51 protein-coding genes and 2 tRNA genes (2 of these 53 cut by a window edge) are annotated in these 57,671 nt (G+C 59.0%); 29 read left to right on the top strand and 24 right to left on the bottom strand.

All coding sequences use genetic code 11. The features are described from left to right. The 3 genes in view from JTJ32_RS01895 to JTJ32_RS01885 are tightly spaced (at most 27 nt apart) and all read left to right on the top strand, a layout consistent with a single transcriptional unit that may run on beyond the window. Nucleotides 1-441 carry the 3' portion of an ABC transporter permease gene (locus tag JTJ32_RS01895; protein WP_099229915.1) on the top strand. It extends 357 nt beyond the left edge of the window, so only the last 441 of its 798 coding nucleotides appear in the window; the start codon falls outside the window, past its left edge; it ends in the stop codon at nt 439-441. Between the two features lies 1 nt (nt 442). Beyond that, nucleotides 443-1,432: an ABC transporter ATP-binding protein gene (locus tag JTJ32_RS01890; RefSeq protein WP_184319135.1), complete on the top strand. Its 990-nt coding sequence runs from the start codon at nt 443-445 to the stop codon at nt 1,430-1,432. A 27-nt stretch (nt 1,433-1,459) separates the two neighbouring features. Continuing rightward, nucleotides 1,460-2,113: an HAD family hydrolase gene (locus tag JTJ32_RS01885; RefSeq protein WP_210040556.1), complete on the top strand. Its 654-nt coding sequence runs from the start codon at nt 1,460-1,462 to the stop codon at nt 2,111-2,113. A gap of 163 nt (nt 2,114-2,276) precedes the next feature. Here JTJ32_RS01885 and JTJ32_RS01880 read toward each other — a convergent pair whose 3' ends face one another. Next, the gene (locus JTJ32_RS01880) at nt 2,277-3,239 is read right to left on the bottom strand and encodes an NAD(P)H-quinone oxidoreductase (protein ID WP_210040554.1); all 963 of its coding nucleotides are present in this window, start codon (nt 3,237-3,239) and stop codon (nt 2,277-2,279) included. A 137-nt stretch (nt 3,240-3,376) separates the two neighbouring features. Here JTJ32_RS01880 and JTJ32_RS01875 point away from each other — a divergent pair, with 137 nt between their 5' ends. Both JTJ32_RS01875 and JTJ32_RS01870 read left to right on the top strand, forming a co-directional pair. After that, the gene (locus JTJ32_RS01875) at nt 3,377-5,458 is read left to right on the top strand and encodes a carboxy terminal-processing peptidase (RefSeq protein WP_180274422.1); all 2,082 of its coding nucleotides are present in this window, start codon (nt 3,377-3,379) and stop codon (nt 5,456-5,458) included. Nucleotides 5,459-5,579: 121 nt separating this feature from the next. Then, nucleotides 5,580-7,352 carry a bifunctional diguanylate cyclase/phosphodiesterase gene (locus JTJ32_RS01870; protein ID WP_210040552.1) on the top strand — a complete coding sequence of 591 codons (1,773 nt, stop codon included), beginning with the start codon at nt 5,580-5,582 and terminating at the stop codon, nt 7,350-7,352. Nucleotides 7,353-7,461: 109 nt separating this feature from the next. Here the strand turns inward: JTJ32_RS01870 and JTJ32_RS01865 are convergent, their stop codons facing one another. From JTJ32_RS01865 to JTJ32_RS01850, 4 genes are all read right to left on the bottom strand, one after another. Next, nucleotides 7,462-7,845: a hypothetical protein gene (locus JTJ32_RS01865; RefSeq protein ID WP_180274421.1), complete on the bottom strand. Its 384-nt coding sequence runs from the start codon at nt 7,843-7,845 to the stop codon at nt 7,462-7,464. Next, nucleotides 7,842-8,177 carry a helix-turn-helix domain-containing protein gene (locus JTJ32_RS01860; RefSeq protein WP_184319129.1) on the bottom strand — a complete coding sequence of 112 codons (336 nt, stop codon included), beginning with the start codon at nt 8,175-8,177 and terminating at the stop codon, nt 7,842-7,844. The genes JTJ32_RS01865 and JTJ32_RS01860 overlap by 4 nt, the downstream gene beginning before the upstream one ends. 93 nt (nt 8,178-8,270) lie before the next feature. Further along, entirely contained in the window at nt 8,271-8,723 is a 453-nt protein-coding gene (locus tag JTJ32_RS01855) for a YkvA family protein (protein ID WP_184319126.1), read from the bottom strand. Between the two features lie 364 nt (nt 8,724-9,087). Then, nucleotides 9,088-9,855, bottom strand: coding sequence for a BamJ family beta-barrel-assembly machinery protein (locus JTJ32_RS01850; RefSeq protein WP_099229901.1), 768 nt, complete (start codon nt 9,853-9,855; stop codon nt 9,088-9,090). Nucleotides 9,856-10,295: 440 nt separating this feature from the next. Between JTJ32_RS01850 and JTJ32_RS01845 the strand changes: the two genes are divergently transcribed. Then, nucleotides 10,296-10,832 (top strand): cupin domain-containing protein, encoded by a 537-nt coding sequence (locus tag JTJ32_RS01845; RefSeq protein ID WP_099229899.1) that lies wholly within the window; start codon nt 10,296-10,298, stop codon nt 10,830-10,832. 66 nt (nt 10,833-10,898) lie between these two features. On the opposite strand, the gene JTJ32_RS01840 is transcribed toward JTJ32_RS01845, so the two are convergent. Next, nucleotides 10,899-12,089: a CaiB/BaiF CoA transferase family protein gene (locus tag JTJ32_RS01840; RefSeq protein ID WP_210040550.1), complete on the bottom strand. Its 1,191-nt coding sequence runs from the start codon at nt 12,087-12,089 to the stop codon at nt 10,899-10,901. A gap of 120 nt (nt 12,090-12,209) precedes the next feature. Then, nucleotides 12,210-12,605, bottom strand: coding sequence for a hypothetical protein (locus JTJ32_RS01835; protein ID WP_210040548.1), 396 nt, complete (start codon nt 12,603-12,605; stop codon nt 12,210-12,212). A gap of 456 nt (nt 12,606-13,061) precedes the next feature. On the opposite strand from JTJ32_RS01835, the gene JTJ32_RS01830 reads away from it, so the two are divergent. After that, nucleotides 13,062-13,868, top strand: coding sequence for a DUF1868 domain-containing protein (locus JTJ32_RS01830; protein WP_184319120.1), 807 nt, complete (start codon nt 13,062-13,064; stop codon nt 13,866-13,868). Nucleotides 13,869-14,058: 190 nt separating this feature from the next. Here the strand turns inward: JTJ32_RS01830 and JTJ32_RS01825 are convergent. Together JTJ32_RS01825 and JTJ32_RS01820 are read right to left on the bottom strand one after the other, a co-directional pair. Next, a tRNA-Asp gene (locus JTJ32_RS01825) sits at nt 14,059-14,135 on the bottom strand. Between the two features lie 21 nt (nt 14,136-14,156). After that, nucleotides 14,157-14,232: transfer RNA gene (locus tag JTJ32_RS01820), tRNA-Val, on the bottom strand. Nucleotides 14,233-14,403: 171 nt separating this feature from the next. Between JTJ32_RS01820 and rdgC the strand changes: the two genes are divergently transcribed. Then, a complete protein-coding gene (rdgC, locus tag JTJ32_RS01815) occupies nt 14,404-15,324 on the top strand; it encodes a recombination-associated protein RdgC (RefSeq protein ID WP_004879325.1) in 921 nt (306 codons plus the stop codon). Between the two features lie 83 nt (nt 15,325-15,407). Further along, nucleotides 15,408-16,373: a bile acid:sodium symporter family protein gene (locus JTJ32_RS01810; RefSeq protein WP_210040546.1), complete on the top strand. Its 966-nt coding sequence runs from the start codon at nt 15,408-15,410 to the stop codon at nt 16,371-16,373. 95 nt (nt 16,374-16,468) lie between these two features. Here JTJ32_RS01810 and JTJ32_RS01805 read toward each other — a convergent pair whose 3' ends face one another. Continuing rightward, nucleotides 16,469-18,343: an MFS transporter gene (locus JTJ32_RS01805; protein ID WP_210040544.1), complete on the bottom strand. Its 1,875-nt coding sequence runs from the start codon at nt 18,341-18,343 to the stop codon at nt 16,469-16,471. 222 nt (nt 18,344-18,565) lie between these two features. Between JTJ32_RS01805 and JTJ32_RS01800 the strand changes: the two genes are divergently transcribed. After that, nucleotides 18,566-22,039 (top strand): hybrid sensor histidine kinase/response regulator, encoded by a 3,474-nt coding sequence (locus JTJ32_RS01800; protein ID WP_210040542.1) that lies wholly within the window; start codon nt 18,566-18,568, stop codon nt 22,037-22,039. A 102-nt stretch (nt 22,040-22,141) separates the two neighbouring features. Here the strand turns inward: JTJ32_RS01800 and aceK are convergent, their stop codons facing one another. From aceK to cysK, 3 genes are all read right to left on the bottom strand, one after another. Continuing rightward, a complete protein-coding gene (gene aceK, locus JTJ32_RS01795; protein WP_210040540.1) occupies nt 22,142-23,860 on the bottom strand; it encodes a bifunctional isocitrate dehydrogenase kinase/phosphatase in 1,719 nt (572 codons plus the stop codon). Between the two features lie 65 nt (nt 23,861-23,925). After that, complete coding sequence (locus JTJ32_RS01790; RefSeq protein WP_099229883.1) at nt 23,926-24,864, bottom strand: aspartyl/asparaginyl beta-hydroxylase domain-containing protein; 939 nt, start codon at nt 24,862-24,864, stop codon at nt 23,926-23,928. A gap of 166 nt (nt 24,865-25,030) precedes the next feature. Then, on the bottom strand, nt 25,031-26,005 hold the full coding sequence (cysK, locus tag JTJ32_RS01785) for a cysteine synthase A (RefSeq protein ID WP_210040538.1): 975 nt from the start codon (nt 26,003-26,005) through the stop codon (nt 25,031-25,033). A gap of 126 nt (nt 26,006-26,131) precedes the next feature. On the opposite strand from cysK, the gene JTJ32_RS01780 reads away from it, so the two are divergent. From JTJ32_RS01780 to JTJ32_RS01765, 4 genes are all read left to right on the top strand, one after another. Continuing rightward, nucleotides 26,132-27,202 (top strand): AsmA family protein, encoded by a 1,071-nt coding sequence (locus JTJ32_RS01780; RefSeq protein ID WP_184319101.1) that lies wholly within the window; start codon nt 26,132-26,134, stop codon nt 27,200-27,202. Nucleotides 27,203-27,363: 161 nt separating this feature from the next. Beyond that, nucleotides 27,364-28,209, top strand: a complete 846-nt coding sequence (locus JTJ32_RS01775; protein ID WP_099229877.1) for an AAA family ATPase — start codon at nt 27,364-27,366, stop codon at nt 28,207-28,209. Between the two features lie 39 nt (nt 28,210-28,248). Then, the gene (locus JTJ32_RS01770) at nt 28,249-29,427 is read left to right on the top strand and encodes a vWA domain-containing protein (RefSeq protein ID WP_210040536.1); all 1,179 of its coding nucleotides are present in this window, start codon (nt 28,249-28,251) and stop codon (nt 29,425-29,427) included. A gap of 195 nt (nt 29,428-29,622) precedes the next feature. Then, a complete protein-coding gene (locus JTJ32_RS01765) occupies nt 29,623-30,345 on the top strand; it encodes a WbqC family protein (protein ID WP_210040534.1) in 723 nt (240 codons plus the stop codon). A 167-nt stretch (nt 30,346-30,512) separates the two neighbouring features. Here JTJ32_RS01765 and JTJ32_RS01760 read toward each other — a convergent pair whose 3' ends face one another. The 3 genes from JTJ32_RS01760 to JTJ32_RS01750 all read right to left on the bottom strand — a co-directional run bounded on the left by JTJ32_RS01760 (nt 30,513) and on the right by JTJ32_RS01750 (nt 32,423). Further along, nucleotides 30,513-31,037 carry a DUF2937 family protein gene (locus JTJ32_RS01760; RefSeq protein ID WP_099229871.1) on the bottom strand — a complete coding sequence of 175 codons (525 nt, stop codon included), beginning with the start codon at nt 31,035-31,037 and terminating at the stop codon, nt 30,513-30,515. 38 nt (nt 31,038-31,075) lie between these two features. After that, nucleotides 31,076-31,864 (bottom strand): class II glutamine amidotransferase, encoded by a 789-nt coding sequence (locus JTJ32_RS01755; RefSeq protein ID WP_184319096.1) that lies wholly within the window; start codon nt 31,862-31,864, stop codon nt 31,076-31,078. A gap of 76 nt (nt 31,865-31,940) precedes the next feature. Further along, the gene (locus JTJ32_RS01750) at nt 31,941-32,423 is read right to left on the bottom strand and encodes an MFS transporter (protein WP_099229867.1); all 483 of its coding nucleotides are present in this window, start codon (nt 32,421-32,423) and stop codon (nt 31,941-31,943) included. Nucleotides 32,424-32,556: 133 nt separating this feature from the next. Here JTJ32_RS01750 and JTJ32_RS01745 point away from each other — a divergent pair, with 133 nt between their 5' ends. The 7 genes from JTJ32_RS01745 (at nt 32,557) to JTJ32_RS01715 (ending at nt 39,564) form a co-directional block, all read left to right on the top strand. Next, a complete protein-coding gene (locus JTJ32_RS01745; protein ID WP_210040532.1) occupies nt 32,557-34,617 on the top strand; it encodes a S9 family peptidase in 2,061 nt (686 codons plus the stop codon). A gap of 82 nt (nt 34,618-34,699) precedes the next feature. Then, nucleotides 34,700-35,176, top strand: a complete 477-nt coding sequence (locus JTJ32_RS01740; protein ID WP_099229863.1) for a cyclic nucleotide-binding domain-containing protein — start codon at nt 34,700-34,702, stop codon at nt 35,174-35,176. A gap of 66 nt (nt 35,177-35,242) precedes the next feature. Further along, a complete protein-coding gene (locus JTJ32_RS01735) occupies nt 35,243-35,617 on the top strand; it encodes a YajD family HNH nuclease (protein ID WP_099229861.1) in 375 nt (124 codons plus the stop codon). 276 nt (nt 35,618-35,893) lie between these two features. Continuing rightward, a complete protein-coding gene (locus JTJ32_RS01730) occupies nt 35,894-37,663 on the top strand; it encodes a copper resistance system multicopper oxidase (protein WP_210040530.1) in 1,770 nt (589 codons plus the stop codon). A gap of 44 nt (nt 37,664-37,707) precedes the next feature. After that, complete coding sequence (locus JTJ32_RS01725; protein WP_408004568.1) at nt 37,708-38,556, top strand: copper resistance protein B; 849 nt, start codon at nt 37,708-37,710, stop codon at nt 38,554-38,556. Nucleotides 38,557-38,605: 49 nt separating this feature from the next. Further along, on the top strand, nt 38,606-39,106 hold the full coding sequence (locus tag JTJ32_RS01720) for an RNA methyltransferase (RefSeq protein WP_184319083.1): 501 nt from the start codon (nt 38,606-38,608) through the stop codon (nt 39,104-39,106). A 77-nt stretch (nt 39,107-39,183) separates the two neighbouring features. Next, the gene (locus JTJ32_RS01715; RefSeq protein WP_184319080.1) at nt 39,184-39,564 is read left to right on the top strand and encodes a YgaP family membrane protein; all 381 of its coding nucleotides are present in this window, start codon (nt 39,184-39,186) and stop codon (nt 39,562-39,564) included. Between the two features lie 4 nt (nt 39,565-39,568). Here JTJ32_RS01715 and JTJ32_RS01710 read toward each other — a convergent pair whose 3' ends face one another. Continuing rightward, nucleotides 39,569-40,018: a YcgN family cysteine cluster protein gene (locus JTJ32_RS01710; RefSeq protein ID WP_210040527.1), complete on the bottom strand. Its 450-nt coding sequence runs from the start codon at nt 40,016-40,018 to the stop codon at nt 39,569-39,571. A gap of 211 nt (nt 40,019-40,229) precedes the next feature. Between JTJ32_RS01710 and JTJ32_RS01705 the strand changes: the two genes are divergently transcribed. Further along, nucleotides 40,230-40,823, top strand: coding sequence for a nitroreductase family protein (locus tag JTJ32_RS01705; RefSeq protein WP_210040525.1), 594 nt, complete (start codon nt 40,230-40,232; stop codon nt 40,821-40,823). A gap of 194 nt (nt 40,824-41,017) precedes the next feature. On the opposite strand, the gene JTJ32_RS01700 is transcribed toward JTJ32_RS01705, so the two are convergent. The 5 genes from JTJ32_RS01700 to JTJ32_RS01680 form a co-directional block, all read right to left on the bottom strand. Then, the gene (locus tag JTJ32_RS01700; RefSeq protein WP_184319069.1) at nt 41,018-41,950 is read right to left on the bottom strand and encodes a D-2-hydroxyacid dehydrogenase; all 933 of its coding nucleotides are present in this window, start codon (nt 41,948-41,950) and stop codon (nt 41,018-41,020) included. 71 nt (nt 41,951-42,021) lie between these two features. Further along, the gene (locus JTJ32_RS01695) at nt 42,022-42,315 is read right to left on the bottom strand and encodes a YcgL domain-containing protein (RefSeq protein WP_083185748.1); all 294 of its coding nucleotides are present in this window, start codon (nt 42,313-42,315) and stop codon (nt 42,022-42,024) included. Beyond that, entirely contained in the window at nt 42,312-43,445 is a 1,134-nt protein-coding gene (gene rnd, locus JTJ32_RS01690; protein ID WP_210040523.1) for a ribonuclease D, read from the bottom strand. The genes JTJ32_RS01695 and rnd overlap by 4 nt, the downstream gene beginning before the upstream one ends. Before the next feature lie 142 nt (nt 43,446-43,587). After that, nucleotides 43,588-45,228: a phosphoethanolamine transferase gene (locus JTJ32_RS01685; RefSeq protein WP_210040521.1), complete on the bottom strand. Its 1,641-nt coding sequence runs from the start codon at nt 45,226-45,228 to the stop codon at nt 43,588-43,590. A 236-nt stretch (nt 45,229-45,464) separates the two neighbouring features. Beyond that, nucleotides 45,465-47,156 carry an NAD-dependent malic enzyme gene (locus tag JTJ32_RS01680; protein ID WP_099229841.1) on the bottom strand — a complete coding sequence of 564 codons (1,692 nt, stop codon included), beginning with the start codon at nt 47,154-47,156 and terminating at the stop codon, nt 45,465-45,467. Nucleotides 47,157-47,451: 295 nt separating this feature from the next. Between JTJ32_RS01680 and JTJ32_RS01675 the strand changes: the two genes are divergently transcribed. Further along, a complete protein-coding gene (locus JTJ32_RS01675) occupies nt 47,452-48,099 on the top strand; it encodes an HAD-IA family hydrolase (RefSeq protein WP_210040519.1) in 648 nt (215 codons plus the stop codon). Nucleotides 48,100-48,202: 103 nt separating this feature from the next. Beyond that, on the top strand, nt 48,203-48,769 hold the full coding sequence (locus JTJ32_RS01670) for a manganese catalase family protein (RefSeq protein ID WP_210040517.1): 567 nt from the start codon (nt 48,203-48,205) through the stop codon (nt 48,767-48,769). Between the two features lie 69 nt (nt 48,770-48,838). On the opposite strand, the gene gvpU is transcribed toward JTJ32_RS01670, so the two are convergent. Further along, entirely contained in the window at nt 48,839-49,309 is a 471-nt protein-coding gene (gvpU, locus tag JTJ32_RS01665; protein ID WP_099229835.1) for a gas vesicle accessory protein GvpU, read from the bottom strand. A gap of 330 nt (nt 49,310-49,639) precedes the next feature. Here gvpU and JTJ32_RS01660 point away from each other — a divergent pair, with 330 nt between their 5' ends. Beyond that, on the top strand, nt 49,640-51,010 hold the full coding sequence (locus JTJ32_RS01660) for a GntT/GntP/DsdX family permease (RefSeq protein ID WP_184319058.1): 1,371 nt from the start codon (nt 49,640-49,642) through the stop codon (nt 51,008-51,010). An 87-nt stretch (nt 51,011-51,097) separates the two neighbouring features. Here the strand turns inward: JTJ32_RS01660 and JTJ32_RS01655 are convergent, their stop codons facing one another. Then, entirely contained in the window at nt 51,098-52,291 is a 1,194-nt protein-coding gene (locus JTJ32_RS01655; protein WP_210040515.1) for a XylR family transcriptional regulator, read from the bottom strand. Between the two features lie 165 nt (nt 52,292-52,456). Between JTJ32_RS01655 and xylA the strand changes: the two genes are divergently transcribed. From xylA to JTJ32_RS01635, 4 genes are all read left to right on the top strand, one after another. After that, nucleotides 52,457-53,773, top strand: coding sequence for a xylose isomerase (xylA, locus tag JTJ32_RS01650; protein WP_210040513.1), 1,317 nt, complete (start codon nt 52,457-52,459; stop codon nt 53,771-53,773). 167 nt (nt 53,774-53,940) lie between these two features. Beyond that, complete coding sequence (gene xylF / locus JTJ32_RS01645; RefSeq protein ID WP_099229827.1) at nt 53,941-54,942, top strand: D-xylose ABC transporter substrate-binding protein; 1,002 nt, start codon at nt 53,941-53,943, stop codon at nt 54,940-54,942. Between the two features lie 98 nt (nt 54,943-55,040). Further along, a complete protein-coding gene (xylG, locus tag JTJ32_RS01640) occupies nt 55,041-56,597 on the top strand; it encodes a D-xylose ABC transporter ATP-binding protein (RefSeq protein WP_210040511.1) in 1,557 nt (518 codons plus the stop codon). Beyond that, a protein-coding gene (locus JTJ32_RS01635; protein ID WP_184319046.1) for a sugar ABC transporter permease crosses the window boundary here: on the top strand, nt 56,598-57,671 show its 5' portion. It continues 63 nt past the right edge of the window; the window shows 1,074 of its 1,137 coding nt (coding positions 1-1,074); it begins with the start codon at nt 56,598-56,600; its stop codon lies off the right edge, out of view. It begins immediately after the preceding gene.

Genomic DNA, 57,671 nt, shown 5'->3' with positions numbered 1-57,671 from the left:
GTAGGCCTGTTGCAGTTGTATGGTTCAGGCCCGATGGCGATGGTCGGTACGCCGTGGATTCTGATCGGCTGCTACTTCACCGTCGCCTTGCCGTTCATGTACCGCGCCATCACCAACAACCTGCAGGCCATCAACCTGACGGACCTGATGGACAGTGCGCAACTGCTGGGCGCCAGCACCTGGCAGGCGGCGTTCATCGTGGTGCTGCCGAACCTGCGCAAGGGCCTGATGATCGCCCTGCTGCTGTCGTTTTCCTTCCTGTTCGGTGAGTTCGTGTTCGCCAACCTGCTGGTCGGCACGCGTTACGAAACCCTGCAGGTCTACCTGAACAACATGCGCAACAGCAGTGGCCACTTCAACAGCGCGCTGGTGATTTCCTACTTCCTCTTCGTGCTGGTGCTGACCTGGGCCGCCAATCGACTGAACAAGGACAAAGACTGAAATGAGTTTTGTCAGCATTGAAAACCTGCAGAAGAGCTACGCCAGCACGGCGGTGTTCAGCGACATCAACTGCGCCATCGAAAAGGGCGAGTTCGTCACCCTGCTCGGCCCTTCCGGCTGTGGCAAGTCCACCTTGCTGCGCTGCATCGCGGGCCTGACGTCGGTCAACAGTGGCAGCATCCTGCTCGACGGCCAGGATCTGGTGCCGCTGACCCCGCAGAAGCGCAACATCGGCATGGTGTTTCAGAGCTACGCGCTGTTTCCCAATATGACCGTGGAGCAGAACGTTGCCTTCGGCCTGCGCATGCAAAAGGTCAGCCCTGACGAAAGCCAGAAGCGGGTCGCCGAGATTCTCAAGCTGGTTGAACTGCAGGATTACGCCAAGCGCTACCCGCATCAGATGTCCGGCGGCCAGTGCCAGCGTGTGGCCCTGGCCCGCTCGCTGGTGACGCGCCCGCGCCTGCTGTTGCTGGATGAACCGCTGTCGGCGCTGGATGCGCGAATTCGCAAGCACCTGCGTGAACAGATCCGCGCGATCCAGCGCGAACTCGGCCTGACCACTATTTTCGTGACACACGATCAGGAAGAAGCGCTGACCATGTCGGACCGCATTTTCCTGATGAACCAGGGCCGCATCGTGCAGAGCGGCGATGCTGAAACCCTTTACACCGCGCCGGTCGACGTGTTTGCCGCAGGCTTCATCGGCAACTACAACCTGCTGGAAGCCGACGACGCCAGCCGTCTGATGCAGCGCCCGATCAATAGCCGCATCGCAATTCGCCCTGAATCCATTCAACTGAGCCTCACCGGCGAACTGGAAGGCGAGGTACGCAGTCACAGCCTGCTGGGCAACGTCATTCGCTACCGCGTGCAAGCGCGCGGAGTGGAATTGGTGGTCGACGTACTCAACCGCAGCGCGGATGATCTGCACCCTGACGGCCGTCGAGTGACGTTGAATATCGAGCCTTCGGCGCTGTGCCCGGTGGCTTGACCGACGAATGATTTAAGGATGTACGCAATGGCTTTAGCAATTTTCGACCTGGACGAAACCCTGATCGGCGGCGACTGCGCCACCCTGTGGAGCGAGCAGATGGGCCGCCTCGGCTGGGTCGATCCGGCTTCCTTCATGCAGCGTAATGACGAGCTGATGGCCGCCTACAGCGCCGGGGAGCTGGCGATGGAAGACTACATGGCATTCAGCCTTGAACCGATGGCAGGTCGCACGCCGGAAGAAATCGATCATCTGGTCGGTCCGTGGGTGGAAGACGTGATCGAGCCGATCATCTACAGTGACGCCTGCAAGTGCATCGCCCGGCATCGCGCCAGGGGTGACCGGATTCTGGTGATCTCTGCGTCGGGCGTGCATCTGGTCAAGCCGATTGCCGAACGCCTGGGCATCGACGAAGTGCTGGGTATCGACCTGGAGGTGCAACACGGCGTCTACAGCGGTGGCACGGTCGGTGTAATGACCTATCGCGAAGGCAAGATCACCCGCCTGATGGAATGGCTGGATGCCGAAGGGGAAAATCTGGAAGGGGCGAGTTTCTATTCGGATTCGCGCAACGATCTGCCGTTGCTGCTCAAGGTTGATCACCCCAATGTGGTCAATCCTGATCCCGTGCTGCTCGAACATGCACAGAAGGCCGGATGGCCGGTGCACAGCTGGACCTGAAGATTTCAAGCCCGCTGAAAAACACCAACCCGTTGTGGGGGGCCGCTTGCCGGCGATGCTTTTTTTCAGTCGATACGTTCAGAGACTGATCGTATGCCATCGCCGGCAAGCCGCCTCTCATCGTCAGGTGTTTCCCGACTCGCGGCCCTAAGGGCCGCGGTCATCACTTCAGACTTTCGTCGATCACCAGCACGATCTTGCCGGACACCTGATTGGTCGCCAACTCTTCGAACGCGGCCTCTGCGTCGTTGATCGCAAAGGTCTTGGCCAGTTGCGGCTTCAGGCGACCTTCCGTGAACAACGGCCAGACAAACTGCCCCAGATCACGCAGCAGATCGGCCTTGAAGGTGTCATCACGGCTGCGCAGGGTCGAACCCATCAAGTGGATACGCTTGCCCAGCACATGCGCCAGATCCACCTGCGCTTCACGCCCGCCCATCGTGCCGATCAGCACCCAGCGACTGTCCAGCCCGAGCAGCTTGACGTTCAGTTCGGCGTAATTGCCGCCAACCGGATCGAGAATGACGTCGAAAGGTGCAAAGTCGCTCAGACCCTCCAGGCTTTCGCTGCGGACCACGCCGCCCTGTGCACCCAGTTCGACGCAATACGCCAGCCGCTCGGCCGAGCCGACACTCACCCAGACCGGGCTGCCGAACGCCTTGCAAAGCTGAATACCGGCTGAACCAACGCCACTTGCGCCCGCGTGCAGCAGCACTTTTTCGCCAGGCTTGAGACCCGCGAGCTGAAACAGGTTCAGCCAGGCCGTGGCGTAAACCTCGGGGATCGCGGCGGCTTCGTGCAGCGACAGACCTTCCGGTACCGGCAGCACATGACGCGCATCGACCACCACTTCCTCGGCCATCGCCCCGCCCGCCAACAGCGCGCAGACGCGGTCTCCCACCAGCCAGGACGTACCCGGACCGACCTCGGCAATGACCCCGGAGCACTCCAGCCCCAGGACCGTGGTGACACCCGGCGGCGGCGGATACTTGCCCGCGCGCTGCAACAGATCGGCCCGATTCAAACCCGCCGCAGCGACTTTGATGCGAACCTGCCCCACATCGAGAGCCGGACTTGGCTCTTCGACCCATTCCACATGTCCTTCCACGCCTTGCAATGCCTTCACAGTGCCTCCATAGTGAGTCCAGACTGAGCCCGTGGCTGTTTGCCCGGGCTTTTGCATTATGCGGCCGGGTTCAAAGGAACCGGCGACCTCAAAGACGGCCTAATATGCGTTATCAATTGTCCTCGCGTCGAATCAGCATGAAGCAACTATTTCCTAGCACCGCCCTTGCCCTGTTTGTCGGCCTCAGCGTATTGCCGATGTCCGCCAGCACTTTTGCCGCCAACAGCTGGGATAATCTTCAGCCGGACCGCGACGAAGTGGTTGCCAGCCTCAATGTGGTTGAGCTGCTCAAGCGACATCATTACAGCAAGCCGCCACTGGACGACAAACGTTCAGCGATCATCTACCAGAGCTACATCAAGCAGCTGGATCCGTCGCGCAGCTATTTCCTGGCCAGCGACATTGCCGAATTCGACAAATGGCAGTTCCAGTTCGACGACTTCCTTAAGAGTGGCGACCTGAACCCGGGGTTCACTATTTACAAGCGCTATCTGGACCGCATCAAGGCGCGTCTGGACTTTGCGCTTGCAGAACTGGCCAAGGGTGTCGACAAGATCGACCTCAATACCAAGGAAACCCTGCTGGTGGACCGCAAGGACGCCGCATGGCCCAAGGACACCGCCGAACTCGACGACCTGTGGCGCAAACGCGTCAAGGATGAGGTTCTGCGTCTGAAGATTGCAGGCAAGGATCCGGCGAAAATCCAGGAAACCCTGACCAAGCGCTACAAGAACCAGCTGGCGCGTCTGGGTCAGACCCGCGCCGAAGACATCTTCCAGGCGTACATCAACACCTTCGCCATGTCCTACGATCCGCACACCAACTACCTGTCGCCAGACAGCGCGGAGAACTTCGACATCAACATGAGCCTGTCGCTGGAAGGCATCGGGGCCGTGCTGCAGAGCGACAACGACAACGTGAAGATCGTGCGTCTGGTACCGGCAGGCCCTGCGGCCAAGACCAAACAGGTCGCGCCGGCCGACAAGATCGTTTCGGTCGCTCAGGGCGACAAGGAAATGGTCGACGTCATTGGCTGGCGTCTGGATGAAGTGGTCAAGCTGATCCGTGGTCCGAAAGGCTCCGTGGTCCGCCTGGAAATCATTCCGGCGAGCAACGCGCCGAACGACCAGACCACCAAGATCGTGGCCATCACCCGTGAAGCGGTGAAGCTTGAAGAACAGGCGGCGAAGAAGTCGATCCTGAACATCAAGCAGGATGGCAAGGACTACAAACTGGGTGTCATCGACATTCCTGCCTTCTATCTGGATTTCAAGGCCTACCGTGCCGGTGATCCGGAATACAAGAGCACCACCCGTGACGTGAAGAAACTGCTGACCGAGCTGCAGGCCGAGAAGGTCGATGGCGTGGTGCTGGATCTGCGCAACAACGGTGGTGGCTCGCTGCAGGAAGCCACCGAGCTGACCAGCCTGTTCATCGACCGTGGCCCGACCGTGCTGGTGCGTAACGCCGACGGCAAGGTCGATGTTCTGGAAGACGAAGCCAAGGGCGCGTTCTACAAAGGCCCGATGGCGCTGCTGGTCAACCGCCTGTCTGCGTCGGCGTCGGAAATTTTCGCGGGCGCCATGCAGGACTACCATCGCGCGCTGGTGATTGGCGGACAGACCTTCGGCAAGGGCACCGTGCAAACCATTCAACCGCTCAACCATGGCGAGTTGAAACTGACACTGGCCAAGTTCTACCGGGTTTCCGGGCAGAGCACCCAGCATCAGGGCGTCGTGCCGGACATCACCTACCCGTCACTGATCGACACCAAGGAAATCGGCGAGAGCGCACTGCCTGAAGCCATGCCTTGGGACAGCATCAAACCGGCGATCAAGCCTGCCATCGATCCGTTCAAGCCGTTCCTGGCGCAACTTCAGGCACGTCATGAGTCCCGCTCCGCGAAGGATGCCGAATTCGTGTTCATCGAGGACCGTCTGGCTTTGGCCAAGAAGCTCATGAACGAGAAGACCGTCAGTCTCAACGAAGCCGACCGTCGCGCCGAGCATGCGTCCATCGAGAGCAAACAGCTCGCGCTGGAAAACACCCGTCGCAAGGCCAAGGGTGAAGAACCGCTCAAGGAACTGAAGAAAGAAGACGAAGACGCGCTTCCTGTGGAAGACGAGAAGACCAAGCCGGAAGACGACGCCTACCTGTCCGAGACCGGTCGCATTCTGATCGATTACCTCGGCCTGAGCGCTTCGGTTGCCAAGAAATAAGCCGCAGATGACGGTTGATGGCCAATTAGCAGCAATGGTCATCAAACAGTCATGAAGCTGTCGTGAAATGACGGGCTGAACGCTAACGCGCTCAGCCCTTTTTATTGCCATCGAGATCATCATGACCGTCACTGAACAGCTGGGCGCACTGAGTTCCATTCTGGCTCGCGGCGACTTGCACAGCCTGTTTCAGCCAATTGTCTCGCTGTCGGAGCGTAGCATTCTGGGCTACGAAGCGTTGACCCGCGGCCCGTCGAACAGCCCGCTGCATTCGCCTCTGAATCTGTTTGCCATCGCGCGACAGGCCGGCCGTCTCAGTGAGCTGGAACTGACCTGCCGGGAAAGCGCCTGTCGCCGGTTCAGTCAGCAGCAGTTGCCCGGCAAGCTGTTCCTCAACGTGTCGCCGGAATCCCTGCTCGAAGCCTCGCACCCGCCGGGCCGCACGCTTGAAATGCTGCGCCGGTACAACATCGCACCCAAGAACGTGGTGATCGAGCTGACCGAGCAGATGCCAACCGATGATTTCGATCTGCTCTACAACGCGCTGCATCACTATCGGGACATGGGCTTTTCCATTGCGCTGGACGATCTGGGGGCGGGCTATTCCAGTCTGCGGCTGTGGTCAGAGCTGCGACCGGATTACGTGAAGATCGACCGGCATTTCATCGACGGCATTCACCAGGACGCCGTAAAGCGCGAGTTCGTCGGCTCCATGCTGCAAATGGCCAGAGCGTCCAGAGCCACCGTGATCGCCGAGGGCATCGAACTGCCCGAAGAACTCGCCGCCCTGACCGACATGGGTGTGGATCTGGTGCAGGGTTACCTGCTGGCACGCCCGCAGGAACGCCCGTCACGCGACACCCGGGCCATGCTACCCAAGGCCGAGGCGCCGACCCCGGCATTGAACGAAGACGCGGCCGACCTCTCTGCCCTGCTCAGTCCACAGCCTTCCGTGAGTCAGTCCACCCCGACGGCGGATGTGTTGGAAGCCTTTCGCAAGCAGGCCAACCTCAACTCACTGGCCGTGCTGGACGACGATGCCCGGCCTTGCGGCATCGTCCATCGCCATTCGCTCTCCGAAGCCCTGCTCAAGCCGTTTGGCACTGAGTTATTCGCCCGCAAGCCAATCAGCCGCTTGATGAGCGATGATTTTCTGGCCGTGGAAGTGAGCCAGTCGCTGCAGCAGGTCAGTCGGCTGCTCACCAGTCGGGCGCGGCAGCGCATCGAAGAGGATTTCATCATCACCCTCAATGGGGCTTATCTGGGGCTGGGACGGGTGATCGACGTGCTCAAGCTGATCACCGAGATGAAGATCCAGCAGGCGCGCTATGCCAATCCGCTGACCCTGCTACCGGGTAATGTGCCGATCCAGCAGTGCCTGACGCGCCTGCTGCAGCAAGGTCGCGAGTCGATGATCTGTTACGTGGACATCGACAGCTTCAAGCCTTTCAACGACATCTATGGTTATGCCCGCGGCGATGAAGTGCTGCTGTGTCTGGCGCAATGCCTTAACGACCGGATCGATCCGAGCAGGGATTTCGTCGGCCATATCGGCGGGGATGATTTTCTGATGGTGCTGGGTTTCGAGGACTGGGAAAGGCGCCTGCACAACCTGCTGGAAGACTTCCAGAACCAGTGCCGTCGCTTCTACCGAGCCGAACATCTGGAGGCTGGCTGCTTCGTGGCACTCAACCGCCAGGGGCAACGCCAGGAGTTCGCGCTGCTGTCACTGTCGATCGGCGTGGTGCACTTGCGCGAGGAAAGCTGCGCTCAGATCAACGCCAGCCAACTGGCCGACCTGGCCTCGCAGGCCAAGCACTTTGCCAAGGACGTGGCAGGGGCCAGCATTCATGTCATCGACTCGTCACGGCTGGATCTGCTGGTGGATGCTTGAGGGATTGGCAGGCACAGGTGTGGCGCTCTGCGCCCCACTCGAGCGGACGCGGAGCGTCACATTTGATACAGGCGACGAATCTGGTAAACCATCGCTTGAACGCTGCCGATCAAACGCTGCCCACCTGCGCTTCCACTTCCGGATAGCTGTACTCGAACACGCGTACCACTTCGGCTGCATGCCATGACGCGGCGGCCACTCCGTCGGACGGACCGGAAAAACGACCCAGTCGTTCGACACATTCGAAGAACCCGGGACGTGGCAGGCGGCTTGCGCCCTGGCTGATCACCAGTGAGCTGCGCAGCGGCTGCTCGGCGCGGGCATCCATCGCGGCCAGATGCTCCAGCGCTGCCGTCAGTGTCTGCATGGCCGGGCTTGGCAACTGCAAGCGTTCCAGCAAGGCACGGTAAGTCACCAAGTGCCGGTGTTGGCGGGCATGATTCAGCTCATTCAACAATCCGTCCCAATGCTGACGACTGATGCGCACGCTCATGACTCACCCCTCCAGCCCGGAACGCCCAGTTCCCACGCAAGACTGCGCTTGATGGCCGCGTCTGGCTCACGCGTGCCGTTTTCGATCAACGCCAGATAGGAAGGACTGATGCCGACAGCGCGTGCCAGCGTAGCGACTTCCAGCCCCTTGGCATTGCGCAACGCACCCAGCTGGTCGAACGCAGGATGTTCAGCAACTTCAGGTGCTGGCTGAGCGATTTCCGGGCCGGGCTTTTCAGCAAAGCCAGCGGCTTTGAGCAGCGCCTGATATTGAGCCCAGGGGAGGACTGCGTACTCCGGCTCACCATCACGAGATATCACTTGAAGATCCATAGACTCCCCTTGCAGGAAAACGCCACATAGTGGAAAGGCTTGCTCCATAGGGCGGCATCTTAACAGCGGAACGCTACGGCTTGCTCAAACGCTTCACTCGATGCGTTTCTCTTTCTCCAGCAACGCCTGTGTGTCGGGCAATCTCTCCACCACCACCAGCTTTTCAGGTGGCTGTTGATCGCGCCAGGCGCGAAACGCGTCGAGCTCATCGGTCAGGTGCTTCATCACCCACGCCAGAACTGCAATGTCGTCGAACATGCCCAGGCCTGGAATCCAGTCCGGTATCGCATCCAGCGGACTGAGGAAGTACATGAGGCCTGCAACGATGGACAGAATGGCCTTGGGGCTGATGTCACGGTACTCACCGCGCCAGTAAGCCAGGCACAGGCTCTGGAGAAGGCGCAGGTCATCTTTGAGTTTGCCAAGGCGACTGCCTTCACTGTTGCCTTTGCGCGCTACGGCAAACAACAGCCCCGGCAGGCGTCCCGCCGCTAGAAGCCGGCGCGCTCCCGGGAGGTAACGGATCAGGTTCCACGGTGCTTTCATGTTCACTCCCGCTCGGAAAAGGTGATGGTGCACATCGGTTCGATAACCTGCCGGGGTCATGCCGCAAGGTTATCCACATTTGTTGTGGATAACCTTGTGAACAGCCGCCCTTTTTGACCCTGAAGTCCCCGTTTTCAGGGGCTTCAGGTTAAATCGGGCGTTTTTTACTCACATAAAAAAACCCACGAATTCGTTGACTTGGGGATACTGTTGAGGCTAGTCCATCACGCAAAACGGACTGTCAGACAATATTCCTCTCACGCTCATGATAGTGGGACTGTAAGCACCGCCAAGCGTTCGGGAAATAACCCAAACACAAAAACGCCCTGTCGAGACAGGGCGTTTTCAGTAGCCAGGTGTTGCGTTACTTCTTGGCGGGAGCAGCCGGTTTGGCCGGAGCCGCCTCTTCTTCGTCTGCATCAGGCGCCTGTGCAGCTGCCGGATCCTTGATACCAAGCAGTTCCAGGTCGAAGACCAGAACCGAGTTGGCAGGGATCAGCGGGCTCGGGCTCTGGGCGCCGTAAGCCAGGTCGCTAGGAATGAAGAGTTTGATCTTCTCGCCAACGTGCATCAACTGCAGACCTTCAACCCAACCCGGGATCACGCCGCTGACCGGCAGATCGATCGGGCTGCCGCGCTCGACGGAGCTGTCGAACACCTTGCCGTCAGTCAGCTTGCCTTCGTAATGAACGGTCACTACGTCAGTCGGCTTTGGCTGAGCGCCATCACCCTTCTTGACGATCTGATACTGCAGACCGGAAGCGGTGGTAACAACACCTTCTTTCTTGCCATTTTCTTCGAGGAACTTCTTGCCGGCAGCTGCCGACTCTTCGCTCATCTTGGCCATGCGCTCTTCGGCACGCTTCTGCAGCGCAGCAAAGGCTTCAACCAGTTCTTCATCTTTCAGTTTCTGATCTTTCTTGCCGACAGCGTCTTCGATACCCAGGGCCACAGCCTTGGAATCCAGATCATCCATGCCTTCCTGAGCCAGGCTTTTGCCCATATTCAGACCGATGCCGTAAGACGCTTTTTGTGCCGGGGTTTTCAGCTCGACAGTGCTGGCTTGCTTGTCACAACCTGCGAGTACCAGACCGACCAGGGCAATCGCCGCTGCCAACCGATGCTGTTTCATGCTAATTCCTTGTTCATGCGCCAAAAGGGCAAACGAGTAAAGCCGCGAGCTTATCAGGCCGCCGCGATCAATGGCTACCGGCATGAGAGAGGCAAAAGGGCGATAAGTTCAGGTATCCAAAGGTTTTACCGGTCTGACACCCGAGCGTTCAGTTGCAGTTCAGCTCTGGAAAGTCATCCATACCCGCCAGGGTCGGTGCAGATGGCGACAGGCTCGATGCGCGGCGCTGGAACACAGTGCTGATCGTCAGGGCGCGCAGCCGCTTCCAACCGGCATCTCGACACGCACTTCATATGAAGAGCGACATGAAATTAAAGATAATTTTTAAGTGATTCGCGATGTGGTTCGATTCTCTGCGCAGGGCATCACGGCCCTGAACTGCCACGGCCATCGATCGACGCCCGAGGCTCCATGCAGTTTCCAGTTCTCAGGTATGTCCTATGCAACAATCCCCAAGCACGATTTCCACACACCCGGTCCGCTTATCGCGCACATCCTCACGCCGCTGGGCCGCGCTCGCTGCGGCGATCATCCTGCCCCTGAGCAGCGGAGCATTTGCCACTGCTTCACCTGCCCCACCGGCCCAAGGCATCAAGGCCTTCAGGTTATGCACCGGCCCGGACAACCTGTCGCACGTGATTCAGGGCACGATCGATCAGAGCGCTGTGGTTGATGCAGGCTCACTCAACTTCAAGGAAACGCCGGCGCATGCGACATACGACTGGCATCCGGCGCCGCAGGAGCAGTACGTCATCACGTTGTCGGGCACGCTGGAGTTCTCCACTACAGGCGGTGAAAACTTCGTACTGCACCCCGGCGAAGTCTTGCTGGCACAAGACACCACCGGGCTCGGGCATCGCTGGAAGCTCATCGACGATCAGCCATGGCGCCGCGCTTACATCCTCACAAAAACGAATGCCGCGAAAGCCTTCATTCCAAAAGAAGGCAGCTATGACAAGGGCGGGTGTCAGGCCTGAGTTGATCGTTGCGCGGCTGGCACGGGCTCGGATATCTCGATCAGGTTCAGATCGGTGATGAAACCGTCAGATAATCCCGAGCTTGCGCCAATGCGCTCGAGTATCGGCGTCAATTCCGTGCGCTTCCAGCACCGCATCCGTATGCTCGCCGAGGGCAGGAGCAGCCGAGCGTACCTGGCCCGGGGTGTCCTGCAGTTTGGGCAAAATGCCCGGCAGTGTTACAGGCGTGCCGTCATCCAGCGTGCTTTGCAACAGCATGTCACGCGCAAGGTAGTGCGGATCGCTGGCAATGTCGGCGGCGTCGTAGATCTTGCCCGCCGGGATGCGTGCTTCATTCAACGCATTGAGCACTTCGTCCAGCGAACGCTCGGCGGTCCATGTCGAGATCGCTGCATCAATCCGGGCGACGTGCCGGACCCGACCGTCGTTGTGGGCAAGATCAGGATCATTGGCAAGGTCCATGCGACCGATCTTTTCCATCAGCCTTCTATAGATGCTGTCGCCATTGCCCGCCACGAGTGCGTACTTGCCGTCATTGCAGCGGTAGGCATTGGTGGGGGCAATGCCCGGCATGCTGCTGCCAGCCGGTTCGCGAACGACATTGAAGACTGAATATTCGGGAATCAGGCTTTCCATCATGTTGAATACCGACTCGTACAGCGCAACGTCGATCTGCTGCCCCGCCCCGCCGTTCTGATCGCGATGACGCAGGGCGAGCAGAATACCGATCACGCCGTGCAGCGCTGACAGCGAATCGCCTATCGACACCCCGACCCGAACCGGCGTACGCCCTGCTTCGCCCGACAGATGCCTCAGACCGCCCATGGCTTCGCCGATCACACCGAACCCCGGTCGGTCGCGGTAGGGGCCGGTCTGCCCGTAACCGGAAACCCGCAGCATGATCAATCGTGGATTGAGCGCGTGCAGTTCTTCCCAGCTCAGCCCCCAGCTTTCCAGCGTGCCGGGGCGGAAGTTTTCGATGAGCACGTCCGCATCGCGAATCAGGCGACGAACCGCCTCCTGCGCCTGAGGCTGACGCAGATCGAGAGTGACCGACTTCTTGTTACGTGACTGCACCGCCCACCACACTGACGTGCCGTTGTGCAGCAGACGCCATTTGCGCAGCGGATCGCCCGTCAGCGGCGGCTCGACCTTGATGACCTCCGCGCCGAACTCGCCGAGAATTTTTGCGGCAAACGGCCCGGCGATCAGTTGCCCCAGCTCTACGACTTTTATGCCCTGAAGAGGTAAGTTCATGACGCTTCCACTCTGGTTCGAGAACACCGGATGATCCGCGCAAATGCACAGAATGAAAAGTCGCTGATCAAAAGCAAATAAAAAGCCCCGCACGGGCGGGGCTCCTGTTGCAGAGAGGGGTCAGTGAGTGCAGGCCAATTGAAAACTCATTGCCGAATCACCGGCAGGTTCGTTCTTACCTACCATCAGGCCCAATACATTGACCTTTTCAGTTGTCGCTGCGCCGCCCAACTTGGCATGACCGTAAAGCAGACGATCATAGTCGGACGTATCGATAGAGGACACTGAACAGAAACCAGGCGCCTGCTTGAACAGCCCGTCCATGAACATGACTTCATAAGTTGCGAAGTAATCTTTCTGATTGGTCAAATTGACCGACTTGACCCATGCAGAAGACTGCGCAACGACACGACCCTGTTGATCAATGGTCGCTGTATGCAGCGCTGGAGAGGCCACTGCACCAGTGGAGGCCGCCAGGGCACACGAGACCAACAGTGCATTTATACAGGTATTCATATAAGTCCTTTTATATTATTCAACGACGTAAAATGTATTTTAACGGAACGATTATTTTTCCAGACAACCGCCCCTGTTCAATGCCAGCCTTTGAAAGCGCCAGCCAACGCGTTGCAGCTAATACCAGGGAAACGAGAAAATCAAGCTCAACATAAAACCTTTAACTTATAACCAGCAAATTACAAAACACCCAGACAATTCTTACAGCACTCAGAATCGATAACTGACAGGATCGATAAACTTTAGCGTTGCGAACGCAAAGCGTATTGATGAGATAGGTTGGTATCATGAGTTTCATCAAAGTATGTCTATCTGCCATCGATATACCTGCTATCTTCTTCTCGGCGCGAATGACGGCTCCTGTCATTTCCTGGTCATTAACCGTCGGTAGGGTCAGCGCGAAATTGAAATCTTCCCACTCCAGCCTTTACCGAACGCACTGATGGAAATGCCTACGTGACACACATCAAGCTGCTGCGCCGCGCGTTTCTGTTTCAAGCCTGTGCCATGACCACCGGTGCTGCACTTGCTGCGTCGCCCCTGCTCACCATGCCGCAGCACAAGGGCACCAGGCCGTCTGACGTCAATCGCAAATTCTTCGAGAACGGCAAGGCGCGGCCGTTTGCCGGCAATACGATCATCAGCCAGATTCCGCTGCGCACACCGCTGAGCGATGCGCTTACCACAGTCAGGAACACGCTGGCCGCCCACCCGTTCAGTCAGTGCCTGAGCCTGCTGCCGCCCTCCAGCTATCACATGACGGTTTTCGAGGGCGTGATCGACGAGCTGCGCAAACCGCCGTTCTGGCCTGAACAAGTCGCCAAAAACGCCAGTGTCCAGGCCTGCACGGATTATTTCACTGAACGCTTGAGCGACTTTGATCTCGACGATGACTTTCAGTTACGCATGCAGGTGGACGACTTCAACGTGCACAGGGACAGTGGCGCCACGATTCGGCTGGTTCCAGCCAGCGTGCAGGAAAACAGGAAACTCCGTGACATGCGTGATCGCCTGGCTCAGCGTCTGGGCATCCGCGCACCGGATCATGATCAGTACGGGTTTCACATCTCACTGGGCTATCTGGTGAAGTGGATGACCGACGCACAAACCCTTGAATATGCGGCCGTTCAGCAGAAATGCCTGACGTTCCTGCGCGAGACCCTCGAGGTGTTCGCGCTGGATGCACCCAGATTCTGCACCTTCAACGACATGCTGACGTTCGATGACAAGTTCGCGATTGGCAAGCAGCCTGAAACAATTTGAACAAGCTCACCGCACCTTCTTCAGCAAATGACCTCATCCACAGCAGCACCGTGCGTTGATTCATCGCAGTTCTGAAGAAAAAGGGCGGGAATAAGTAGAAAGACAGAAAGCAGAAAGCAGAAAGCAGAAAGCCCGCACTAGGCGGGCTTTCTGTTTGCTTCAAGGAGTTCAAGGGCCTTGAAGCTGAATATGGCGCAGCGGACGGGACTCGAACCCGCGACCCCCGGCGTGACAGGCCGGTATTCTAACCGACTGAACTACCGCTGCGCGTAACACTAATAGAGAGTTTGGTGGGTGATGACGGGATCGAACCGCCGACCCGCTGCTTGTAAGGCAGCTGCTCTCCCAGCTGAGCTAATCACCCTTCACTCTCGGTGTGGCGCGCATTCTACGGAGCGACCTTTACTCTGGCAAGTAATTTTTTAAATAATTTTTATAATCCTTCCAAAGGCTTACAAAGGCTCCGTGCAGGCTTGGCCCCGGAAGCAGAGCAGCGAATAATGCCCCCCTTTGTATGGAAGGAGAGATTCACCTCATGTGGTTCAAAAACCTGCTTGTCTATCGCCTGACCCAGGATCTGCCTTTTGACGCCGAGGCGCTGGAGACGGCACTGGCGACCAAACCGGCGCGCGCCTGTGCCAGCCAGGAGTTGACCACTTACGGTTTCGTCGCGCCATTTGGCAAGGGCGAAGAGGCTCCATTGGTACACGTCAGCCAGGACTTCCTGCTGATCGCCGCACGCAAGGAAGAACGTATTCTGCCGGGCAGCGTCGTACGTGACGCGCTCAAGGAAAAGGTCGAAGAGATCGAAGCCGAGCAGATGCGCAAGGTCTACAAGAAGGAACGTGATCAGCTCAAGGATGAAATCATCCAGGCGTTCCTGCCGCGCGCTTTTATTCGTCGCTCGGCAACCTTCGCTGCCATCGCGCCCAAGCAAGGCCTGATTCTGGTCAACGCTTCCAGCCCGAAACGCGCCGAGGACCTGCTGTCCACATTGCGTGAAGTCATCGGCTCGCTGCCGGTTCGTCCGCTGACCGTCAAGGTATCGCCAAGCGCGACCATGACCGACTGGGTCAAGACCCAGAAAGCGGCCGACAACTTCTTCGTGCTGGACGAGTGCGAATTGCGCGACACCCACGAAGACGGTGGCATCGTGCGCTGCAAGCGTCAGGACCTGACCGGCGACGAAATCCAGCTGCACCTGAGCACTGGCAAAGTCGTGACCCAACTGTCGCTGGCCTGGCAGGACAAACTGTCGTTCGTGCTGGACGACAAAATGGTCGTCAAGCGTCTGAAGTTCGAAGATCTGTTGCAGGATCAGGCTGAACAGGACGGCGGCGACGAGGCACTGGGACAACTGGATGCAAGCTTCACCCTGATGATGCTGACCTTCGGCGAATTCCTGCCCGAACTGTTCGAAGCGCTGGGCGGCGAAGAAATACCTCAGGGTATCTGACACCAACCGTTGATGAACCGAAGCACGGCGCCGTCTTATAGACGGCGCATTCATTTGGCACTTATAAAAAGAAGGAGCAGACCATGCGCGCCCTCGCCGCCCTGAGTCGTTTCGTCGGCAACACCTTTGCGTATTGGGTGCTGCTGTTCGCCATTCTGGCGTTTGTGTTTCCCCAGGCATTCATCGGCCTGAAAGGCTGGATCGTCCCGTTGCTGGGCCTGGTCATGTTCGGCATGGGCCTGACCCTGAAACTCGAGGATTTCTCTGAAGTAGCGCGCAACCCCTGGCGCGTGGCGCTGGGCGTGGTCGCACACTTTGTCATCATGCCCGGCGTGGCGTGGCTGTTGTGTCAGGTATTCCGGCTGCCGCCCGAAATTGCTGTCGGCGTGATTCTGGTGGGCTGCTGCCCGAGCGGAACGTCGTCCAATGTCATGGCCTGGCTGGCCAAGGGCGATCTGGCGCTGGCTGTGGCCATTGCTGCCGTCACCACCCTGCTTGCTCCACTGCTGACCCCGACCCTGATCTGGTTCCTGGCCTCGGCCTGGTTGCCGGTATCCTTCATGGATATGTTCTGGTCGATCCTGCAATTGGTGATGCTGCCAATCGTGCTGGGTGTTCTCGCACAGCGTCTACTGGGCGCGCGAGTCAGCTATGCGGTGGATGTGCTGCCGCTGGTGTCTGTGGTGAGCATCGTGATGATCGTCTGCGCCGTGGTCGCCGCCAGTCAGGCGAAGATCGCCGAGTCAGGCCTGCTGATCATGGCGGTGGTGATTCTGCACAATACGTTCGGTTTTCTGTTGGGCTACTTCACCGGCAAGGTGTTCAAACTGCCGTTGCCACAGCGCAAGTCGCTGGCACTGGAAGTCGGCATGCAGAACTCGGGGCTCGGCGCTGCCCTGGCCAGCGCCCACTTCTCGCCACTGGCGGCTGTGCCGAGCGCGTTGTTCAGCGTCTGGCACAACATTTCCGGTGCGTTGCTCTCGACGTACTTCAGGAAAATGCCGGAGGAAGAAAGCGATGTGGCGCTGCGTAAGTCGGCGGTGGATTGATACAGCTTCTGCACTGACCTGATCGCGCCCCTGCGGGCATGGTCGCGATCAGGTTCAGAGGTGTGGCAGTCGGCGCTAGGCCCAAGCTGCCACCCCTAGCGCCCCGCCCCTCTCAACGCTTTCACCTGCTCGCGCACATCCACCGGCGAGGCGGCGTCTGCCGCAATGGGCGCACCGGCCACCAACACGACGCGTGACCACAGACGGCGAAATAGCCCCTTGTCCGGGTCGCGACTGAAGAAGCTGCCCCACAGTCCTTGTAGCGCCATCGGGATCACCGGCACCGATGTTTCCTGAAGAATGCGCGTCATGCCGCTCTTGAAGCCGCTGATCTCGCCATCGGTGGTGAGCTTGCCTTCCGGAAAGATGCACACCAGCTCGCCGTCGGCCAGATAACGGGCGATGCGCTTGAACGATTGTTCGTAGATCTCCATGTCCTCGTTACGCCCGGCAATCGGGATGGTACCGGCGGTGCGGAAGATGAAGTTGAGCACTGGCAATTGATAGATCTTGTAGTACATGACGAAACGGATCGGCCGCCTGACTGAGCCGGCAATCAGCAGTGCATCAACAAACGAAACGTGGTTGCAGACCAACAGCGCCGCACCTTCGTCGGGAATCAGATTCAGGTTGCGGTGCTCGACCCGATACATCGAATGACCCAGCAGCCAGATCAGGAAGCGCATGGTGAACTCAGGCACGATCCTGAAGATGTAAATGTTGACCGCCACGTTCAGCAACGACACCACCAGAAACAGGTGCGGAATCGTCAGCTTGGCAACGCTGAGCAACAGAATCGAGACAATCGCCGATACCACCATGAACAGCGCGTTGAGAATATTGTTGGCCGCAATGACCCGCGAACGCTCCTTCTCCGGCGTGCGCGACTGAATCAGGGCATACAGCGGCACGATATAGAAACCGCCGAAAACGCCGATGCCGAGGATGTCGAACAGCACCCACCAGCCCTGACCGTAACTCAGGACCGCGAGCCAGTCGTTGGCCTGTGCGTTTTGCGGGAAGCCGCCCGAATGCCACCACAGCAACAGACCAAAAATCGTGATCCCCATGGAGCCGAACGGCACCAGGCCGATCTCGACCTTGTGCCCGGACAAACGCTCGCAGAGCAACGAACCCAGCGCGATACCGACCGAGAAGACCGTCAGGATCAGCGTGACAACAGTTTCATCACCGAACATCCATTCCTGGGCATACGCCGGGATCTGCGTCAGGTAAATCGCCCCGACGAACCAGAACCATGAATTGCCGACAATCGAGCGCGACACGGCCGGCGTCTGCCCCAACCCCATGCGCAGCGTGGCCCAGGACTGGGTGAAGATATTCCAGTTGAGCGTCATCTCCGGTGAGGCAGCCGCCGCCCGCGGGATACCGAAACTGGCCAGGAAGCCCAGGCAGGCGATCAGCACGATGGCCGCCGAAACGATCCAGGCGTAGTGCGTGGAGGACATCATCACCCCGGCACTGATGGTGCCTGCGAGAATCGCCAGGAAGGTGCCCATCTCGACCAGCGCGTTGCCGCCGACCAGCTCGGTCTCCCGCAGGTGCTGCGGCAATATCGAATACTTCACCGGGCCGAACAGCGCCGAATGCGTGCCCATCGCAAACAACGCCGCCAGCATCATCCACAGGTGATTGAACAGAAAGCCTGCGGCACCCACCGCCATGATCACAATCTCACCGAACTTGATGATCCGGATCAGCGTGTCCTTCGGGTATTTTTCGCCGAATTGCCCGGCCAGTGCCGAGAACAGAAAGAACGGCAGAATGAACAGCAAGGCGCACAGATTGACGTAGATCGAACGATCCCCGTCGATGGCCAGCTTGTAGAGAATGGCGAGGATCAATGACTGTTTGAACACGTTGTCATTGAACGCCCCGAGGGACTGAGTAACGAAAAACGGCAGGAAGCGCCGTTTCCCTAAAAGGCTGAATTGTGACTGCTGGCTCATCGTCCGTGGTCCTGAGAGGCTTGGGCACACTGGCGTCGCCGCCAATCCGAGGCACATTGAAGACGCAACGCAGCGTAATGTCGATAGGATATTTACAGTTGCCAGCCATGCCGAGCGCGTCAGGCAAACTGCGACACCCCGCCACGCTCGACCTTGGTCGAGAAAGACGAAGTCCAGCCGTCGTGCGAGACTGCGCGCTGTCGATACATTCTGGAATCCGATATGTCGCTGTCCAGCGGGCTGATCGCCGCCGTTGCTCTGTCCTATATGGCAATCATGTTTGCCATTGCCTTCTATGGCGACCGCTACAGCGCATCGCTGCGCCCGACCATGCGTGCCTGGGTCTACAGCCTGTCGCTGGCGGTCTACTGCACCAGCTGGACGTTCTTCGGCGCAGTAGGCCAGGCGGCCGAGCAACTGTGGTCGTTCCTGCCGATTTACCTGGGTCCGATCGTGCTGATGGTGCTGGCGCCGTGGGTGCTGCAGAAGATGGTGCTGATCAGCAAACAGGAAAACATCACCTCGATTGCCGACTTCATCGCAGCGCGCTATGGCAAGTCCCAGTCGCTGGCGGTCATGGTCGCGCTGATCTGCCTGATCGGCATGCTGCCGTACATTGCGCTGCAGCTCAAAGGCATCGTGCTGGGGGTGAACATTTTGATCGGCGCTGTGGCCGACTCCACCGGCACCCGCGCGCAGGACACGGCGCTGGTGGTCTCGCTGATACTGGCGCTGTTCACCATCGTGTTCGGCGCGCGGAATCTGGACGTGACCGAACACCATCGCGGCATGGTGCTGGCGATTGCCTTCGAGGCGCTGGTCAAGCTGTTCGCGTTCATGGCCGTCGGGGTGTTCGTGACGTTCGGTCTGTATGACGGCTTCGACGACCTGTTCAATCAAGCCAAGCTGGCACCGCGCCTTGAGGAGTACTGGCAAGACACGATCAACTGGCCGTCGATGTTCGTCCAGACCGGCGTGGCGATGATGGCGATTGTCTGCCTGCCCCGGCAGTTTCACGTCACGGTTGTGGAGAACATCGAGCCTCAGGATCTGAACCTGGCCAAGTGGGTGTTTCCGGCCTATCTGGCGCTGGCCGCGCTGTTCGTGGTGCCTATTGCACTGGCCGGACAAATGCTGTTGCCCGACTCAATGCTGCCGGATTCGTTCGTGATCAGCCTGCCACTGGCCCATGCGCATCCATCACTGGCGCTGCTGGCATTCATCGGCGGTGCGTCGGCCGCAACCGGCATGGTGATCGTGGCCTGCGTTGCGCTATCGACCATGATTTCCAACGACATGCTGTTGCCGTGGCTGCTGCGCAGAAAGAACACCGAACGGCCGTTCGAGGCGTTTCGACACTGGATGCTCTCGGTGCGCCGTATCAGCATCGTGATGATTCTGTTGCTCGCCTACGTCAGCTACCGAATGCTCGGCTCCACCGCCAGCCTGGCGACCATCGGCCAGATTGCCTTTGCCGCCATCACTCAGCTCGCGCCCGCGATGTTCGGCGCGCTGTACTGGAAGCAGGCCAACCGCCGTGGCGTATTCGCAGGACTGGCCGCCGGGATTTTCATCTGGTTCTACACGCTGGTCCTGCCGGTCGCCGCTCACGGCATGGGTTGGTCGCTGCACGCTTTTCCACTGCTGGCCTGGCTGCACAGCAACCCGTTCGACTTGCCGATCACGCCGATGACCCAAGGCGTGCTGCTGTCGATGGCTGGCAACTGCACGCTGTTCGCCTGGGTGTCGATGCTGTCGCGCACGCGGGTGACCGAACACTGGCAGGCAGGTCGCTTCATCGGTCAGGAAACTCAGGGCCGCGCTTACACGCGGCCCTTGCTGGCGGTGCAGATCGAAGACCTGCTCAGCCTGTCGGCGCGGTTTGTCGGCGAAGAACGCGCCAGACAGAGCTTTACCCGTTTTGCCTACCGTCAGGGCAAGAGCTTCAACCCCAATCAGAACGCCACCGGCGAGTGGATTGCCCACACCGAACGACTGCTGGCCGGTGTGCTCGGCACCTCTTCGACCCGCGCGGTGGTCAAAGCCGCCATCGAAGGCCGGGATATGCAGCTCGAAGACGTGGTGCGCATCGCCGACGAAGCCTCCGAGGTGCTGCAGTTCAACCGCGCCCTGCTGCAAGGCGCAATCGAGAACATTACCCAGGGCATCAGCGTGGTCGATCAGTCGCTGCGGCTGGTAGCCTGGAATCATCGCTATCTGGAGCTGTTCAATTACCCGGAAGGCCTGATTGGCGTGGGTCGACCGATTGCCGACATCATCCGCTACAACGCAGAACGAGGGCTGTGCGGGCCGGGTGAAGCCGAAGTGCACGTGGCGCGGCGTCTGCACTGGATGCGTCAGGGTCGGGCGCACACTTCAGAGCGACTATTCCCCAACGGCCAGGTCATCGAGCTGATCGGCAATCCGATGCCGGGTGGCGGCTTTGTCATGAGTTTTACCGATATTACTGCGTTCCGGGCGGCCGAACAGGCGCTCAAGGGCGTCAATGAACGCCTTGAGCAGAGAGTGACCGAACGTACCCAAGAGCTCTCGCAACTGAACCAGGCACTGACCGACGCCAAGGGCACGGCCGAAGCGGCCAACGAATCGAAAACCCGCTTTCTGGCAGCGGTCAGCCATGACCTGATGCAACCGCTGAACGCCGCCCGCCTGTTCTCCGCCGCGCTCTCGCATCAGGAAGACGGTATTTCCAGTGACGCCCAGCAATTGATCCAGCACCTGGACAGCTCGTTGCGCTCGGCCGAAGACCTGATCAGCGACCTGCTGGATATCTCGCGTATCGAGAATGGCAAGATTGCCCCGGACCGCCAGCCCTTCCCGCTCAACGCGCTGTTCGACACACTGGGCGCGGAATTCAAGGCGTTGGCGCAGGAACAGGGTCTGAAGTTTCGGGTCAGGGGCAGTGCGCTGCGGGTGGACAGCGATATCAAGCTGCTGCGCCGTGTGCTGCAAAACTTCCTGACCAATGCATTTCGTTATGCCAGCGGGCCGATCCTGCTGGGCGTCCGTCGTCGTGGTGACAGCCTGAGTCTTGAAGTCTGGGATCGAGGGCCGGGCATTCCCGAAGACAAGCGCCAAGTGATTTTCGAGGAATTCAAACGCCTGGACAGTCATCAGACTCACGCGGCCAAAGGCCTGGGGTTGGGTCTGGCGATTGCCGATGGCCTGTGTCGTATTCTTGAACATCCTTTGCAGGTTCGCTCCTGGACTGGCAGGGGCAGTGTGTTCAGCGTGCAGGTGCCACTCGCGTCGGCGCAGACACCGCTGCCTGCCAAGCTGGTCGAGATCAATCGTCCGGCCTTGAATGGCACACAGGTGCTGTGCGTCGATAATGAAGACAGCATCCTGATCGGCATGAACAGCCTGCTTTCACGCTGGGGCTGTCAGGTGTGGACGGCGCGCAATCGTCAGGAATGCGAGGTCTTGCTGAACAATGGAGTCCACCCGCAAATCGCGCTGGTGGACTATCACCTGGACGATGGAGAAACCGGCACCGAATTGATGGCCTGGCTGAGAACCCGCCTCGGCCAGCCGGTACCGGGTGTCTTGATCAGCGCCGATGGACGCCCCGAATTGATCGCCCAGGTGCATGCTGCCGGGCTTGATTACCTGCCCAAACCGGTCAAGCCCGCGGCATTGCGTGCATTGCTGAGCCGGCATGTGAGTTTGAGTTGAGATCAAAAAGGTGACTGGAGCCCTCCACTCGGCTCACTGAGTCCGTCACCTGTGCCATTTGTGACGGGCATGATCAGTGTCAAGGCGCACTGATCATGCCGCTCAACTAACGCTGCGCCGATACGGAAAGACATCAATCACCTTGCCACTGCGAATCGCGGCCTGCAGACCTTGCCAGTATTCGACGTCGTACAGCTCGCCATGAAGGCTTTCAAAGAGGCGACGCAGAGTGATGTCAGCAAACAGGAACGGTGCAAACTCTTCGGGAAATACGTCCATTGGCCCCACGGAATACCAAGGCTCGCAAGCCATCTCATCCTCCGGGGTGCGGGGCTTCGGGATGCGCCGGAAGTGGACGTCGGTCAGCGCGCAGATCTCATCGTAATCGTAGAACACCACCCGGCCATGACGTGTCACGCCAAAATTCTTGAGCAGCATGTCGCCGGGGAAAATATTGGCCGCCGCCAACTGCCTGATCGCCCATCCATAATCATCCAGCGCCTCACGCACCTGTGCGGGACTGGCCGTTTCAAGATAGAGGTTCAACGGCGTCATACGCCGCTCGGTCCAGCAATGCCTGACCAGCACCGTGTCCCCGGCCTCGAGTTCGATGGTGGAAGGCGCGACATGCAGCAGCTCGTCCAGGCAGTCAGGGTCGAACTTGCCCACCGGAAAACGAAAATCCGAGAACTCCTGGGTATCGGCCATGCGCCCTACCCGATCGACCTGTTTCACCAACCGGTATTTATCGATGACGGTTTGGCGATCGACGTTCTTGGACGGCGAGAAGCGATCCTTGATGACCTTGAACACCGTGTTGAAACCCGGCAGCGTGAACACGCTCATGACCATGCCGCGCACACCCGGCGCCATGATGAAACGATCATCGGTGGTCGCCAGATGCTGAATCAGCGCACGGTAAAACTCCGACTTTCCGTGCCTGTAGAAACCAATCGAGGTGTAAAGCTCGGCAATGTGCTTGCCCGGCAGAATACGCTTCAGTAACCCCACGAAGTCAGCCGGAACCGGCACATCTACCATGAAATACGAACGCGTGAACGAGAAGATGATCGACACATCAGCCTCGTCGGTGATCAGCGTATCTATCGCGATGCCACGCCCCTCGACATTCAGCAGCGGCATCACCAGAGGCCATTGCTCGTCACGGGTGAAGATCCGCCCCACCAGATACGCACCCTTGTTGCGATAAAACACCGATGAGAACAACTCGACGGTCAGCGCCGGATCCTTGCACACCCAGTCAGGCAGATTGGCATGCAGATGCGCGTCGAGTCGCGACAGATCGTTCGCCAGGTCGGCATAAGGGATGTTGAAAGGGTAATCGGCAAACACCTGCGACAACGCCCTGCCCGGATCACCTCGCGGCAGATACCGACGCGTCTGCGCCACCTGCTGTTGGTCACGCCCTGCGGGCCGCGTGCTGTGAATGAACATGCAACGGTCGCTGATCAGGTCATGCCGAAACAAGCCACAGAAGATCGAGTTGAACCAGGTTTCCGACAGTTCATCGTCGGGCCGGGAATCGATCAGGTCGATGTAGGCGCCCTTGATGCCAGGCCAGCGATCGACATCCAGTAACTGCCCGACCTGAACGTCGCGCTGCAGGCGCAGAATGAGTTCACTGACTTTCTGTTCGTAGAGATTGATGCGGGCGGCGGCAGCGACCTGAGCCTGCGGCCAGAGCGCCTGTTCGAAACGGGCCTGAGCGCCGTCGGTGATGGAGCGGAAGTGCGCCCGGTAGTCATCGAACCCTTCGAGGACAAGACGCGCGATGTCGATATGGATCTGAGGCTGCGACATGGATTGGACTCCACATGAGCATCAATCTGTAACCCGTACCGACATCTGACTGAACAGGCGTTTTCTCAACCGAACAACCAGTAGCCCAGCAACGTCAGAACCAGCACTGCCAACACAGGGCGCAGCACACGGTAGGCCTTGGGGTTGCTGCGCTTGAACTGCTTGACCTTGCCACTGAAGCCATCGCTGAAACGCTTGCTGAATGCATAAGCCTGATTGATACCACCGACGCGCTCATCGTCCAGATTCTGGGGTGCGGTCGCACGGCCCAGGAACGCGCTGACGCTGCGGTTGAGTCGGGTCATCAGGCGATTGGTCAGCGGACGCTCGACGTCACAGAACAGAATGACACGGGTCTGGGTGGTTTCGTTCTTGACCCAGTGCACGTAAGTCTCGTCGAACATGACGTCTTCGCCATCGCGCCACGAGTATTCCTTGCCATCGACGAAAATCCGGCAATCGTCGGAGTTGGGCGTGGAAAGGCCCAGATGATAGCGAAGAGAACCGGCAAACGGATCGCGGTGCGGATTAAGGTGGCTGTCGCCCGGCAACAGCGCAAACATCGCGCCCTTGACGTTGGGAATGCTGTTGACCAGCGCAACGGTCTTCGGACACAGCGCTTCGGCCGAAGGCAGGGCCTTGTCGTACCATTTCAGGTAAAAGCGCTTCCAGCCTTTTTTGAAGAACGAACCGAAGCCGGCATCGTTGTTCTTCTCGGCAGCACGGATATAGCCTTCGTCGAACAGGTGCATCGCTTCGTCGCGAATGGTTTCCCAGTTGTCCTTGAGCACATCCAGCTCGGGAAACTTGCTGCGGTCCAGGTACGGCTTGGACGGCACGCGGGAAAACAGATACATCAGCGCGTTATAGGGCGCGAACAGCGCCGAATGATTCACGAACTGACGCAGCAACGGCAACCGGGCCTGCCCGCGCAGATGCACGTACAGCGTGCTGCCCAGAAAAAGCATCAGGATCAATGCCTTGGCAGCAAATGAAAGGGTCATGAAACTCTCCTTGGAGCGGGCAGACAACGCTGAACGTAACGCCGACAGTCGGTCAATGCGAAGGACCAGAAACGCCAGACGATCAGTGAAGATCGCCCGGCGCTGGAATGGTGGCCATCATAAACCCTTGGACCGCTCGCATGAAGTACGCACTGCCCAAGATGTGTTACTGCGACAGCTCCTGATCAGTGAACAAGTCGCTGAACAGCATGCTCGACAGGTAGCGTTCTCCGGAATCCGGCAGGATCACGACGATGGTCTTGCCCTGCATTTCCGGTTTCTCTGCCAGCCGTACGGCCGCTGCCATCGCCGCGCCACAGGAAATACCGCACAGGATGCCTTCTTCCTGCATCAGTCGACGTGCCATGGCCTTGGACTCCTCATCCGTCACCCGTTCAACCCGGTCGACCAGTGACAGGTCGAGGTTTTTCGGGATGAAACCAGCACCTATGCCCTGAATCTTGTGCGGACTGGGCTTGATCTCTTCACCGGCCATGGCCTGGGTGATGATCGGCGAGCCGTCCGGTTCGACAGCCACCGACAGAATCGGCTTGCCTTCGGTGTGTTTGATATAGCGCGACACGCCGGTGATCGTACCGCCGGTACCAACGCCCGCAACCAGCACGTCGATTGCGCCGTCGGTGTCATTCCAGATTTCAGGGCCGGTGGTCTTTTCATGAATGGCCGGGTTGGCCGGGTTCTCGAACTGAGCGGGCATGAAATACTGCTCAGGGTTGCCCGCCAGCAATTCTTCGGCCTTGGCGATGGCGCCTTTCATGCCCTTGGCAGGCTCGGTCAGGACCAATTCGGCACCCAGCGCCTTGAGCACCTTGCGACGCTCTATGCTCATGGACGCCGGCATCGTCAGCATCAGTTTATAGCCACGCGCGGCAGCGACGAACGCCAGGCCGATCCCCGTGTTGCCCGACGTGGGTTCGACGATGGTCATGCCGGGCTTGAGTTTGCCGCGGCTTTCGGCGTCCCAGATCATGTTGGCGCCGATCCGGCACTTTACCGAGTAGCCCGGATTACGCCCTTCAATCTTGGCCAGAATCGTGACACCACGTGGTGCGATACGGTTGATCTGCACCAACGGCGTGTTGCCGATGGAATGGGCGTTATCAGCGTAAATACGGCTCATGAAGATGTCCTTATGCACATCGGTTAAATAAATAAAGCCTATGCCGCCAGCGGTTGGGCGTCCAGTATCACCGAACCGATGCTGCCGAACGCAGTCAACCCTTCACTGCAACCGGAGACTCGTGTCATGAAACGTCGCTACAGTTGGCCGCTATGGACGCTGGCCGCTCTGGTCATCCTGCTGATCGGAATCAACATTGCCCTGCCCTTTCTGGTGCGTGACTACCTGAATGACAAACTCGCCGACATGGGTGATTACCGCGGTCAGGTCACTGACGTGGACCTGGCCCTGTGGCGCGGCGCGTATCGGATCAAGGGGCTGAATATCGTCAAGGTCGACGGCAAAGTACCCGTGCCGTTCGTTAAAGCACCGATCATCGAGCTGGCGGTCAGCTGGCATTCACTCTGGTACGACCACGCCGTTGTCGCCGAGGTTTTATTTATCGACCCGGAAATCAACTTCGTCGATGGCGGCAACAATAAGCAGGCTTCCCAGACCGGTCAGGGCACGGACTGGCGTACCCAGTTGAACAAGCTTCTGCCTGTGACACTCAACGAAGTGCGCATCGGCAACGGACATATCACCTTCAACAACTTCAACTCGACGCCCAAGGTGAAAATCGAGGCGGATCGGGTCAATGCCAGCTTCTACAACCTGACCAATGTGGTGGACGTCGAAGGCAATCGCGATGCCAGCTTCGAAGGCAAGGCGCGCCTGCTGGGAAGTGCCAACATGGAAAGTACAGCCCGCTTCGACCCGTTCAACAACTTTCAGGATTTCGACTTTCGCCTCAGAGCGACCGGTATTCAGTTGAAAAAGCTCAACGACTTCTCATCGGCCTATGGCAAGTTCGACTTCAATGCGGGCAACGGCGACATCGTGATCGAGGCTCAGGCAGACAAAGGCCAATTGAGCGGCTACATCAAACCGCTGCTGCGCAACGTCGAAATCTTCAACTGGCATCAGGACGTCGAAGACAAGGACAAGGGCGTGTTTCGCTCGATCTGGGAAGCACTGGTCGGCACCAGCGAAACCGTGCTGAAAAACCAGCGCCAGAACCAGTTCGCCACGCGTGTGGACTTGAGCGGCAGCGTCAACCAGCAAAACATCAGCGGCTTTCAGGCGTTCTTGCAGATTCTGCGTAACGCCTTCGTACAGGCGTTCAATGCGCGCTATGAGAGCAACAAGGATTCCTGACCCCTGGATCATCCCGGTCAAACCGTGACGCCCCATTCAAGAACTGAATGGGGCGTCTGCGTTCACAGGGGTCCGGTACGCACGTTATAGTCGAGGCATTATTTGCCACTATTACAGCGTGCGGGCTCTGCGTCGCGCATGTCCTGCAAGAGGATTCATTGATGAAGTTTGAAGGCACCCCGGCATACGTCGCCACCGACGATCTGAAGCTTGCGGTCAACGCGGCGATCACTCTGGAGCGTCCGCTGCTGGTCAAGGGTGAGCCCGGCACCGGCAAGACCATGCTCGCCGAGCAACTGGCCGAGTCATTCGGTGCGCGGTTGATCACCTGGCACATCAAGTCGACCACCAAGGCGCATCAGGGGCTTTACGAATACGACGCCGTCAGCCGCCTGCGTGACTCGCAACTGGGCGTGGACAAGGTCCACGATGTGCGCAACTACCTGAAGAAAGGCAAGCTCTGGGAAGCCTTCGAATCCGAAGAACGCGTGATCCTGCTGATCGACGAAATCGACAAGGCCGACATCGAATTCCCCAACGACCTGTTGCAGGAACTCGACAAGATGGAGTTCTACGTTTACGAGATCGATGAAACCATCAAGGCGAAACAGCGCCCGATCATCATCATTACCTCCAACAACGAAAAAGAGCTGCCGGACGCCTTTCTGCGTCGCTGCTTCTTCCATTACATCGCCTTCCCGGACCGCGCGACGCTGCAACGCATCGTCGACGTGCACTACCCGGATATCAAGAAAGACCTGGTGAGCGAAGCGCTGGACGTATTCTTCGACGTGCGCAAGGTACCGGGCCTGAAGAAGAAGCCCTCGACCTCCGAACTGGTGGACTGGCTCAAGCTGCTGATGGCCGACAACATCGGAGAAGCCGTGCTGCGCGAACGCGATCCGACCAAGGCCATTCCGCCGCTGGCCGGTGCGCTGGTCAAGAACGAACAGGACGTGCAATTGCTTGAGCGACTGGCGTTCATGAGCCGTCGCGGCAATCGCTGAGTCTTTTCATTCACCCTGCCATGAAAAAGGGCGACAGCCATGCTGCTCAACCTGTTCAACGAAATGCGTGCAGCCAGGGTGCCGGTGTCCCTGCGCGAGTTGCTGGACCTGATCAATGCGCTGAAACAGCGGGTCATCTTTGCCGACATTGACGAATTCTACTTTCTGGCGCGCACGATTCTGGTCAAGGATGAGCGTCATTTCGACAAGTTCGACCGGGCGTTCGGTGCCTACTTCAATGGCCTGGAAAAGCTCGATGATCACTTGCAGGCGCTGATCCCCGAAGACTGGCTGCGCAAGGAATTCGAGCGTTCTCTGAGCGAAGAAGAACGGGCGCAGATCCAGTCCCTGGGCGGCCTCGACAAGCTGATCGAAGAATTCAGGAAACGTCTGGAAGAACAGAAAGAACGCCATGCCGGTGGCAACAAATGGATCGGCACCGGCGGTACCAGCCCGTTCGGCTCGGGCGGTTACAACCCCGAAGGTATAAGGGTTGGCGACGCAGGCGAACGCAAGGGCAAGGCAGTAAAGGTCTGGGATCAGCGCGAGTACAAGAACCTGGACGATCAGGTGGAACTGGGCACGCGCAATATCAAGGTTGCCTTGCGCCGCTTGCGCAAGTTTGCTCGTCAGGGCGCAGCGGACGAACTGGACATCGACGGCACTATCGACCACACCGCCCGCGATGCCGGCCTGCTGAACATCCAGATGCGCCCCGAGCGACGCAACACCATCAAGTTGCTGCTGCTGTTCGACATCGGCGGCTCGATGGACGCACACGTCAAGGTCTGCGAAGAGCTGTTCTCGGCCTGCAAGACCGAGTTCAAGCACATGGAGTATTTCTACTTCCACAATTTCGTGTACGAATCGGTGTGGAAGAACAACCTGCGCCGCGGTTCGGAGCGAACCTCGACTCAGGACCTGCTGCACAAATACGGCGCTGACTACAAAGTGATCTTCATTGGCGATGCCTCCATGGCACCTTACGAGATCACCCAGCCCGGCGGCAGTGTCGAGCACTGGAACGAAGAAGCAGGCTATGTGTGGATGCGGCGCTTCATGGCCAAATTCAAGAAGATTGTCTGGATCAACCCTTACCCGAAAGACACCTGGGGCTATACCGCCTCGACGCATATCGTCCGCGACCTGATGGAAGACCACATGTATCCGCTGACACTACGCGGCCTGGAAGAAAGCATGCGCTACCTGGCCAAATAAGCGGATGCCGCTGTAGACAAAGCCAGTCATCGACTGGCTTTTTTCGACCCGACCAACAGCATTTTCCTTTTGTAACTCCGAACTACGCTCAGGTTTCTGACAATCATTCAGACGGTCATGTGCTGACTGAGTAAGTTTTTCTGCCGTTACTCCATCGTTTTGCCTGAGCAACCGTCGCGACTTCGCGGGTTACTTATGATTGAAACGCTTGGGATCATGCAGCCTTATTTTTTCCCCTACATTGGTTACTTCCAACTTATTGCCGCGGTGGAGCGCGGACTGGTTTTCGATATCGTCAAATATAAACGCAAGAGCTGGATGAACCGCAACCGGGTACTGGACGGCTATGGCGGCTGGCAATACATCAAGGTTCCGGTCAGCGCCAGAGACGGCACGCTGATCAAGGACGCCACGATCATCGATTACAGTGCCGCCCACACACGCATCAAGAACCAGCTGGAGCATTACCGCTGCAAGGCACCGTACTTCCGATACGTGATGCAGTTGATCGACTTTACCTTCGACACGCCGGACACAACACACATCAGCGATTTGAATACGCGTTCATTGAAGGTGGTGTGTGATTATCTCGGCCTGCCGTTCAACTGGAAAACCTGCTCGGAGATGAAGTTCGACTTGCCTGTCATTCAACATGCCGGGCAATGGGCATTGGAAATCAGTACGTTGATGGAAGCCCGTCAATATATAAATGCCACCGGCGGCCGCGATATATTTGTCGCCCGCGAATGGCAGGAGCGCGGTATCGAACTTCGCTTCCTGGAGCCCTCCTCATTCCGTTATGACACCGCCCAGCCTTTCAACTTCATCGAGAATCTTTCGATACTGGACGTCCTGATGTGGAACGCCCCTGAAACAGTGCTGACCTATATACGCAATGAAACAAGGGCCGTCGTATGAGCGACCCACCAGCATCATTCATGAAGTGGTTTCATCTGCCTTACGGTTTGGCACGGATTGTCCAGCCCAGGGGTCGCAAAGGCTGCGCGGATACGCTGGTCGCCGACGTCGCAGCTCAGTAACAAGCTGCCCGCGGGCGTTCTCCCGAGTGAAGGCTCGACTGACGCCTAGCGCCAGTCTCTTTCCAACTGCGGCTTGCGACGCCCGCCGTTCACGACCCAGCCGAGCAACAACACAAGGCTTTCGATCACCAGCGCCAGCAGCAGTGCGCTGATGATGCCCCAGGCGATGACCTCAGGAGCCAGCAGGACTTGCCAGGTGTAACCGTTGAGCGTTTCGCGCCGGATATCAGGGTCGGAAGACGTGGCGACGTAGAAAGCCCGCGAATACCACGGCCCCTGCAGCCCCAGCCACTGACGCTCCAGCACATGGGTGCGGGTCAGCAGGGTCTCGATATTATCGGCATCGCTACGAAACACAGGGTCTTCACTGCTGCGATAGTGTTGAATCAGCGCCTGGATATCGCCCTTGAAGAACTGCGCAGCGGTGTTGTTGTAGCCTTTGATCGCTTGCTGGGCTTCGATCAGATGCGCCTCGACACGCTTGCTGTAGTCACTGATAAAGCCTGGCACCTGAACGCCAAACAGCAGACCTGCCGTGAACAGGACCAATCGCAGATAACTTCGCAGCATGGACATCCCTCTTGCGTTGAATTCCGTATGACCGAGGCTTATGGCGTGACCGATTCGGTCGAGCCCTTGCAGACACATTCGCCCTTGCGCCACAGACTCCACTGTCCCGGCTCGTAGGCGTTCCAGTTTTCATTCGCGGTCAACGGCTCGGTGGCAATGACTGTGACCACATCGTGGGGCGTGGTTTCCGCCTGAAAATCGACAATCACGTCAACGTCCTTCAAACGGGCCGGACCGAATGGCGCGCGACGGGTGATCTGAACCAGTTTGGTACTGCAGAAGCAGAACAGCCAGTCGCCGTCACTCAGCAGACAGTTGAACACACCTTTGCTGCGGTATTCGGTGCAGGCCTGGATGAGCGTCGGCAGCAGTTGTTCGACTTCTACCGGCTCGGGAAACGCTTCACGCACGCGGTTGAGCAGGTCACAGAATGCCGCTTCGCTGTCCGTATCACCAACAGGTCGATAGAACGTGACGCCCGGGCTGAATTCGGCCAGTTGGCCGTTGTGGGCGAAACACCAGTTGCGGCCCCACAGTTCGCGCACGAAAGGATGCGTGTTGGACAGGCAGACCTTGCCGACGTTGGCCTGACGAATGTGGCCGATCACGACTTCGCTTTTGATGGGGTAACGCTGGACCAATTGCGCGACTTCCGACTCGCTGCTGGCGGCCGGGTCCTGAAACAGGCGCAGGCCGCGTCCTTCGTAGAAGGCGATGCCCCAACCGTCGCGGTGCGGGCCGGTCTTGCCGCCACGCTGCATCAGCCCGGTAAAGCTGAAAACGATGTCGGTAGGGACATTGGCGCTCATGCCCAGTAATTCACACATGCTCAGATTCTCGCTTCAGGACGTTTTGCAGCGGTCATGCGCCGCATGCTGCAGCGCAGGCCAGCGAAGCGGGACGCTACAGGCGCGGCTCGACCCGTGCGCCGCGTGCCGTAGTGGCCGGAGACGGCGCAGCGTGCTTGCGAGCATAGCGTTCGTCGCCGGCAAACGGATCGTCTTCAGCGTCTGTTTCGACGGGTTCGGCGACCGGCTGCGGTTGACGGGCCTTGCGGCTTCTCTCGATCGGCCAGCGGATCAGCACGAACAGCAGGTACGCACCGAAGGCGAACATGCCGTACATCGCCAGGTCCGAAACGGCAGTCCAGACATTGCTGCCGACCTTGAACATCAGGTCCAGCGCAGTAATGGCAACTGCCGGAGCGTAGGCGTCCTTGACGGGGTCAACCAGCGTCGGTGTGAACAGCAACACGGCGGCGATGACACGCAGCGGCTCCTTGAGGTAGCGCCACATCCAGCCGGTCATCAGAAACCACACCAACAGGCAACCCAGCGCGGCAAAGGCGTAGAGGCTCCAGGCGATCAGATAGTCGTTCTCGGTCATGTCGTCCGTTGGCAAGGCAGGTAAAGAGGCGCTTATGATAACGGCTTTTCACTGGCCCGGCTTGCCTGGGTTGTTTAATCGGCGCAGCGTGTCTTCATAATTCATCTGATTGCCACTTTAAAGAGAGCCCCGCATGTCCTTTTCGAATGCAACCTCACGCGCCCCGATCGCTCGCAAGGCTGAAGGCTCGGATCCCTACGCCTGGCTGCAGAACCGCGACACCGATGAGGTGCTCGACTATCTGAAAGCTGAAAACCAGTACCAGGAAGAACAGCTGGCGGACCAGAGCGCGCTGCGTGAAACGCTGTTTCAGGAAATCAAAAGCCGGATTCTGGAAACCGACCTGTCACTGCCCTCGCCCTGGGGTCCGTATCTGTATTACACGCGCACCACAGCGGGCGACGAGTACGCACGCCATTACCGTTGCCCGCGTCCGGCGGATGACTCGAACACAGTCGATGAAAGCCGGGAAGAACTGCTGCTTGATCCCAACGTGCTGGCCGATGGCGGATTCTTTTCACTCGGTGCGTTCAGCATCAGCCCCGATCATCAGCGCCTGGCCTACAGCCTGGATACCAGTGGCGATGAGGTTTATCAGCTCTACGTCAAGGAACTGCGCACCGGACACGTCAGCAGCCTGCCGTTCGAGGATTGCGATGGCAGCATGACCTGGGCCAACGACAGCCAGACGCTGTTCTTCGGTGAACTGGACGACACCCATCGTCCACACAAGCTGTATCGCCACAAACTCGGTAACGAGACCGCCGACCTGGTATTCAGCGAGCCGGACGGCCGCTTCTTTCTGCACTGCTTCCGTACCAGTTCCGAACGCCAACTGGTGTTGCTGCTCAACAGCAAGACCACCAGCGAAGCCTGGGTGCTGGACGCCGAGCATCCCAAGCAGACTTTTATCTGCCTGGCGCCGCGCGTCGAAGGTCATGAATACTTTCCTGATCATGGGCTGCTTGATGGCGTCTGGAGCTGGTTCATTCGCAGCAACCAGAGCGGCATCAATTTCGCCCTGTACCACGCACCCGAAAAAGCGACCGGCGTTCCAACCCGCGATGACTGGCAGACGCTTATCCCGCACAGCGACTCGGTGATGCTCGAAGGTGTCGGCCTCAACGCCAAGGGTCTCAGCCTGAGTTTGCGCGAAGGTGGCCTGCCGATCATTGAGATCCGTCCTCAGGACCTGCCCGCCTATCGCGTGCAACTGCCAGACGCAGCGTACAGCCTTTATGTGCAGGACTCGCTGGAGTTCGACAGCCCACGAATTCGCCTGCGTTATCAGTCGCTGAACCGCCCGCCTCAGGTCCGTCAGCTGGAATTGGCAACCGGTGAACAGGTTGTGCTCAAGGAAACGCCCGTACTGGGGACCTTCGATGCCGACGCCTATGTCAGCCAGCGCCTTTGGGCGACTGCCGCTGATGGAACCCGGGTGCCCATCAGTCTGGTGGTCAAACGCGAACTGGCCGGTCAGGCGACGCCGCTTTATCTGTATGGCTACGGTGCCTATGGCGAAAGTCTGGACCCGTGGTTTTCCCATGCACGTCTGAGCCTGCTGGACCGGGGCGTGGCGTTCGCCATCGCGCATGTGCGGGGCGGCGGCGAGTTGGGCGAAACCTGGTACCGCAACGGCAAGCAGGAACACAAACAGAACACTTTTGGTGACTTCATTGCCTGCGCCGAGCACCTGATTGCCCAAGGGTTGACGCACTCCGGGCAACTGGTGATCAGTGGCGGCAGCGCTGGCGGCCTGTTGATGGGCGCCGTGCTCAATCAGCGTCCGGACCTGTTCAAGGCGGCGATTGCGGAGGTGCCGTTCGTGGACGTGCTCAATACCATGCTCGATCCCGAGCTGCCGCTGACCGTCACCGAATATGACGAATGGGGCAATCCGCAAGAGCCTGAGGTCTACGAGCGCATCAAGGCCTACGCACCTTATGAGAATGTCCGCGCCCAGGCGTACCCGTCCATGCTGGTGATCGCCGGCTACAACGACAGCCGCGTACAGTATTGGGAAGCTGCCAAGTGGGTCGCGAAATTGCGTGCCACGAAGACCGATGACAACCTCTTGCTGCTCAAGACTGAACTGGGTGCCGGGCACGGCGGTATGAGCGGCCGCTACCAAGGCCTGCGTGATGTTGCACTGGAATACGGGTTCATCTTCAAGGTATTGCAGACCGGCGAATGAACTTGGCACCCAACACCTGTCTTACTAGCACCGGGGGCACGGATATGCCCCCTTCTCTGTCGCCTGATTACAAGACCGAACCATGTCAGAACAACTGTCCAACCTGAACAATGCCATTCGCGACATGCTGCTGGACTGCGGCCTGTTCGACACCCTGCTGCCGAGCGATTTCCTTGCCGTGGCGGGCTACTTCAGCATCACCGACATCGAAAAGGGTGAAGTGGTGTTTGCCGAAGGCGATGCCGGAACGTTCATGTGCATCATCCATCAGGGCACGGTGTCCGTGCAGAAGCTCAACAGTGAAGGCCAGCAGGTCGAAATCGCCACGCTGCGCCGCGGCCGGGCATTCGGCGAGATGGCGGTGCTGGACGGCGAACGCCGTTCGGCCAGTTGCATCGCAGCGACAAGCTGCCAATTGCTGAACCTGGGTCGCGACTCGCTGGACAAGATGCTCGATGAAGCACCGAAGGTTGCTGCCAAGATCATCCGCGCCCTGGCCATCTCGCTGTCACGACGCCTGCGCATGGTCGACGGCCAATTGCTCTCGCAACAGGTGTGAGTTTGCTCGTCCGGCGCTAAACTTGCCGATATTCCGCTTTCAATGCGCACACGAACAGGTGACACAATGAGCACGGCCAACCCGCCTTCCCACACTGCCAAGCTGGACCGTATTCTGGCCGACGCCCAGCGCGACCGCGAAATGGGCTACCGCGACAAGGCCCTGCGCATGTACCCGCACGTCTGCGGTCGCTGCGCCCGGGAGTTCGCCGGCAAGCGCCTGAGCGAACTGACCGTTCACCACCGCGACCACAACCACGATAACAACCCGCAGGACGGCTCCAACTGGGAACTGCTCTGCCTGTACTGCCACGATAACGAACACTCACGTTATACCGACCAGCAGTACTTCTCCGACAGTTCCCTCAGCTCACCGAAAGCCTCCAAGGCAACGCACAACCCGTTTGCTGCGCTGGCAGGGCTGATGAAGAAGGACGAATGACGGGAAAGCCTGCACCTGTTGCTCACCGCGTAGCATCTGCATGATCAGACACATCGGGGGCGCAGAGCGTCCCGTGATGGACGCTCACGCGGAGCGATGGGCACGATCCTGCCGACGACGCCTCGTGGTAGCGCCGCTCCGGACGCACCGCGTGCTCAGTTGACGTGGCGCAACCTGACTGTCATGTCATCCCCTTGCCTTCCGCCTTACGGCATCTTTCTGCCAAATCCGCAGGCTGTCCGGCCTGCGACGAACCGACCGAACGGATACGCCATCATGCTTCCCGGAACATCAAGACGAACCTTTGTGAAAGGACTGACAGCAGGGGGTCTGCTGAGCGGGCTGGGGCTTTGGCGCAGCCCGGTCTGGGCAGCGCCGCGCCCAGGTGAATCACTGGAACTGTCAGGCACGGAATTCGATCTGTTCATCGGCGAAACGCCGGTCAACCTTACTGGCAGCCCGCGCACGGCCATGACGGTCAACGGCGGCCTCCCCGGCCCTCTGCTGCGCTGGCGCGAAGGCGACACCGTCACGCTGCGCGTTAAGAACCGGCTCAAGGACATCACGTCCATTCACTGGCACGGCATCATCCTGCCCGCCAACATGGACGGCGTTCCGGGCCTGAGCTTCGACGGCATCGCCCCGGACGGCATGTACGTCTATCGCTTCAAGGTCAGACAGAACGGCACCTACTGGTACCACAGTCACTCCGGCTTTCAGGAGCAGTCCGGGGTTTACGGGCCGCTGATCATCGACGCCAGAGAGCCTGAACCCTTCAGCTACGAGCGCGAGCACGTCGTCATGCTCACTGACTGGACGGACGAAGACCCGACCCGGCTGATGAAAAAGCTCAAGAAGCAGTCCGATTACTACAACCAGAACAAACGCACCGTGGGCGATTTCATCAAAGACGTCAGCGACAAGGGCTGGAGCAAGACCGTTGCCGACCGAGCCATGTGGGCGCAGATGCAGATGGATCCGACCGATCTGGCGGACGTCAGCGGCGCCACTTACACCTACCTGATGAACGGCCAGGCACCGGACATGAACTGGACCGGCCTTTTCAAACCCGGCGAGCGAATCCGTCTGCGTTTCATCAATGGCTCATCCATGACCTACTTCGATGTGCGCATTCCCGGCCTGAAGATGACCGTCGTCGCCAGCGACGGCCTGCATGTCAAACCGGTGAGCGTCGACGAGTTTCGCATCGCCGTGGCCGAAACCTTCGACGTGATCGTCGAGCCTGCCGACGGCGCCTACACGGTGTTCGCCCAATCGATGGACCGCACCGGTTATGCGCGGGGCACACTCGCCAGCAGGCCCGGCATGAAAGCAGATGTGCCGTCCCTCGACCCGCGCCCGTTGCTGAGCATGGACGATATCGGCATGGCCGGCATGGATCATGGCGCAATGAGCCACGGCAGCACGAATCAAGACAGCATGCAGGGCATGGACCACAGTCAGATGGGCCACGATATGCAAGGCATGGATCACACCACCATGTCCGTGAACACGTCGCAGTCGCAGTCGCACCCTGACAGCGAAACCGATAACCCGCTGGTCGATATGCAGGCCATGAGCACCTCATCCAGACTCGACGATCCGGGTATCGGCCTGAGAAACAACGGACGCAGAGTACTGACTTACGCCGACCTGCACAGCACGTTCGACGACCTGGACGGCCGCGAGCCGAGCCGTACGATCGAGTTGCACCTCACCGGTCACATGGAAAAATTCGCCTGGTCGTTCGACGGCATAAAGTTCTCCGACGCCGAACCCTTGAAGCTCAAATATGGCGAACGAGTTCGTGTGGTGCTGGTCAACGACACGATGATGACGCACCCGATCCACTTGCATGGCATGTGGAGCGATCTGGAAGACGAGAATGGCCGGTTCAAGGTGCGCAAACACACCATTGACATGCCACCGGGCTCAAAACGCAGCTATCGCGTGACTGCCGATGCCCTCGGGCGCTGGGCATATCACTGCCATATGCTTTATCACATGGAAATGGGCATGTTTCGCGAAGTGCGGGTAGAAGAATGAAAACTCACGTGTTGACCCCGATCCCGGGCCACCCTCGCCTGCCGATGGTGCTGCTGACGGGCCTCGGCCTGATATTCACGGCGCAGGCCAGCGCTGCCGATATGCAGGGCATGGACCACGGTATGGATCACTCCGGCCACGCCATGCCCCAAACGCAGCCGGCGCAGTCCGCGCCCGAGCAGAGCCGGACGCCGATTCCGGCCATCACCGATGCAGACCGGGCGGCGGTCTACACCAGCCACGACGGTCATCAGGTGCATGACGACGCCATCAATTCCTACTTTCTGGCCGAGAAGCTGGAATGGCAGAACGCGAACGACGGCAGTGCGCTGGCCTGGGATCTGTCCGGCTGGATTGGTGGCGACATCGACAGACTGGTGCTTCGCTCGGAGGGCGAACGCGTGAACGGCAAGACCGAGGAAGCGGAACTGCAGGCGCTCTGGGGACACGCTTTAACCCCGTCGTGGGACGTGGTTCTGGGTGCCCGTCAGGATTTCAAACCCGGCGCTCCACAAAGCTGGGCGGCGTTTGGCGTGCAAGGTTCGGCAATTTCAGACCTCGACGTTCAGGCCACCGCCTTTCTCGGTGAAGCCGGTCAGACCGCTGCACGGCTTGAGGGCGATTACGACCTGACGCTGACCAATCAACTGATCCTGCAGCCTACCGCCGAAATCAACGCCTACGGTAAGGACGACCCGCAACGCGGTATCGGCGCCGGCCTTTCGAGCACTGAACTCGGGCTCCGGCTGCGCTACGAACTGCGCCCCGAGTTTGCGCCTTACATCGGCGTGACCTGGAATCGTACCTACGGCAAAACGGCCGACTACGCCCGCGAGGAAGGCGAGGACGTCAACGACGCTCGGCTTGTGGTCGGGGTACGCATGTGGTTCTGACGCAGGGCAGTCTTGTATAATCGGCGGTTTTCCCCAGAGCACCCTCCCCGTGGCCAACAAACGTTACGCCTGCATCGGTCTGTACAACCCAAAGTCACCGGAAAACGTCGGCTCCGTGATGCGCGCCGCTGGCTGCTACGGCGTGGCTTCGGTGTTCTATACCGGCAAGCGCTACGAGCGGGCGCGGGACTTCATCACCGACACCAAGAAGATTCATCAGGACATCCCGCTGATCGGCATCGAAGACCTCAAGAGCATTCTGCCGCTGGGCTGCATTCCCGTGGCCGTCGAGCTGGTCGACGGTGCCAGGGCGCTGCCGGAATACACGCACCCGGACCGCGCTCTGTACATTTTCGGCCCCGAGGACGGCTCGCTGGATCAGGATATTCGTGACTGGTGCGAAGACGTGGTCTACATCCCCACCGAGGGCTGCATGAATCTGGCCGCAACGGTCAATGTCGTGCTGTACGACCGCATGGCGAAAGGCATCAATACCCGCTCCGGCCCTCAATTCGGTCGTGAAAAGGCCGATCCGTCCAGCGAAGGTTGAAGTAAAAGCATTGAACCAGTCTCGCTGACGGGCAGTCAGTTTCTCTGAACCGACTTACACCACTCTGGAGAGCCATCATGCGCGACACCCCGATTATCGAGCGTATCGACACACCCGAGCCGTTTCAGCCGCATCCCGATCAGAACGTTCAAGGCTGGGAGCGCATCGGCTCGCTGGCAGGCGGCGTCCTGATGATGGGTAAAGGCGTTCGTCGCGGCGGATTCCTGGGCCTGATTCAACTGGCCATTGGTGGCGCAGTTCTGGCACGTGGCATCACTGGCCACTGCTCGGCCAAGAGCCTGATGGAGAAAGGTCGCAGCGACCTGCAAAGCGCGCGCTCCACCATCGAACGTGCCGGTGCCGAGCTGAGCGAGTTGCAAGCCAATGCCGAGAAAGCCGTGAAAACCGCGACCGTCAACGGCATTGATGCACTCACCGAGCCAAAGCCCGGCGTCTGATCACTCAGCCTGCACGAAAGATCAGGTGATCCTCCCAGTCGTCCTCGGCCACACTCAGCTCACTGAGCATGCGTCCGGACTGGGAGATACGCTCGTGATGCACCGCATCGCGATCGCCACACACCAGGTGATGCCAGAGCGGCAAGTCCTTGCCCTCGCTCACCAACCGATAGCCGCAGGTCGGCGGTAGCCACTTGAACTCATCTGCCTGACCCGGCGTAAGCTGAATACAGTCCGGCACCGAGGCTCTACGGTTTTCATAGTCGGAACACTGACAGGTCTTCAGGTCCAGCAGCTTGCAGGCGATGCGCGTGTAATACACGCTGTTGTCTTCTTCGTCCTCCAGCTTTTGCAGGCAGCACAGTCCGCAGCCGTCGCACAGCGACTCCCACTCGTTGCTGTCGAGCTGATCGAGGGTCTTGCGGATCCAGAAGGGTTCAACTTTGGCGGCCATGGTTCGGACAACAGTATCGGCTGTGGAAAAGGCCGCCAGTCTAGTGGCACATCGAGTGCGGGCCAAGCACTTGCGACTGCCGGTAGCCAGGCTCTTGTCAGCGGGAAAGCAAAACAGTAGCGTTAGAGCGCTTTCAATGCGGCCACGCGATGCAGGCCGTCAATGGCCCATCGAGTCACGCTCCCTTTGCCCTTCTCTCTACAGGACTCTCATGAGCACAAACTCTCGCGTCGCAGAACACGTCATCGACCCGCAATTCACCGAACGCTGGTCGCCACGCGCCTTTACCGGCGAAAGCATTCCCGAGGAAACCCTGCTGAGCTTTTTCGAAGCCGCACGCTGGGCGCCTTCAGCCTACAACTCGCAGCCGTGGCGGTTCCTGTACGCGCGCCGCGACACGCCGAACTGGGAGCGTTTTCTGGGTCTGCTGAACGAGTTCAACCGCGGTTGGGCACAGCATGCCTCGGCACTGGTGATCGTCCTCTCCAAGACCACCTTTACTGCACCCGGCGCGACCGAAGAAGGACCGGCGCTGTGGCACACCTTCGACACTGGCTCGGCGTGGGGCTATCTGGCGCTGCAGGCCAGCCTGAGCGGCTGGCACACCCATGGCATGGCCGGCTTCGACCAGGACCTGACCCGCAAGGAACTGAACATCCCCGAAGGCTACGCCCTGCATGCTGCCGTTGCAGTGGGCAAACTGGGTGACAAGTCGACCCTGCCGGAATACCTGCAAGGCCGCGAAACCCCAAGCCCTCGCTTGCCGGTTGCGCAGTTGGCGGCAGAGGGTAATTTCTCGCTGTGAGGGAATTGGGGGCAGCCTCCCCCGGACGCGGAGGGTCCTGAGAGGCGTTCCCATGCAGCGTGGGAGATGCCTGCAACAGGACTCAGGTATAACGATGAGCGCGGAGAGTGAGGAGCGATCCTTCTCCGCGTCCCTTTGGCACGGACTGAGGGAGAGGGTGAGGCGCTGTCCGGGTGAGGCTGAACCTCATCCCTTCAATACCCGCGTGAAAAATCCACTTCTCCACGCAACGCCGCACCGGCGTTGAAGGCTTTCAGGTTCTCGACAAACAGTTCAGTCATGGCCAGCGGCGAAGTCGGCGCGGAACTGTGTCCGGTCAACAACAGGCCGTAGGCCGTCCAGAACGGATGACGCTGTGGCAACGGCTCCTGACGACAAACGTCGATCACAGCGCCCGCCAGATGCCCTTCCTTCAGGGCTTCGACCAGATCGGCATCGACCACGGCCGCGCCACGTCCGACGTTGAGGAACAGCGCCGTGGGTTTGAAGCTGGCGAACAGCTTGGCGTCATACAGGTCCTGAGTGTCAGGCGTATTCGGCAGCAGGTTGATGACGTAATCCATATCACCGACCAGATTGTCGATATCGGTCAGCGCCGACACCTCGACGAAAGGCGCCTGGGTACGCGCCTCGGAGGCTACGCCGAACACCTGCACCCCGAACGGCACCAGAAACTCGGCCACGCGCTGACCGATATCGCCGGCACCGACAATCAGCGCCTTGCGCCCGGACAGACTCTGACCCGGACGATTGTCCCACTTGCGTTCCACCTGACTCATCAGACGCGCCAGCACTTCGCGTTCGTGACCCAGCATGTACGTCAGCAGAAACTCGGCCATGACCTGCCCGAAGATCCCCACGGCACGGGTCAGACGATAGTCACGGAACAGGCCCGGGATGAGCAGCGGCGTGATGCCCGCCCAGGTGGATTGCAGCCATTGCGGCTTGTGCCCCTGGCGCAACAGATTGGCCATCAGGTCCGGCTGTCCCAGCCAGACCGGACAGTCGCTGGCCATTCGGGACAGCTCCGCCGAATCGCCGCTGCTCAGGACTTCCAGATCAGGCGCAGCCTTGCGCAGCAGCTGGGTGTAAATGGGGTAATCGTGCTCGGCAATCAGGACGCGCATGCTTCAGAAACCTTAAAAACGGGACAGACAGCCCACGCCAGACGCAGGCCGCTTTAAAACGTGAAGACCGGTCACACCGGATCGTTGCGGCGCAGCAGCTCTTCGGGCAGATGTTCGATGTACTCGTCTTCGGCCGGCGGCATCTGCAAGTGATAGCCCTGAGCGTCGAGGTTCTCCAGCACCTTGTGAATGTCCTCCCGCGCCAGTGCCCGCTCGGGGCTGAGCACCAGATCGAACGCGTGGTGCGGGGTGCCAAACGCGGCCAGCAGTTCTGGCGGCACACGTTTGAGCACGTCGCTTTTCAGGACATACAGATACATTTCATTCTTTTTCGGGCTGCGATAAATAGAGCAGATACGCTTCAAGACTGTTCTCCCGGCGTTGCCAGACTGTCGAGCAGTGCCTGGCCCATCAGTTCGCGACGCCAGCCACGCAGCGAATCAGGCAATTGGTAGGGACCATCGGGATAACCGCTCTTGAGCAGCGCTTCGAGGGTCTTCTTGCGCAGCATCAACTCCGGTGCCATATCCAGTTGCTCGGCGTACTGCTGTCCGATAGCGCGCAGACGCTTGAGCGAACCCGAAGCATCGATCGGCAGCGGCTCAGGCAAGGCCGGAGGCCATTCTTCAGGCGGGACACTGGCCGCGGTCTTGATCAACTCAAGCAGGAACTCGCCATCCTGACGCACGGTGCGCGGGTGCATGTCTTCGATGCGGGCCAGAGCGCCGAGGTTGTCCGGCTGGGTCTTGGCCAGCGGCCAGAGCGAGTGTTCACGCACGATGCGGTTGCGTGGCACGTTACGGGCACGGGCCTGCACCTCGCGCCAGGCACACAAGCCGCGCAACACCGCCAGCTGGGCACGGGACAGTTTCCAGGCCAGCTTGGCGTCGCGATACACCTCGTAAGGGTCGATTTCACGACGCAGGTTGGCAACCAGCTCCGCACCGTCCTCGAGCAGCCACGCAAACTTCTCGTCAGAGAGGCGCGGACGCAGGATGGCGAACAGTTCGGCCAGATGCACCGCATCTTCTGCGGCATAGCTGATCTGGGTCTCGGACAACGGACGCTGCAGCCAGTCGGAACGGGTCTCGCCCTTGGGCAGGTCGATGTTGAGAACCTCCTGCACCAGACGCGAGTAGCCCATGGAAAACCCGAGGTTCAGGTAGGCGGCTGCCAGCTGAGTGTCGAACAGTGGAACCGGCAGGCTGCCGGTCAGGCGCAACAGCACTTCAAGGTCTTCGCTGCAGGCGTGCACGACCTTGATGACGTCGGGGTTCTCCAGCAGCGCGGACAGCGGACGCCAGTCGTTGATCAGTAATGGGTCGATCAGCCAGGCACGCGAACCGTCGCCGATCTGCAGCAAGGCAGCGATGGGGTAAAAAGTGTCGACCCGCATGAATTCGGTGTCGAGCGCAACGAACGGCAGGGACTGCCACTGAGCGCAATGCAGGGCGAGGCTGTCGTCGTCGCGAATCCAGTGAATATCGATGGCCACACGGCTCTCCCTTGAACAATGGCGCGCAGTATATATCGCCGCCGGGTGTTATCGCGCATCTGTCGTCCCGGTCTTGCGCATCTTGATGAAAATGATTGCAGAAATGACCGCAAACCCGACGCTACCTGCACAGCGATCAGGCTCATGGCGCACTGGCCGCGGCCTCGCTGCGGCACCCGGCAAACAGGTCCAGTGCGGGGTTGTAGACCTTGGTGTCAACTTTCAACAGACCCAGCATGGAATGAAAGAGATTGTCCTGACTGAGCGGCGTGTTGCGCTCCCTGGCCAGGCATTGTGGCGTGACGGCGTAGGACCGCTGATAGTTTTCCGACAACCAGATAAGCATGGGCACGTGTTTCTGCTGATCCGGCGCCAGCAGATACGGCGTGCCATGCAGAAACAGGTTGTACTCGCCCAGCGATTCGCCGTGGTCGGACAAATAAATCATCGCGGTATCGACGTTGTCCTGATGCGCGCGCAATACACCGATCAGCTTCGACAGCACGTGATCGGTGTACAGCAGCGTGTTGTCGTAGCCATTGACGATACTGTCGCGGCTGCAGTTGTTCAGCGCGTTGCTTTCACACACGGGGGTGAATCTTTCATATTCTTTCGGATAGCGTTTGAAGTATTCCGGCCCGTGACTGCCCATCTGGTGCAGAACCAGTACCGTATCCTTGTCCAGACTGTTGATGAACCCTTCCAGACCCTGCAGCAGAATCTCGTCACGGCATTCGTGGTTGTTGCACAGCTGCGGATCCTTCAGGTTGCTGACGTCCTGAAAGGCGACGCGGTCGCAGGTGCCCTTGCAACCGGCCTGATTGTCGCGCCACACGACCTGAATTCCGGCGCGCTGGAGCACATCCAGCAGACCTTCCTGATTATGGGCCCTGGTGCCGTCGTAATCCTTTCGCCCCAGGTTGGAAAACATGCACGGTACTGACACCGCCGTTTCAGTGCCGCACGAATACACGTCGGTAAACGCCACAAGGTCGCGTTCATTGCTCAGGTTTGGCGTGGTATTACGTCCGTAGCCCAGTATGCCGAAGTTTTCGGCCCTCGCACTTTCACCCACAACCAGTACAGTCAGTGACTTGCGGGTATGCGCCGCCATATCCGCAGAGCGTTTCGCGTCCTCGCCGAGTTTCACGAAAGGGCGTCGGGCAGACATGACCTGCTCATTCAGATACCCCACCGACGCGCCAATATAGTTACTGGGCACCACCATCAGGCGCAATTCGTGATGATTGCGAAACAGCGAAGAAAGCCCTTGGTAGTTGGCCAATGCAGCGCCACCAACTGCAAGACTGCAGACAACGCCCACGACCAGTTTACTGAACAGGTCGCGGTGCCAGCGGCGGTAATTGATCGGGGTTTTCCACAACAGCAGCGACGGCAGGATGCCCAGTAAAAGGAGGTAGGCAATCAGTTTCAGCGACAGCAGCCCCTGCACTTCAGTAGCGTTGGTTTCCGCAAAGTTGCGAAACATGCCCGCGTCGATCATTACGCCGTATTCGCCCATGAAGTAGGCGACTCCCGCACTGATCATGAACATCAGCATCAACACAGGCTTGAAAACGCGCCTGAACGCCACGAGCGTCAGGCATAGATTGAATACACAGAAGAGCATGACGCCGAACGCCACGCGCATGGCGATGCCTTTGGTGTCGGAACTGGTAATTGCAAACAGATGCTGCCAGAGATTGAAATTAAAAAACGACAGTAAAAAAAAGCTGGCCAGTAACGTGACGGCCTCTGGTCTGACACTTCTGATTTTCGGCATCGCACTCTGCTTATCTGATTGATATGTACCGGGTGAAGCATCAACGAGGCAACGTCCCCAATCGGGCGGACTGTAAGCAGCGCCCTATCAATTTTATGTGAAAAGTGTGCGAACACTGGGTTGGATTAATATTATTTCACGGCGAGACAGGCAGGATTCAGGCAAACCGCTGATTCCCCTCATAAAACGCCCCCGCAAGCAGGCTTGCGGGGGCGTGTTTGGTCTTCTTCAGCCAATCAGACTGAACGACGACGGTAGGCACGGTAATCGGGCAGCCAGAAGTTGCGCTCGATGGCGGCCAGCAACACTTCTTCGGTGGTTTCCAGCGCCAGACCTTCGGCCTGGGCCTCTTTGGCGACTGCCAGCGCGATCTTGCGGCTGACCTGCTGGATTTCCTTGAGCGGCGGCAGCACCGCGTCACCCTGCCCTGTCACCATCGGTGAGCATTCGGCCAATGCGTTGGAGGCGGCCATCAACATACGGTCAGTGATGCGGGTGGCCTTGCAGGCTACTACGCCCAGACCGATGCCAGGAAAGATGTAGGAGTTGTTGCACTGAGCGATATGCACGGTGCGGCCATTGATTTCAACCGGAGCAAATGGACTGCCCGTAGCGACCAATGCGTTGCCGTCGGTCCAGCGCAGAATTTCTTCCGGCGTGGCTTCGACCTTGGAGGTCGGGTTCGACAATGGCATCACCAGCGGCTTGGCGCAGTGCTTGTGAACTTCACGGATGACCTGCTCGGTGAACAGCCCACGCTGGCCCGATACACCGATCAATACCGTGGCGCCAGCGTGGGTGACCACGTCGAGCAGCGTCGGGAACGTCTCGGAGCCGGCAATCCAGCCAGACACGTCGGCAGTCTTCTGCGCCAGACGCTTCTGGAAATCGAGCAGGTTGTCCATGCCATCGGTCAACAGGCCGAAGCGATCCACCATAAAGATGCGCTGACGGGCTTCGCTTTCGCTCAGGCCTTCGATCTGCATCGCCGCGATGATGTGTTCGGCGATCCCGCAACCGGCGGAACCTGCGCCAACGAACACGACTTTCTGCTGCCCGAGGCTTTCACCCTTGGCCTTGCAGGCCGCCAGCAAGGTGCCCACGGCAACCGATGCGGTGCCCTGGATGTCGTCGTTGAAGCAGCAGAGTTCGTCGCGGTATTTCTCCAGCAACGGCATGGCGTTGGACTGGGCGAAGTCTTCGAACTGCAACAGCACGTCCGGCCAGCGGCGCTGAACGGCATCGATGAACAGGGCGATGAAGTCTTCGTATTCCTTGCCCGACACACGCTCGTGACGCCAGCCCATGTACATCGGGTCGTCGAGCAGTTCACGGTTGTTGGTGCCCACGTCGAGGACGATCGGCAACGTGTAGGCCGGGCTGATGCCACCGCAGGCGGTATAAAGCGACAGCTTGCCGATCGGGATGCCCATGCCGCCAATGCCCTGGTCGCCCAGGCCGAGAATGCGCTCGCTGTCGGTGACCACGATGATCTTGATGCGGTCCTTGGTGGCGCTGCGCAGGATATCGTCGATGCGGTCGCGTTCAGGGTAGGAGATGAACAGACCACGGTGCGTGCGGTAGATCTTGGAGAATTCCTGGCACGCTTGGCCAACCGTCGGCGTATAAATGATCGGCAGCATCTCGTCCAGATGCGAGTCCAGCAGCCGGAAAAACAACGTTTCGTTGTTGTCCTGAATCGAACGCAGGTAGATATGTTTGTCCAGATCGGTCGCGCACTGCTTGTACTGACTGTAGACCCGCGTGACTTGCTCTTCGATCGTCTCTACGTTCTGCGGCAGCAGCCCGATCAAATTGAATTCGACCCGCTCTTGCGGGGTAAAGGCACTGCCCTTGTTCAGCAGGGGCATTTCCAGCAGTGAAGGTCCTGCATAGGAAATATACAAAGGTCGCGAAGTGTTGGTCATTTTTTCTGATCGCCTTTTTCGTCTACTCGTTGATTCTGTGCGTCGACCGGGGCGGGCAGCCTGGCGTTTTCTTCTTTTTCTTTATGTGCCAGTTCTTTCAGGCCATACCGGACAGGATTCGGTGTTTCAAGTCAGGGCCACATCTTACCCGCCTGAAGGCCGATTGCGGCATTTTGTCGCGCAGAGAATGGCAAGATGATGCTACCGATTCAACAAACAGACATGCTTTAACGCCTTGCACGAAGAGGGCGCGGACGGGCATCTTTACCGCTCATTCGTTGATTGCGAGACCAGCATGCCTGACCATAAGCCCTTCGCCGCCTTTCTGTTCGACATGGATGGCACTCTGCTCAACTCCGTGATTGCCGCCGAACGGGTGTGGGCGAAATGGGCACAGAAACACGGGCTGGATGTGGACAGCTTCCTGCCGACCATTCATGGCGTAAGAAGCATCGATACGGTCCGTAAGCAGAATATTGAAGGGATCGACGTGCAGCAGGAAGCGGAAGCCATTTCCCAGGCCGAGATCGAAGATGTGGACGGCGTGGCCGCAATTGAAGGCGTGGCTGAGTTCCTGGCCTCGTTGCCCGCCAATCGCTGGGCAGTGGTCACCTCCGCCCCACTCGCCCTGGCGAAGGCACGCATGAAAGCTGCAGGCCTGGCCCTGCCTGATGTCGTCATCACCGCCGAGGATGTGACGAAGGGCAAGCCTGCGCCGGATGGCTTTCTACTCGCGGCACAGCGGCTGGGTGTCGAGCCCGGGCAATGCCTGGTGTTCGAAGACGCGCCGGCCGGCATTGCGGCAGGCAAGGCTGCGGGAGCCAGCGTGGTAGTGATCACGGCGGCCCATCTGCATCCCTACCAAACACAGGATTGGACCCTGCCCAATTATCTGGGGTTGAAGGTCAGGGTCGAGAACGGACAACTCACTCTGGCTTCCTGAAATGTGCAGCGGGTCGGATCACTGAACGAAAACACTGAACCATCGTTTTCATTAGCTGTTCAGAAATATCGAATATGAGAGTATTTGATTATTGGAGACATACATGTCCCCCCCGAAAAATCACACATTCATGAGCAATCTTGCGTTCTTCGACCTTCTGCTTGAGCAATTCAGAGGCACCGAAGGCGAACTCCCCATGGCAACGGAGTACCTGAGTCAGGCGATCACTGAAGACAACCCTGCCCACAAAGCCGCGCTCATCCGGATTGCCAAGGAAAAAATCAAGAATGCACGGGTTCTTGCCTCGATTCTGCTGGAACTGGCCAAAGGTCAAACGTCGAACCTTTCCGGCGTACCTGAAAATGCAGATTTCGGTGCCTTGCTAACGGCAAAGGGTATTGCCAGCAACACACTGGAAACGACCGAGGCTTCGGCAAAGCAGATGGATGACGACACTCGGAAGCCTTCCAGGACGGTGCGCGATGCGAAAGAGCTCGATCATTATCTGCGCTCGAACATTGCCACAGAAGAAAGGCAGATAGCCGTGTACGAGCAACTTACGTCACTCACTTCAGACAGTCACTTCATCAGAGTCTTGAGTCAAGCCAAACGACGTCAGATGAAGCATCTGAATGAATTCGAAGCGATGCTGAAGAGCATCAAACGCTGAGCGATCCATCACCAGAGGCCCCGAGGTTGCCGGGGCGGAGTGCACTCTGTATGAGAACGCTGAAAAGCACTATTTCTTCGCAATCAAGCCGATGGTAAATCCATCTACCGCTGCGATCCTGCCTCGCCACAACACCCCGGATTCACAAATCGGATTGCCGTCGCTTGAGTAGGTCTGACAGTCCTTCAGGTGGATGAAATGAAATGCGGGTGTGTCTTCAGACGAGTCGCCCGGCTTGAATGACAGGATCATCTCCTTCATGGACGCGTCGGCACCGTTCGAGAACTGGGTGAACGGGGCGGAAATATCCTCGGCCAATTGCTCGAAATACGCATCATGGGAAATGAGATTACCTGACACAAGATTGCCACCGACCGTCAGAGTGACGCCCATTTCGACTTTGGTATTGGCGACAAACTTGACCAGCCACTGCAGCAGCCAATCAATCTGCTTGCCCTGCCACTTGATCTGGGCAATGACATCATCGTGATTCTGGTTGGGAGAAGGTTGCGCTTGTTCGATTTGATCGACGTCCGACATCTGAAAGCTCCTGGCTTCACATAACGTGAACCCAAGGTATAGATCACATCGGCTGAAAGCGAAACCCGTTCAACGCGTAATTCCTCTTTGCATCGCCACACATCACGTGTTGCTTGAATTGGCGAGACGAAAAATCACATCGGGACAGTTTCGAGACTCATTTTTCCTGCAGGTGCACAACCGGGACTTCAGCCAAAACCTGTGAAAATTAACTGCGACGCAATGTCGCATTCAGGTATCGTTTGGTAAATTGCAACAAATTGTATCAGTGCCTGCCAGGGAGGCCTTGGCCAGAATCCGAATAGAACCGATTGATAAAGGGGGTCCGTGTTGGATCTGTCGTCCGCTGCCTGGGTGTTTCACGATACCCGTCTTATTGTCTGCTGCCTGATTGCAATCGCCACGATCATCGTGCTGATCAGCGCTACCAAACTTCCGCCTTTTCTGTCGATACTGGTCGGTACGTTCATCGCCGGAATAGGCGCCGGGCTGCCCGCCGAAGCCGTTGCCAAAGCGTTCAGCAAGGGCGCGGGTGGTATTTTGGGCGAGGCTGGCATCATCATCGCGCTGGGCGCCATGCTCGGTGCGCTGATGGCCGAATCCGGTGCTGCGGACCGCATCGCATCTACCCTGCTGGGGCTGGGCAAGGGCAAGACATTGCCGTGGGTCATGGCGCTGGTAGCGATGGTCATCGGTCTGCCGTTGTTCTTCGAAGTCGGCCTGGTGATGATGGTGCCGATCATCTTCGTCATGGCGCGCCAGTCGGGTCAGCCACTGCTGAAAATCGCCATCCCGGCGCTGGCCGGCATGACGACACTGCATGCGCTGATGCCGCCCCATCCCGGTCCCTTGATCGCAGTCAGTGCCTTGCACGCCGATCTGGGGCTGACCATGCTGCTGGGGCTGTGCGTTGCAATCCCCGCGGTCATTCTTGCAGGGCCTCTTTACGGAAACTGGCTGTCAAAGCGCATGCACATCGAAGAGCCTGCCGATCTGGGCAAGCTGTTCAGCGCCAGGCCTGACGTCAGCCGCCAGCCTGGCTTTGGCATGTCGCTGCTGATCATTCTGCTGCCGGTGATTCTGATGCTTGGCAGCACGCTTGCCAAAGTGGCAATGGAGCCTGAAAGCAACGTTGCGCTGACCTTGAAGTTTCTCGGCGAACCACTCGTTGCACTGAGCATCGCGGTGCTGGCGGCAACCGTGTGCCTGGGCTGGGCCAATGGTCTTTCCCGCGAACATGTCGGCGGCACATTGCGTAAAAGCCTGGCGCCGATTGCCGTGTTGCTGCTGACCATCGGTGCCGGTGGTGGCCTCAAACAAACGTTGCTGGATGCCGGGGTCAGCCAGACCATCAGCAAGGTGGCCGAAGGTGCACACATGCCATATCTGTTGCTGGCCTGGCTGATTGCCGTCGCGCTTCGTCAGGCCACTGGTTCCGCCACGGTGGCGACCACTACGACAGCAGGTATCCTGGCCCCAATGATGGCCGGGCTCGCCCCTGTCGAAGCCTCGCTGGTAGCGCTGGTGATTGGCGCAGGCTCGGTGTTCTTCTGCCACGTCAACGATGCAGGCTTCTGGATGGTCCGCGAATACTTTGGCCTGCAACTGAAGCAGACACTGTGGGTCTGGTCGGTACTGCAGACCATCGTGTCAGTGGTCGGGCTGGTGGGCACGTCGCTGCTGTGGCATTGGTTGACGTGAAACGTAACGGTATGCGGCCTCGATGACGGGAATTTCCTGACATATGACATACCGTGTCGACTGTGTCCGCTGCGCGCTTGCGCTGTGTCAGACGGACAGAAGCCTGTCATGCCCACCCTGTTGATACTCCCTGGGCGTGCAGCCGAACTCGCGGCGGAACACGGTGTGCAGGTATTGCGCCGAGGTGAAGCCGCAGTCGCGGGCAATGTCGGCAATGGCTGAATCGGTGTTCTCCAGCCCGCTGGCCGCTGCGGCAAGTTTGAAGCGCAGGATCTCGTCGTGAACGCTGCAGCCCCGAACCTTGCGAAAGTGTGATTCCAGCGAAGAGCGCGAGATTCCAACATAGGCTGCCACTTGCGCAGTCTTGATGCCCTGACACGCGTATTGGCGGATGAACAGCAGCGCCTGCATCACATAGGGGTCGCCCAGCGGTTGGTGCAGACTTGAAGCCTGCACGTTGATCGCATCGGGCGGTATCAGAATCTGCGTCCCGGCGGACGGCATGCCGTGCAGCATCTGATGCAGCAGGTGCGCGGCGGTCCGCCCCATGGTTTCGGTGCCCTGAATCACCGAACTCAGCGGAACTCGGGTCAGCGTGCGGGTCAGGGGGTCATTGTCGATACCGATCAACGCCACCTGCTCCGGCACGGCAATGCCGGCCGTCAGACAGGCTTGCAGCAACTGCCGGGCCCGGGCGTCACTGACGGCGATGATGCCGATAGGCTTGGGCAGGCTTTGCAGCCAAGCGATCTGCTGCTCGACGGCGCTGTCCCAGAGCGGTGCGCTGGTGCCCATGCCGCGATAGATATCGACGTTTAAACCATCACGCTGCAGCAACCTGCGAAAGGCCTTCTCCCGCTCCTGCGCCCAGCGATTGGCCTGCGATTCGGGCAGGCTGAAACAGGCAAAACGGGTCAGTCCGGCTTCTATCAAATGCTCATAGGCCAGCTTCATCAGGGCGTCGTTATCGGTGGCGACGTAGGGAATGCCCTTCGGATATGCCCGGTCGTCCTGATAACTGCCGCCCACCGCGACCACCGGTAACCTGATGCCAGCCAGCGCCTCGCCGATCAAGGGATCGTCGAAATCGGCAATGATCCCGTCACCCTGCCAGCGCTCGATCCCGCGCAGACGACATAGGAAGTCCTCCTCAAGGAACAGGTCCCAGGACGCACGGGTGCTGCTCAGGTAATTGCCGATGCCGCTGATGATGCCGCGGTCGTAGATCTTGCTGCCATTGAACAGCAGCGCGATGCGGTGAACGGGAGGGACAGTTTTCATTGTTTTTACACTGCGTTATTAAACAGCGCGTTTAACGACAGCCTAGGCGTGCAGGACGCGAATCTCAACTCAAAATCGCACTGCCGGTTGGTGACTTTCATAATCAACGGCGACAGGGCCGTTGCTAGTATCGGGGAACCGCCAAGAACAATAAGGAACACGCCCATGTCGTATTTCCCCACTGTCGACAGGATCGTCTACGAAGGTCCTGCCAGCGATTCGCCGTTTGCCTTCCACCACTACGACGCCGACAAGCTGATCCTCGGCAAGCCCATGCGCGAGCACCTGCGCATGGCGGTCTGCTACTGGCACACCTTCGTCTGGCCAGGCTCCGACGTGTTTGGTGCCGGCACCTTCAAGCGCCCCTGGCAGCAGGCCGCAGGTCCAATGGAGCAAGCCATCGGCAAGGCTGAAGCGGCCTTCGAGTTCTTTTCCAAACTGGGCATCGACTACTACTGCTTCCACGACACCGACGTGGCGCCGGAAGGCCACTCGCTGAAGGAATACCGTAACAACTTCGCACAGATGATCGATCACCTGGAGCGCCACCAGGAAGAAACCGGCATCAAACTGCTGTGGGGCACGGCCAATTGCTTCAGTAATCCACGCTTTGCCGCCGGTGCCGCCAGCAACCCCGACCCTGAAGTATTCGCCTTCGCCGCAGCTCAAGTGTTCAGCGCCATGAACGCCACCCAGCGCCTGAAAGGCTCCAACTACGTGCTGTGGGGTGGCCGCGAGGGCTACGAAACCCTGCTCAACACGGACCTGAAACAGGAACGCGAACAACTGGGCCGTTTCATGCGCATGGTGGTCGAGCACAAGCACAAGATCGGTTTCAAAGGCGATCTGCTGATCGAACCCAAGCCGCAGGAGCCGACCAAACACCAGTACGATTACGACAGCGCCACGGTGTTTGGCTTTCTGCAGCAGTTCGGTCTGGAGAACGAGATCAAGGTCAACATCGAAGCCAACCATGCGACCCTCGCCGGGCACAGCTTCCATCATGAAATTGCCACAGCGGTCTCGCTCGGGATTTTCGGCAGCATCGACGCCAACCGCGGCGATCCGCAGAACGGCTGGGACACGGATCAGTTTCCCAACAGTGTCGAAGAAATGACCCTGGCCACGTACGAGATTCTGAAAGCTGGTGGCTTCAAGAATGGCGGCTTCAACTTCGACTCCAAGGTTCGTCGCCAGAGCCTGGATGAAGTGGATCTGTTCCATGGCCATATCGCGGCCATGGATGTCCTTGCCCTTTCGCTGGAACGTGCAGCCGCGATGGTACAGAACGACCAGCTTCAGAAATTCAAGGATCAGCGTTACGCAGGCTGGCAGCAGCCGTTGGGCAAAGCCGTGCTGGCGGGCGAGTTCAGCCTTGAGTCGCTGGCCCGGAAAGCTTTCGCCGACGAACTGAATCCTCAGGCGGTCAGCGGTCGACAGGAGATGCTGGAAAACGTGGTCAACCGGTTCATCTACCGCTGACCAAAGGCCGCAAGCGCCAGACCTTGGAGAGTCGGCAGGCCGGGCGAAGCGGTTACATTCCCGCGACAATTCTCTGCTCGCAGGGCCACGCGACTCTCTACAGTTCTACCGGCAATTCGTTAAACGTCAGGCAGTGTCTTCAAACAACAATAAAAGGACGCACCACCATGAAAAAGCTACGACTCACGTTACTCGCCAGCGCGCTGGCTCTGCTTTCGCTTCCCGCCATGGCCGACTCGGCCAATCCGAAAATCGGTTTTTCCATCGATGACCTGCGCCTTGAACGCTGGTCACGAGACCGTGACTACTTTGTCGCAGCCGCAGAGAAGATGAACGCCAAGGTCTATGTGCAATCGGCCGACGCCAACGAGCAGAAGCAGATTTCACAGATCGAAAACCTCATTTCCCGCGGCGTCGACGTGATCGTCATCGTGCCGTTCAACGCCACCGTGCTGACCAACGCCGTGGCCGAGGCCAGGAAAGCCGGGATCAAGGTGGTGTCCTATGACCGACTGATCCTCAACGCCGACATTGATGCCTATATCTCCTTCGATAACGAAAAGGTCGGCGAGATGCAGGCCAGCGGTGTGCTGCAAGCCGCGCCGAAGGGCAACTATTTCCTGCTCGGTGGCGCACCCACCGACAACAACGCCAAGATCCTGCGCGAAGGCCAGATGAAAGTGCTGCAACCGGCCATCGATAAGGGCGACATCAAGATTGTCGGCCAGCAATGGGTCAAGGAATGGAACCCGACCGAAGCCTTGAGCATCGTCGAAAACGCCCTGACCCGTAACAACAACAAAATCGACGGCATCGTCGCCTCCAACGACGCCACTGCCGGCGGTGCCATTCAGGCCCTCGCCGCGCAGAAACTGGCGGGCAAGGTGCCCATCTCCGGGCAGGACGCCGACCTGGCAGCGGTCAAGCGCGTGATCGACGGCACCCAGACCATGACCGTCTACAAGCCGCTCAAACTGATTGCCTCGGAAGCCGCCAAGCTCTCCGTGCAACTGGCGCGTAACGAAAAACCGACCTACAGCTCGCAGTACGATAACGGCAACAAGAAGGTCGACACCATCCTGCTCACGCCAACCCCACTGACCAGGGACAACATCGACCTGTTGGAGAAGGATGGCTTTTACACCAAGGCGCAGATCGCCGGGCAATGACCGATCAGGCTTGCCTGAATGCCTGAGGATGAACCGCAGGACTGGATGAGACCGGTCCTGCGATACGTCTTGTGCTGCCTCTGTGTGAGTGCCTCGCCATGTCCGACTATCTGCTGCAAATGAACGGCATCGTCAAAACCTTCGACGGCGTCAAAGCCCTGAACGGCATCGACATCAAGGTCCGGGCCGGAGAATGTGTCGGCCTGTGCGGCGAAAACGGTGCCGGTAAATCCACGCTGATGAAAGTCCTGTCGGCGGTCTATCCCTTCGGCACCTGGGAAGGTGAAATTCTCTGGGACGGCCAGCCGCTCAAGGCGCAATCGATCAGCGAAACGGAAGCCGCAGGCATCGTCATCATCCATCAGGAACTGACTCTGGTGCCTGATCTGTCGGTCGCTGAAAACATCTTCATGGGCCATGAACTGACCCTGCGCGGCGGACGCATGAACTACCCGGCGATGATCCATCGCGCTGAGGCCCTGATGCGTGAACTCAAGGTGCCGGACATGAACGTGGCGCTGCCGGTTTCGCAATACGGTGGCGGTTACCAGCAACTGGTGGAAGTCGCCAAGGCGCTGAACAAACAGGCGCGGCTGCTCATTCTTGACGAACCCTCCTCGGCCCTGACCCGCTCGGAAATCGAGGTGCTGCTGGACATCATTCGCGACCTGAAGGCCAAGGGCGTGGCGTGCGTTTACATCTCCCACAAGCTCGATGAAGTCGCTGCGGTATGCGACACCATTTCGGTGATTCGCGATGGCAAACACATCGCCACTACCGCGATGGCGGACATGGACATCCCGAAAATCATCACCCAGATGGTCGGCCGGGAAATGAGCAACCTCTACCCCACTGAACCACACGAGGTGGGTGAGGTGATGTTCGAAGCACGCCACTTCACCTGCTACGACGTCGACAACCCGAAACGCAAACGGGTCGATGACATTTCATTCGTGCTCAAGCGTGGCGAGATTCTGGGCATTGCCGGGCTGGTCGGTGCCGGACGCACGGAACTGGTCTCTGCGCTGTTCGGCGCCTATCCCGGTCGCTACGAAGGCGAGGTCTGGCTGGAAGGTCAGCAGATCGACACGCGCACGCCACTCAAATCGATCCGCGCCGGGCTGTGCATGGTCCCGGAAGACCGCAAGCGTCAGGGCATCATTCCTGATCTGGGCGTGGGCCAGAACATCACCCTCGCCGTGCTGGACAGCTACTCGAAGATGACCCGCATCGACGCCGAAGCCGAGTTGGGCAGCATCGACCGGGAAATCTCGCGCATGCACCTCAAGACCGCGAGCCCGTTCCTGCCGATCACCAGCCTGTCCGGCGGCAATCAGCAGAAAGCCGTGCTGGCCAAAATGCTGCTCACCAAACCCCGCGTGCTGATTCTCGATGAGCCGACTCGGGGCGTCGATGTCGGTGCCAAATACGAGATTTACAAACTGATGGGCGCGCTGGCGGCTGCAGGTGTGTCGATCATCATGGTGTCCTCGGAGCTGGCCGAAGTGCTGGGCGTCTCCGACCGCGTACTGGTGATCGGCGAGGGCCAGTTGCGTGGCGACTTCATCAATCAGGATCTCACCCAGGAACAGGTGCTCGCCGCCGCGCTCAGCCACCCCGACGGCCATAACAATAATGATCGGAAGACCGCGTAGATGAATCAGGTCAAACAGCTCTTTTCCCGCTACAAAATGCTCGCACTGGTCATCGCCGTGGCGATCATCTGGCTGTTTTTCAGTTGGCAGACCGAAGGCGGCTTTCTGACCCCGCGCAACCTGTCCAACCTGCTGCGGCAGATGTCGATCACCGGCATCCTCGCCTGCGGCATGGTGCTGGTGATCATCAGCGGCGAGATCGACCTGTCGGTAGGCTCGTTGCTCGGCCTGCTGGGCGGGCTGGCGGCAATTCTCGACGTGATCTATCACATACCGCTGCTCGCCAACCTGAGTATCGTCGCCCTGTGCGGACTGATGATCGGCCTTGCCAACGGCTACATGACCGCCTACCTGCGCATTCCGTCGTTCATCGTCGGCCTGGGCGGCATGCTGGCGTTCCGCGGCATTCTGTTGGGCATCACGGGCGGCACCACCATCGCGCCGGTCTCGCCGGAGCTGGTCTATGTCGGCCAAGGTTACCTGCCGCATGCTGTCGGCACCGGCCTGGGCATCGTGCTTTTTGCCCTGACTCTGTTCCTCACCTGGCGACAACGCCGTAACCGCGCCCTGCACGGCCTTGCCGCCCACTCGATGGTTCGAGACGCCACCCGCGTCGTGCTGATCGGCGCCGTGCTGGCCGGGTTCGTCTACACCCTCAACAGCTACGACGGCATCCCGGTGCCCGTGCTCCTTCTGCTGGTTCTGCTGGGCGTGTTCAGCTACGTCACCAGCCAGACCGTATTCGGCCGCCGCGTCTACTCGGTGGGCAGCAACATGGAAGCCACACGCCTGTCCGGCATCAACGTACAGGCCGTCAAACTGTGGATCTTCGGCATCATGGGCGTCATGTGCGCCCTCGCCGGCATGGTCAACACCGCCCGCCTCGCCGCCGGCTCGCCCTCCGCAGGCAACATGGGCGAACTCGATGCCATCGCCGCCTGCTTCATCGGCGGCACCTCCATGCGCGGCGGCTCCGGCACGGTCTACGGCGCGCTGCTGGGGGCGCTGGTCATCACCAGCCTGGACAACGGCATGTCCATGCTGGATGTGGACAGCTATTGGCAGATGATCGTG

The organism is Pseudomonas alliivorans (assembly GCF_017826695.1).
GTDB classification, from domain to species: domain Bacteria; phylum Pseudomonadota; class Gammaproteobacteria; order Pseudomonadales; family Pseudomonadaceae; genus Aquipseudomonas; species Aquipseudomonas alliivorans.
This window is presented reverse-complemented; position numbering and strand designations above follow the sequence as displayed.

Coding starts and splice junctions, on each gene's coding strand:
- JTJ32_RS01860 (WP_184319129.1), bottom strand. CDS start 8,177: ATGGATCTTCAAGTGATATCTCGTGATGGTGAGCCGGAGTACGCAGTC.
- JTJ32_RS01675 (WP_210040519.1), top strand. CDS start 47,452: ATGCCTGACCATAAGCCCTTCGCCGCCTTTCTGTTCGACATGGATGGC.
- rdgC (WP_004879325.1), top strand. CDS start 14,404: ATGTGGTTCAAAAACCTGCTTGTCTATCGCCTGACCCAGGATCTGCCT.
- cysK (WP_210040538.1), bottom strand. CDS start 26,005: ATGAGCCGTATTTACGCTGATAACGCCCATTCCATCGGCAACACGCCG.
- JTJ32_RS01790 (WP_099229883.1), bottom strand. CDS start 24,864: ATGACCCTTTCATTTGCTGCCAAGGCATTGATCCTGATGCTTTTTCTG.
- JTJ32_RS01730 (WP_210040530.1), top strand. CDS start 35,894: ATGCTTCCCGGAACATCAAGACGAACCTTTGTGAAAGGACTGACAGCA.
- JTJ32_RS01770 (WP_210040536.1), top strand. CDS start 28,249: ATGCTGCTCAACCTGTTCAACGAAATGCGTGCAGCCAGGGTGCCGGTG.
- JTJ32_RS01700 (WP_184319069.1), bottom strand. CDS start 41,950: ATGCGCGTCCTGATTGCCGAGCACGATTACCCCATTTACACCCAGCTG.
- JTJ32_RS01735 (WP_099229861.1), top strand. CDS start 35,243: ATGAGCACGGCCAACCCGCCTTCCCACACTGCCAAGCTGGACCGTATT.
- JTJ32_RS01805 (WP_210040544.1), bottom strand. CDS start 18,343: ATGAGCCAGCAGTCACAATTCAGCCTTTTAGGGAAACGGCGCTTCCTG.
- JTJ32_RS01685 (WP_210040521.1), bottom strand. CDS start 45,228: ATGCCGAAAATCAGAAGTGTCAGACCAGAGGCCGTCACGTTACTGGCC.
- JTJ32_RS01680 (WP_099229841.1), bottom strand. CDS start 47,156: ATGACCAACACTTCGCGACCTTTGTATATTTCCTATGCAGGACCTTCA.
- xylA (WP_210040513.1), top strand. CDS start 52,457: ATGTCGTATTTCCCCACTGTCGACAGGATCGTCTACGAAGGTCCTGCC.
- JTJ32_RS01845 (WP_099229899.1), top strand. CDS start 10,296: ATGCAACAATCCCCAAGCACGATTTCCACACACCCGGTCCGCTTATCG.
- JTJ32_RS01870 (WP_210040552.1), top strand. CDS start 5,580: ATGACCGTCACTGAACAGCTGGGCGCACTGAGTTCCATTCTGGCTCGC.
- JTJ32_RS01745 (WP_210040532.1), top strand. CDS start 32,557: ATGTCCTTTTCGAATGCAACCTCACGCGCCCCGATCGCTCGCAAGGCT.
- xylF (WP_099229827.1), top strand. CDS start 53,941: ATGAAAAAGCTACGACTCACGTTACTCGCCAGCGCGCTGGCTCTGCTT.
- JTJ32_RS01875 (WP_180274422.1), top strand. CDS start 3,377: ATGAAGCAACTATTTCCTAGCACCGCCCTTGCCCTGTTTGTCGGCCTC.
- JTJ32_RS01750 (WP_099229867.1), bottom strand. CDS start 32,423: ATGACCGAGAACGACTATCTGATCGCCTGGAGCCTCTACGCCTTTGCC.
- JTJ32_RS01890 (WP_184319135.1), top strand. CDS start 443: ATGAGTTTTGTCAGCATTGAAAACCTGCAGAAGAGCTACGCCAGCACG.
- gvpU (WP_099229835.1), bottom strand. CDS start 49,309: ATGTCGGACGTCGATCAAATCGAACAAGCGCAACCTTCTCCCAACCAG.
- JTJ32_RS01885 (WP_210040556.1), top strand. CDS start 1,460: ATGGCTTTAGCAATTTTCGACCTGGACGAAACCCTGATCGGCGGCGAC.
- aceK (WP_210040540.1), bottom strand. CDS start 23,860: ATGTCGCAGCCTCAGATCCATATCGACATCGCGCGTCTTGTCCTCGAA.
- JTJ32_RS01810 (WP_210040546.1), top strand. CDS start 15,408: ATGCGCGCCCTCGCCGCCCTGAGTCGTTTCGTCGGCAACACCTTTGCG.
- JTJ32_RS01715 (WP_184319080.1), top strand. CDS start 39,184: ATGCGCGACACCCCGATTATCGAGCGTATCGACACACCCGAGCCGTTT.
- JTJ32_RS01840 (WP_210040550.1), bottom strand. CDS start 12,089: ATGAACTTACCTCTTCAGGGCATAAAAGTCGTAGAGCTGGGGCAACTG.
- JTJ32_RS01800 (WP_210040542.1), top strand. CDS start 18,566: ATGTCGCTGTCCAGCGGGCTGATCGCCGCCGTTGCTCTGTCCTATATG.
- JTJ32_RS01670 (WP_210040517.1), top strand. CDS start 48,203: ATGTCCCCCCCGAAAAATCACACATTCATGAGCAATCTTGCGTTCTTC.
- JTJ32_RS01725 (WP_408004568.1), top strand. CDS start 37,708: ATGGTGCTGCTGACGGGCCTCGGCCTGATATTCACGGCGCAGGCCAGC.
- JTJ32_RS01835 (WP_210040548.1), bottom strand. CDS start 12,605: ATGAATACCTGTATAAATGCACTGTTGGTCTCGTGTGCCCTGGCGGCC.
- JTJ32_RS01775 (WP_099229877.1), top strand. CDS start 27,364: ATGAAGTTTGAAGGCACCCCGGCATACGTCGCCACCGACGATCTGAAG.
- JTJ32_RS01755 (WP_184319096.1), bottom strand. CDS start 31,864: ATGTGTGAATTACTGGGCATGAGCGCCAATGTCCCTACCGACATCGTT.
- JTJ32_RS01850 (WP_099229901.1), bottom strand. CDS start 9,855: ATGAAACAGCATCGGTTGGCAGCGGCGATTGCCCTGGTCGGTCTGGTA.
- JTJ32_RS01865 (WP_180274421.1), bottom strand. CDS start 7,845: ATGAGCGTGCGCATCAGTCGTCAGCATTGGGACGGATTGTTGAATGAG.
- JTJ32_RS01740 (WP_099229863.1), top strand. CDS start 34,700: ATGTCAGAACAACTGTCCAACCTGAACAATGCCATTCGCGACATGCTG.
- JTJ32_RS01655 (WP_210040515.1), bottom strand. CDS start 52,291: ATGAAAACTGTCCCTCCCGTTCACCGCATCGCGCTGCTGTTCAATGGC.
- xylG (WP_210040511.1), top strand. CDS start 55,041: ATGTCCGACTATCTGCTGCAAATGAACGGCATCGTCAAAACCTTCGAC.
- JTJ32_RS01780 (WP_184319101.1), top strand. CDS start 26,132: ATGAAACGTCGCTACAGTTGGCCGCTATGGACGCTGGCCGCTCTGGTC.
- JTJ32_RS01765 (WP_210040534.1), top strand. CDS start 29,623: ATGATTGAAACGCTTGGGATCATGCAGCCTTATTTTTTCCCCTACATT.
- JTJ32_RS01760 (WP_099229871.1), bottom strand. CDS start 31,037: ATGCTGCGAAGTTATCTGCGATTGGTCCTGTTCACGGCAGGTCTGCTG.
- JTJ32_RS01855 (WP_184319126.1), bottom strand. CDS start 8,723: ATGAAAGCACCGTGGAACCTGATCCGTTACCTCCCGGGAGCGCGCCGG.
- JTJ32_RS01705 (WP_210040525.1), top strand. CDS start 40,230: ATGAGCACAAACTCTCGCGTCGCAGAACACGTCATCGACCCGCAATTC.
- JTJ32_RS01710 (WP_210040527.1), bottom strand. CDS start 40,018: ATGGCCGCCAAAGTTGAACCCTTCTGGATCCGCAAGACCCTCGATCAG.